Source organism: Allobosea sp. ASV33, from assembly GCF_016428755.1.
Lineage (GTDB): Bacteria > Pseudomonadota > Alphaproteobacteria > Rhizobiales > Beijerinckiaceae > Allobosea.
This window is the reverse complement of the sequence record NZ_JAELTI010000024.1, coordinates 1-57,671: the sequence shown is the minus strand read 5'-3', so window position 1 is coordinate 57,671 and position 57,671 is coordinate 1. Positions and strand designations below refer to the sequence as shown.

50 protein-coding genes (1 of these 50 running past the window's edge) are annotated in these 57,671 nt (G+C 64.8%); 22 read left to right on the top strand and 28 right to left on the bottom strand.

Features of this window, described 5'->3' with window-relative positions; all coding sequences use genetic code 11:
- The 17 genes from JHD80_RS10070 to JHD80_RS09995 form a co-directional block, all read left to right on the top strand.
- Positions 1-1,054, top strand: the 3' portion of a protein-coding gene (locus JHD80_RS10070; RefSeq protein WP_199086644.1) for an MmgE/PrpD family protein. Its footprint begins 389 nt before the window's first position; 1,054 of the gene's 1,443 nt are visible here — the last part of the coding sequence; its start codon lies beyond the left edge, outside the window; it ends in the stop codon at positions 1,052-1,054.
- A 108-nt stretch (positions 1,055-1,162) separates the two neighbouring features.
- Positions 1,163-1,990, top strand: coding sequence for an IclR family transcriptional regulator (locus JHD80_RS10065; protein ID WP_349237245.1), 828 nt, complete (start codon positions 1,163-1,165; stop codon positions 1,988-1,990).
- A gap of 221 nt (positions 1,991-2,211) precedes the next feature.
- Positions 2,212-3,204 carry a LysR family transcriptional regulator gene (locus JHD80_RS10060; protein ID WP_199086640.1) on the top strand — a complete coding sequence of 331 codons (993 nt, stop codon included), beginning with the start codon at positions 2,212-2,214 and terminating at the stop codon, positions 3,202-3,204.
- A gap of 209 nt (positions 3,205-3,413) precedes the next feature.
- A complete protein-coding gene (locus JHD80_RS10055) occupies positions 3,414-4,100 on the top strand; it encodes a nitroreductase (RefSeq protein ID WP_199086638.1) in 687 nt (228 codons plus the stop codon).
- A gap of 215 nt (positions 4,101-4,315) precedes the next feature.
- Positions 4,316-5,356, top strand: a complete 1,041-nt coding sequence (locus JHD80_RS10050) for a zinc-dependent alcohol dehydrogenase family protein (protein WP_210339854.1) — start codon at positions 4,316-4,318, stop codon at positions 5,354-5,356.
- A 51-nt stretch (positions 5,357-5,407) separates the two neighbouring features.
- On the top strand, positions 5,408-6,811 hold the full coding sequence (locus JHD80_RS10045) for an MmgE/PrpD family protein (protein ID WP_199086635.1): 1,404 nt from the start codon (positions 5,408-5,410) through the stop codon (positions 6,809-6,811).
- A gap of 227 nt (positions 6,812-7,038) precedes the next feature.
- Positions 7,039-8,205 carry an acyl-CoA dehydrogenase family protein gene (locus tag JHD80_RS10040; RefSeq protein WP_199086633.1) on the top strand — a complete coding sequence of 389 codons (1,167 nt, stop codon included), beginning with the start codon at positions 7,039-7,041 and terminating at the stop codon, positions 8,203-8,205.
- Between the two features lie 20 nt (positions 8,206-8,225).
- Complete coding sequence (locus JHD80_RS10035) at positions 8,226-9,101, top strand: HpcH/HpaI aldolase/citrate lyase family protein (RefSeq protein ID WP_199086631.1); 876 nt, start codon at positions 8,226-8,228, stop codon at positions 9,099-9,101.
- A gap of 63 nt (positions 9,102-9,164) precedes the next feature.
- Positions 9,165-10,424, top strand: a complete 1,260-nt coding sequence (locus JHD80_RS10030; protein WP_199086629.1) for a CaiB/BaiF CoA transferase family protein — start codon at positions 9,165-9,167, stop codon at positions 10,422-10,424.
- Between the two features lie 50 nt (positions 10,425-10,474).
- Positions 10,475-10,960, top strand: a complete 486-nt coding sequence (locus JHD80_RS10025; protein WP_199086627.1) for a MaoC family dehydratase — start codon at positions 10,475-10,477, stop codon at positions 10,958-10,960.
- Between the two features lie 511 nt (positions 10,961-11,471).
- Positions 11,472-12,725 (top strand): CaiB/BaiF CoA transferase family protein, encoded by a 1,254-nt coding sequence (locus tag JHD80_RS10020; RefSeq protein WP_199086625.1) that lies wholly within the window; start codon positions 11,472-11,474, stop codon positions 12,723-12,725.
- A gap of 65 nt (positions 12,726-12,790) precedes the next feature.
- Positions 12,791-13,279: a MaoC family dehydratase gene (locus tag JHD80_RS10015; RefSeq protein ID WP_199086623.1), complete on the top strand. Its 489-nt coding sequence runs from the start codon at positions 12,791-12,793 to the stop codon at positions 13,277-13,279.
- A 75-nt stretch (positions 13,280-13,354) separates the two neighbouring features.
- A complete protein-coding gene (locus JHD80_RS10010) occupies positions 13,355-14,461 on the top strand; it encodes a CaiB/BaiF CoA transferase family protein (RefSeq protein ID WP_199086621.1) in 1,107 nt (368 codons plus the stop codon).
- Positions 14,462-14,531: 70 nt separating this feature from the next.
- Entirely contained in the window at positions 14,532-15,572 is a 1,041-nt protein-coding gene (gene dctP, locus JHD80_RS28650) for a TRAP transporter substrate-binding protein DctP (protein WP_282568378.1), read from the top strand.
- An 84-nt stretch (positions 15,573-15,656) separates the two neighbouring features.
- A complete protein-coding gene (locus tag JHD80_RS10005; protein ID WP_199086619.1) occupies positions 15,657-17,300 on the top strand; it encodes a GMC family oxidoreductase in 1,644 nt (547 codons plus the stop codon).
- Entirely contained in the window at positions 17,281-18,555 is a 1,275-nt protein-coding gene (locus tag JHD80_RS10000; protein ID WP_210339853.1) for an ABC transporter substrate-binding protein, read from the top strand. Before JHD80_RS10005 ends, JHD80_RS10000 begins: the two co-directional genes overlap by 20 nt.
- Before the next feature lie 74 nt (positions 18,556-18,629).
- Positions 18,630-20,129 carry an aldehyde dehydrogenase family protein gene (locus JHD80_RS09995; RefSeq protein WP_199086617.1) on the top strand — a complete coding sequence of 500 codons (1,500 nt, stop codon included), beginning with the start codon at positions 18,630-18,632 and terminating at the stop codon, positions 20,127-20,129.
- A 460-nt stretch (positions 20,130-20,589) separates the two neighbouring features.
- On the opposite strand, the gene JHD80_RS09990 is transcribed toward JHD80_RS09995, so the two are convergent.
- From JHD80_RS09990 to JHD80_RS09975, 4 genes are all read right to left on the bottom strand, one after another.
- Complete coding sequence (locus JHD80_RS09990; protein ID WP_248311471.1) at positions 20,590-20,898, bottom strand: nitroreductase family protein; 309 nt, start codon at positions 20,896-20,898, stop codon at positions 20,590-20,592.
- A complete protein-coding gene (locus JHD80_RS09985) occupies positions 20,898-21,767 on the bottom strand; it encodes an ABC transporter permease (protein WP_199086616.1) in 870 nt (289 codons plus the stop codon). Before JHD80_RS09985 ends, JHD80_RS09990 begins: the two co-directional genes overlap by 1 nt.
- Entirely contained in the window at positions 21,764-22,576 is an 813-nt protein-coding gene (locus JHD80_RS09980; RefSeq protein WP_210339856.1) for an ABC transporter ATP-binding protein, read from the bottom strand. Before JHD80_RS09980 ends, JHD80_RS09985 begins: the two co-directional genes overlap by 4 nt.
- 90 nt (positions 22,577-22,666) lie before the next feature.
- Entirely contained in the window at positions 22,667-23,698 is a 1,032-nt protein-coding gene (locus JHD80_RS09975; protein WP_199086612.1) for an ABC transporter substrate-binding protein, read from the bottom strand.
- A 381-nt stretch (positions 23,699-24,079) separates the two neighbouring features.
- Here JHD80_RS09975 and JHD80_RS09970 point away from each other — a divergent pair, with 381 nt between their 5' ends.
- On the top strand, positions 24,080-24,514 hold the full coding sequence (locus JHD80_RS09970; RefSeq protein WP_199086606.1) for a hypothetical protein: 435 nt from the start codon (positions 24,080-24,082) through the stop codon (positions 24,512-24,514).
- A 69-nt stretch (positions 24,515-24,583) separates the two neighbouring features.
- Here the strand turns inward: JHD80_RS09970 and JHD80_RS09965 are convergent, their stop codons facing one another.
- From JHD80_RS09965 to JHD80_RS09890, 16 genes are all read right to left on the bottom strand, one after another.
- Positions 24,584-26,266, bottom strand: a complete 1,683-nt coding sequence (locus JHD80_RS09965) for a dipeptide ABC transporter ATP-binding protein (RefSeq protein ID WP_199086604.1) — start codon at positions 26,264-26,266, stop codon at positions 24,584-24,586.
- On the bottom strand, positions 26,263-27,129 hold the full coding sequence (locus JHD80_RS09960) for an ABC transporter permease (RefSeq protein ID WP_199086603.1): 867 nt from the start codon (positions 27,127-27,129) through the stop codon (positions 26,263-26,265). Before JHD80_RS09960 ends, JHD80_RS09965 begins: the two co-directional genes overlap by 4 nt.
- A complete protein-coding gene (locus JHD80_RS09955; RefSeq protein WP_248311470.1) occupies positions 27,126-28,076 on the bottom strand; it encodes an ABC transporter permease in 951 nt (316 codons plus the stop codon). Before JHD80_RS09955 ends, JHD80_RS09960 begins: the two co-directional genes overlap by 4 nt.
- The gene (locus tag JHD80_RS09950; RefSeq protein ID WP_199086601.1) at positions 28,057-29,730 is read right to left on the bottom strand and encodes an ABC transporter substrate-binding protein; all 1,674 of its coding nucleotides are present in this window, start codon (positions 29,728-29,730) and stop codon (positions 28,057-28,059) included. Before JHD80_RS09950 ends, JHD80_RS09955 begins: the two co-directional genes overlap by 20 nt.
- Positions 29,731-29,842: 112 nt before the next feature.
- Positions 29,843-30,076 carry a hypothetical protein gene (locus tag JHD80_RS09945; protein WP_199086599.1) on the bottom strand — a complete coding sequence of 78 codons (234 nt, stop codon included), beginning with the start codon at positions 30,074-30,076 and terminating at the stop codon, positions 29,843-29,845.
- Positions 30,077-30,248: 172 nt separating this feature from the next.
- Entirely contained in the window at positions 30,249-31,580 is a 1,332-nt protein-coding gene (locus tag JHD80_RS09940; protein WP_199086597.1) for an LLM class flavin-dependent oxidoreductase, read from the bottom strand.
- A gap of 196 nt (positions 31,581-31,776) precedes the next feature.
- Complete coding sequence (locus JHD80_RS09935; RefSeq protein WP_199086595.1) at positions 31,777-32,364, bottom strand: RBBP9/YdeN family alpha/beta hydrolase; 588 nt, start codon at positions 32,362-32,364, stop codon at positions 31,777-31,779.
- Positions 32,365-32,534: 170 nt separating this feature from the next.
- Entirely contained in the window at positions 32,535-33,077 is a 543-nt protein-coding gene (locus tag JHD80_RS09930; RefSeq protein ID WP_199086593.1) for a flavin reductase family protein, read from the bottom strand.
- An 86-nt stretch (positions 33,078-33,163) separates the two neighbouring features.
- Complete coding sequence (locus JHD80_RS09925) at positions 33,164-33,616, bottom strand: Rrf2 family transcriptional regulator (RefSeq protein ID WP_199086592.1); 453 nt, start codon at positions 33,614-33,616, stop codon at positions 33,164-33,166.
- A gap of 149 nt (positions 33,617-33,765) precedes the next feature.
- Positions 33,766-35,082: an NtaA/DmoA family FMN-dependent monooxygenase gene (locus tag JHD80_RS09920; RefSeq protein WP_199086590.1), complete on the bottom strand. Its 1,317-nt coding sequence runs from the start codon at positions 35,080-35,082 to the stop codon at positions 33,766-33,768.
- Between the two features lie 66 nt (positions 35,083-35,148).
- Entirely contained in the window at positions 35,149-36,780 is a 1,632-nt protein-coding gene (locus tag JHD80_RS09915; protein WP_199086648.1) for a dipeptide ABC transporter ATP-binding protein, read from the bottom strand.
- Positions 36,777-37,649 carry an ABC transporter permease gene (locus tag JHD80_RS09910; protein ID WP_199086588.1) on the bottom strand — a complete coding sequence of 291 codons (873 nt, stop codon included), beginning with the start codon at positions 37,647-37,649 and terminating at the stop codon, positions 36,777-36,779. The genes JHD80_RS09915 and JHD80_RS09910 overlap by 4 nt, the downstream gene beginning before the upstream one ends.
- A complete protein-coding gene (locus JHD80_RS09905) occupies positions 37,646-38,662 on the bottom strand; it encodes an ABC transporter permease (RefSeq protein ID WP_199086586.1) in 1,017 nt (338 codons plus the stop codon). The genes JHD80_RS09910 and JHD80_RS09905 overlap by 4 nt, the downstream gene beginning before the upstream one ends.
- Positions 38,663-38,727: 65 nt before the next feature.
- A complete protein-coding gene (locus JHD80_RS09900) occupies positions 38,728-40,350 on the bottom strand; it encodes an ABC transporter substrate-binding protein (RefSeq protein WP_199086585.1) in 1,623 nt (540 codons plus the stop codon).
- A 58-nt stretch (positions 40,351-40,408) separates the two neighbouring features.
- Positions 40,409-42,037: an ABC transporter substrate-binding protein gene (locus JHD80_RS09895; protein WP_199086583.1), complete on the bottom strand. Its 1,629-nt coding sequence runs from the start codon at positions 42,035-42,037 to the stop codon at positions 40,409-40,411.
- 23 nt (positions 42,038-42,060) lie between these two features.
- Complete coding sequence (locus tag JHD80_RS09890; protein WP_199086581.1) at positions 42,061-43,065, bottom strand: MsnO8 family LLM class oxidoreductase; 1,005 nt, start codon at positions 43,063-43,065, stop codon at positions 42,061-42,063.
- A 113-nt stretch (positions 43,066-43,178) separates the two neighbouring features.
- Here JHD80_RS09890 and JHD80_RS09885 point away from each other — a divergent pair, with 113 nt between their 5' ends.
- The 3 genes from JHD80_RS09885 to JHD80_RS09875 are packed head-to-tail and all read left to right on the top strand — an operon-like array spanning position 43,179 to position 46,132.
- Positions 43,179-43,805, top strand: coding sequence for a GNAT family N-acetyltransferase (locus JHD80_RS09885; protein ID WP_199086579.1), 627 nt, complete (start codon positions 43,179-43,181; stop codon positions 43,803-43,805).
- Between the two features lie 23 nt (positions 43,806-43,828).
- Positions 43,829-44,824, top strand: coding sequence for an LLM class flavin-dependent oxidoreductase (locus JHD80_RS09880; protein WP_199086577.1), 996 nt, complete (start codon positions 43,829-43,831; stop codon positions 44,822-44,824).
- Positions 44,825-44,839: 15 nt separating this feature from the next.
- A complete protein-coding gene (locus tag JHD80_RS09875) occupies positions 44,840-46,132 on the top strand; it encodes an LLM class flavin-dependent oxidoreductase (protein ID WP_199086576.1) in 1,293 nt (430 codons plus the stop codon).
- A 28-nt stretch (positions 46,133-46,160) separates the two neighbouring features.
- On the opposite strand, the gene JHD80_RS09870 is transcribed toward JHD80_RS09875, so the two are convergent.
- The 7 genes from JHD80_RS09870 to JHD80_RS09840 all read right to left on the bottom strand — a co-directional run bounded on the left by JHD80_RS09870 (position 46,161) and on the right by JHD80_RS09840 (position 54,887).
- Positions 46,161-47,267: an LLM class flavin-dependent oxidoreductase gene (locus tag JHD80_RS09870; protein ID WP_199086574.1), complete on the bottom strand. Its 1,107-nt coding sequence runs from the start codon at positions 47,265-47,267 to the stop codon at positions 46,161-46,163.
- Positions 47,268-47,531: 264 nt separating this feature from the next.
- The gene (locus JHD80_RS09865; protein ID WP_199086573.1) at positions 47,532-48,509 is read right to left on the bottom strand and encodes an ATP-grasp domain-containing protein; all 978 of its coding nucleotides are present in this window, start codon (positions 48,507-48,509) and stop codon (positions 47,532-47,534) included.
- Between the two features lie 171 nt (positions 48,510-48,680).
- Positions 48,681-49,535 (bottom strand): ABC transporter permease, encoded by an 855-nt coding sequence (locus JHD80_RS09860; RefSeq protein ID WP_199086571.1) that lies wholly within the window; start codon positions 49,533-49,535, stop codon positions 48,681-48,683.
- Positions 49,532-50,452: an ABC transporter permease subunit gene (locus JHD80_RS09855; protein ID WP_199086569.1), complete on the bottom strand. Its 921-nt coding sequence runs from the start codon at positions 50,450-50,452 to the stop codon at positions 49,532-49,534. Before JHD80_RS09855 ends, JHD80_RS09860 begins: the two co-directional genes overlap by 4 nt.
- A gap of 43 nt (positions 50,453-50,495) precedes the next feature.
- Positions 50,496-52,316 (bottom strand): ABC transporter ATP-binding protein, encoded by a 1,821-nt coding sequence (locus tag JHD80_RS09850; protein WP_199086567.1) that lies wholly within the window; start codon positions 52,314-52,316, stop codon positions 50,496-50,498.
- A gap of 10 nt (positions 52,317-52,326) precedes the next feature.
- The gene (locus JHD80_RS09845) at positions 52,327-53,868 is read right to left on the bottom strand and encodes a glutathione ABC transporter substrate-binding protein (RefSeq protein ID WP_199086565.1); all 1,542 of its coding nucleotides are present in this window, start codon (positions 53,866-53,868) and stop codon (positions 52,327-52,329) included.
- A 236-nt stretch (positions 53,869-54,104) separates the two neighbouring features.
- A complete protein-coding gene (locus tag JHD80_RS09840; protein ID WP_199086563.1) occupies positions 54,105-54,887 on the bottom strand; it encodes a MetQ/NlpA family ABC transporter substrate-binding protein in 783 nt (260 codons plus the stop codon).
- A gap of 319 nt (positions 54,888-55,206) precedes the next feature.
- Between JHD80_RS09840 and metC the strand changes: the two genes are divergently transcribed.
- Positions 55,207-56,376, top strand: coding sequence for a cystathionine beta-lyase (gene metC, locus JHD80_RS09835; protein ID WP_199086561.1), 1,170 nt, complete (start codon positions 55,207-55,209; stop codon positions 56,374-56,376).
- 45 nt (positions 56,377-56,421) lie between these two features.
- Here the strand turns inward: metC and JHD80_RS09830 are convergent.
- Positions 56,422-57,671 (bottom strand): CopD family protein (locus tag JHD80_RS09830; protein WP_199086560.1); only part of this gene is annotated, 1,250 nt, incomplete at its 5' end.

The following is a 57,671-nucleotide window of genomic DNA, read 5'->3' as shown; positions in this document are numbered from 1 at the left end:
CGAGATGTCGAACCGCATCGGCATGGGGATGGATTATCTGCGCGACACCAAGGACGGGGAGGTCGATCCGCCGCCGGTCTTCGGCTATGCCGAGACCATCTTCGGCGCGACAGCGGCGATCGGCATGCTGCGCGGGCTCCAAGAAGACGTGATCGCCCATGCGCTAGGCATTGCCGGCTCGATCTCGCCGGTGAATTCGCAGACCGCCTGGTTCCAGCACGCGCCGAGCTCGACGATCAAGTACCAGCATGCCGGCACGCTGGTGCAGTCGGCCTTCACCGCGTCCTATGCGGCCGAGTTCGGGCATCGCGGCGACATCCGCATCCTGGACGACGAGGAGTTCGGCTATCGCCGCTTCATCGGCACCCGGCGCTGGTTCGCCGACCGGATGATGGCGGATCTCGGCACCGAATGGCGCTTCCCGGCGCAGAGCTCGATCAAGCCCTATCCGCATTGCCGCGTGCTGCACGCCCTCATCGACACGATGACGGAAATCCTGGACACGAACGCGATCGAGGTCGAGGAGATCGACGGCATCAAGATCTATGTCGAGGGCATGGTCGAGCAGCCGGTCTGGCTGAACCGCGAGATTCTCACCACCCATGACGCGCAGTTCTCGATTGCCCACGGCATCGCGGTCGGCGCACATCGCGTACCGCCGGGGCCGCGCTGGATGGACCCGGATCTCGTCTTCGGCTCATCGGTGATGGGGTTGATGGAAAAGGTGACCCATGAGGTTCATCCCGACTACGTCAAGCTGCTGAGCGGCAACGCCGCCAGCCGCCCCGCCAAACTGGAGGTTCGGGCGCGCGGGCAGGTCTTCAGCGGAGAGCGGCGCTATCCCAAGGGATCGCGCTCGCCCGATCCCGCGAGTTTCATGACCGACGAGGAGCTGATCGCGAAGTTCCAGCGCAATGTCGAAGGCATCCTGCCGCGCGACAATGCCGAGCGGATCATCGAGCAGGCGATGAACCTCGCCGGCGTGCCGGATTTCGGCGCGATCATGCGCCTGACCGCGCCTGGGGGCCGAATGCCGCTGCGGCAGAGCGCCTGACGCGTTGCCGGAGGCGCCATTGTCTGCCGAAAAGAGAGAGCGATAGTATGGGGCAATGCCTTTTTCGCCGATGCCGGCGTTCCGGGCAGGGTTGTTGGGAGACACGGATTGGCAAAAGCCTTCAAGACCTTGCTCGCATTGCCGGGACCGGATGAAGAGAAGACGGATCGTCAATTCATCACGGCTTTGGCCCGGGGGCTTGAAGTCTTGAGGGCCTTCGAACCGGGCGACGGCGTGCTCGGCAATCTCGAGATCGCCGAGCGCACGCGCCTGCCCAAGCCGACGATCGCCCGCATCACCCACACGCTGACGACGCTGGGCTATCTCGAATACAATCGCCGCCTCGAGAAATACGCGCTGGGCACGCCGACGCTGTCGCTTGGCTACGCCTGCCTGTCCAATGTCGGCCTGCGCCGCGTCGCGCGGCCGCATATGCAGGAGCTGGCCGACCACGCCAACGTCTCGGTCGCACTCGCCAGCCGCGACAGGCTGAACCTCACCTATCTCGAACTCGTGCATGGCAGCGCGACGGTGTCGCTACGGCTCGACGTGGGTACGCGCGTGCCGATCCAGCATTCGGCGATCGGCATGGCCTATCTGCATGCGCTGCCGCAGACCGAGCGCGATTTCCTGGTCGATGCGATCCGCAAGCGGGACGAAAAGGAATTTCCGAAGTTCAGGAAACGCCTCGGCATCGCTTTCAAGGAGATTGATAATACAGGCTTCTGTGTCGGTCTTGGCCTGTACGAGCGGACCGTCAATGGCGTGGCGACGGCGCTGAAGACTCGGGATGGTGGGCAGGTCTACGGCTTCAACTGCTCCGGTCCTGCCTTTCAGATCGGCGAGGAGGCGCTTCGCGCCGATGTCGGGCCACGTCTTGTCGCCACGGTCCGCAATATCGAGGCCGATCTGCTACGCCATCCGTTCATGGCGTAACCCAGCGCTCGGCGCGACACCGGATCGACGTCGTTCGCCGCGATCGCGACAGGTTGCGCGACGATCCCGTGCGTCCAGCCGCTGTTTTGCAACCTCGAGCCATAGGCTTACCCCATAGGCCTAAAGGCCTTGCTTTCGAGCGCGGTTTGGTCGCTCATCTTTACCGTCGCGGCGTTTCCCGCCTGCGGGTCGTGCCGGTCAAGCGGCGCCGGGTGAACAGAATGCCGGATTCAGACAGCATCCCTCCCGCGATCGAGCTCTGGCCCCTGCTCAATTTCGTCATGTTGGCGGAGCACGGTTCGCTATCCGCTGCGGCCTCCGCGCTCGGGCTGACCCAACCTTCCGTCTCGGAGAATGTGGCCAAGCTGGAGCGGCGACTTCAGGTGCAGCTCGCCACGCGCGGCCCGCGCGGCGCCGTGCTGACAGAAGCCGGGCGCATGCTTGCGACGCGCGGCAAGGACCTGATCAGCCAGGCCAATTCGCTGGCGGAGGCTGTGCGCGAGTTCGGAGCGGACCCGTCCGGGCGTGTCACGGTCGGGCTGCCGCCGTCGCTGAACGTCTTCCTCAGCGTGCCGCTCGCCGAGACGATCCATGCCGAATTTCCGAACCTGCGGCTGCACATCGCCGAGGCCTCCTCCGGGCACATTCTCGACTGGCTCGAGAGCGAGAAATACGATCTCGGCTGCATCTTCGAGCAGGCCAACCCATCGACCTTCGAGGCGGTACCGCTGATGAGCGAGGAAATTTTCTTCGCTGCCGCCACGGACGACCTGCCGGCCGGGGCGGAGGCGAGTTCGCCGCGCGTGGTGACGCCTCAGCTCCTGTCGCAGGTTCCACTGGTGCTGCCGAGCCATCCGCACGGCTTCCGGCGGATCGTCGAGCGCTATGCAAGGGCCAACAACATCAGTCTCAACGTCGTGCTGGAGATCGACTCGCTGCCGCAAATCGTCGAAATGGCCAGCCGCGCAAGCGCCTATGCCCTGATTCCGCATTCGGCGCTGACTGGCCCGGGCCCGTCCGGCGACTTGACCTTGATGCGGTTGGAGCCGCCGTTGCATCGGACCGGCTATCTCGTGCGGAAACGGGCAAAGCTGGCGTCGAACTCGACGGTTGCCGTCCAGAACGTGATCCTGCGGATCATCAAGGAGCTGATGGAACGGCACAAGCTGACCGCCGGCATCGTTCCGCAGGTCGGGGCCGTCCGGCGCGAATAGCGGATCGCCGGAGAAGCACCGGCTTCGTTCCAGCCAGCGCCGAGGGGGCCGAAGGATGCTCCTATATCCCACAGGCCGGGCCATTCCCGAGGCGGTGCCGGCGGTGTTACCCGATCGAGATGCGGCGCATGCGGTCGTCCGCGGCTTTCCGATGGCCAGCGGACCCGTTGATCAAGGCCGCCGTTCGATATCCCCGCGGGAGGCAGAACATGCCGAGAGATGCCACCATTGCCGTCGATGTCCTGACGACGCTGAGCGCGGAGCGCTTTACCTGCCGGGCCTATCGCTCCGATCCGGTGCCGGAAGACATCATCCAGGGCATCCTTCAGATCGCGGGAAAGACGGCGTCGTGGTGCAACGTGCAGCCCTGGCAGGTGGTGATCGCCTCGGGCGAGACGACCGAGCGCTTTCGCGAAGCCCTGACCGCGCAGGCGCACGCAGACCCGGAAGGGGCGCCCGACATCCCGTTTCCGCCCGGCCATCACGGCATCTACAAGGCGCGCCGCCAGGAGACCGGCTACAGGCTCTATGCCGCGCTCGGGATCGCGCGCGAGGATCGCGAGCGGCGCCTGTCGCAAAGTCTCGAAAATTTCCGCCTCTTCGGCGCGCCTCATGTCGCGATCGTCACGGTGCCCGCCGAGATCGGTCCCTATGCCCTTGCCGATTGCGGAAGCTTCGTCGGCTCCTTCCTGCTTGCAGCGCGCGCCTTCGGCGTGGATACGACGCCGCAGGCCGCGCTTGCGCAGCACTCCGCCTTCATCCGCGACTTCTTCGACATTCCGGATACGCAGAAGGTGCTCTGCGGGATTTCGTTCGGTTATGCGGACAGGGACGATCCGGCCAACGGCTTCCGGACGAGCCGCGCGTCTTCCGAGGAGATCGCCCGGCTGGTGTGAGCCGGACGAGCGGCTTCGCGCCGGCCGCTTGCGGTGTGACAGAGCCTGACGGCTGCCTGTCTCGATCCTGATGTTCGGCCCGGTATTGAAATGCGAGCAGGTGTTAGACTAACAATCGTTAGTAAGACAAAGCATGGGCCCGCGGCTTCCACGACGCGCGAGCCAGGACGTCAGGGAGGACATCAATGCGCGGCATGATCTTCAAGAGCCCCCACATGGTCGAGGTCCAGGACTTCCCGGACCCGACGCCCGGCCCCGGCGAGGCGATCATCGAGATGAAGGCGTCTGGCATGTGCGGCAGCGACCTGCATTTCTACCGGCATGGCATGGCGGACACCATCGAAGCGCTGGGCTTCAAGGATCATATCGCTGCCAGCGCGGATGGCGAGATCCGCATCATCGGCGGCCACGAGCCTTGCGGCGTCATCGCGGCGCTCGGGCCGGGCGTGGATGAAACGGCCTTCAAGGTCGGCGATCGCGTCATCGTCTTCCACTACGAAGGCTGCAGCCACTGCGATCATTGCCGGACCGGTTGGACACAGCTTTGCGACCGTGGCGCGCGGGCCCACGGCGTCATGGCCCATGGCGGGCACGCCGACTACATGAAGGCGCCCGTCTCATCGCTGGTCCACCTGCCGCAGGAGCTGTCCTTCAAGGGCGGCGCGGCGGTCGCCTGCGGCACCGGCACGGCCTATGGCGCGTTGCTGCGCCTCGACATCAGCGCGCGCGATACGCTCGCGGTCTATGGATTGGGGCCGGTCGGGCTCTCGGCGGCGCAGCTTGCGGCTGCGATGGGCGTCGAGGTCATCGGCATCGACATCAATGCCGACCGCGTCGCGCGTGCGAAGTCGTTCGGCGTCGCGCATGCCATCGACGCGAGCCAGACCGACCCGATTTCCGAGATCCACAAGCTGACGGGCGGCAAGGGCGTCTCCTGCGCCATGGATTGCGCGGGCGGAGAGGTGCCGCGCGCCCAGGCGATCCGCAGCACCCGGATCTGGGGGCGCATCGCGCTGGTCGCGGTCGGCGGCAACGTGACTGTCGATGCCATGAAGGACCTGATCGGCAAGCAGCGCACGCTGATCGGTTCCTACACCTTCTCCGAGGTCGGCATGAAGGACTGCGCCCATTTCATCGCCGATCACGGCGTCGAGGTGGACCGGCTGTTCACCGACGAGTGGAAGCTGGAACAGGCGCCGGAAGCCTATGCCGATTTCGACAAGCAGGCGGGCGGGAAGGGAGTCTTCGTCTTCTAGCCCCTGCGCGTCCGTCGCAATCGGAACAGACGATCACATCGAGGAAATGCCATGGCCCAGGACAGGATGCCGCGCTCGCTGGAGCAGGCGATCGCGCAATTCGTCACGACCTTCGATCTCGGCCAATTGACGCCGGCCGCGCGCGACGGCGTCAAGCGATTGATGGAGGACCAGCTCGGCCTTCAGGTCGGTTGCTCGCGCCTGCCCTGGTGCGAGCAGGTCGAGCGCTATGCCCTGGCGCAGAGTCGGCCGGGGCGCTCGCGGATCATGGCGAGCGACAAGCTGGTCAGCGCGGTCGACGCGGCCTTCGTCAACGCGACCTTCGGGCATTCCTTCGAATATGACGATGCCCACCGCCAGAGCGCGAGCCATCCCGGTTCATGCGTCGTGTCGACGGCGCTCGCGGTCGCGGAAGAGCAGGGGGCGACGCTGGACGATGTCGTGGCCGCGATCGTCGTCGGTTACGAGGTCTATACCCGCATCGGCTGCCTCGCCGCGCCGGACCTGCTGATCCGCGGCTTCCATCCGCACGCGGTGCTCTCGACCTTTGGGGCTGCAGCGGCGACCGCGAAACTGCGCGGCCTCGACGCGCAGACGACCTGGCATGCCCTGTCGATCGCGATGAGCCATGCCTCCGGCACGACCGAGTACACCTCCTCCGGCGGATCGGTGAAGCGCGTGCATTCGGGAATCGGCACGCGCAACGGCATGATCGCGGCGGATATGGCGAGCGCCGGCATCACCGGCCCCTTCGACTATCTGACCGGTCCGAAGGGTTTCTACCGGACGTTCCTGCAACGGCCGGTCGCAGACGATGCGGCGTCGTGGTTCGCATCCTCCGCGCCGTTCCAGATCGAGAAGGTCTGGATCAAGCCGCATCTCTGCTGCGGCTGCATCCACGCCTATATCGATGCCGTCAAACAGCTCAGCGACCGTGCCGCCGAGATCACCAGCCTCAAGATCAGGATCCAGCGTTCGGCCAACACGGTCGTCGGCAACAAGAACGTGCACGCCTATGCGCCCGAGACGATCGAGCATGTGCAATACAGCCTGCCGGTGCAGATGGCCTTCACGTTGCTCGGTCTCGGCAACGGCTATCAGGTCCATCTCGGCTATCTCGACGGCAAGATCGATCTGATCCCGGAAGGCAGGATCCTGAAGACGGCGCGGATGATCGAGATCGTCGAGGCTTCCGAACTGGACGAGCGTTATCCCGGCAAATTCGTCGCCGATGTCACTGCGACGTTCAGGGACGGCACGTCGCAGCATGTCTTCGTCGAGGATTCCGTCGGAACCGTCGAGAATCCGATGTCGCAGGCGGTGCTGGACGAGAAATTCAGCGAGATCGCCTCTGCCGTGCTCGACAAGGGGCGTGTCGCGACCTTCCTGGAGGCGATCAAGGCTCTCGATGGACGAGCCAGCGCTTCGTCCCTGACCGCGCTCTCCGCGCCCTGAGCCGACTGCGTTTGCCGCAAGCGGGTGGGGCTGAAGCTATAGGCAAAGCCTTTAGCCAATAGAGGCCCTCCCCGGATTTTCGCGTTGCCGAACGCTCGTTAGAGTCGGAGCCGACGCTGAACGAAGCGAAACGAGCGCATGCACCGCCGCCGCACAGGCGTTCTTCGGCTTCCGCATGATTTGCGGTTCCGGCGGGGGGCAGAGCTCGTCCCTGGGAGGAAAACACGATGGGCTATCAGCTCACGGAAGATCAGACCGCGATCATCGATGCGGCACGGCGCATCTGCGACAAGTTCCCGCTGGACTATTGGTTGCGAAAGGATCGCGAACACGCGTTCCCGCACGAATTCTTCAAGGACGTCGCCGACGGCGGCTGGCTCGGCATCTGCACGCCAGAGGACTATGGCGGTGCCAATCTCGGCGTGACCGAGGCCGCGCTGTTCCTGCGCACGGTCGCGGCTTGCGGCGGGCAGGCCGCGGCTTCGACCATCCATATGAATATCTTCGGCCTCCAGCCGGTCGTGCATTTCGGCACCGTCGAGCAGAAACAGCGCTTCCTGCCGCCGTTCACGCGCGGCGAGGTCAAGGCCTGTTTTGCCGTGACGGAGCCCGATACCGGGCTCGACACCACCAAGCTCAAGGTCGTGGCGAAGAAGCAGCCGGACGGCAACTACCTGATTTCCGGCAAGAAAGTCTGGATCTCCACGGCGCAGCAGGCCGATCACATGCTGATCCTGGCGCGCACCACGCCGATCGAGCAGGTGAAGAAGCATGGCGAGGGCCTGAGCCTGTTCTACACGAAGCTCGATCGGGACTATGTCGACATCCGCGAGATCGACAAGCTCGGCCGCGCTGCCGTCGATACGAACGAGCTCTTCATCGACAACCTGCCGGTCTCCGCGGATGGCCTGATCGGCGAGGAAGGCAAAGGCCTCAAATACATCTTCCACGGCATGAATGCCGAGCGGGTCTTCGTCGCCGCCGAGCAGATCGGAATCGGGCAGGCAGCGCTGCGGCTGGCCACGCAATATGCCAAGGAGCGCGTCGTCTTCGGTCGGCCGATCGGCCAGAACCAGGGCGTCCAGCACCCGCTCGCCCGCAACTGGGCGGAGCTCGAAGCGGCGAACCATATGATGCTCGCGGCGGCCGATCTCTACGACAAGGGCCTGCCCTGCGGCTCCGAGGCCAATGCGGCAAAGCTGCTCGCCTCGGAAGCCTGCATGAAAGCCTGCCAGACCGCGATGCTGACCCATGGCGGCTTCGGCTACGCCAAGGAATACCATGTCGAGCGCTTCATGCGCGAAGCCTGGATCGGCTACATCGCGCCCGTCACCCCCCAGCTCATTCTCTCCAATATCGCCGAGCGCAAGCTCGGCCTGCCCAAGTCCTATTGAGACGGCGAGGGGGAAACATCATGAAACCGATCCGTTCGTTCCTCTTCGTTCCCGGCAACAAGGAGACGATGCTCGACAAGGCGGTCAATGCCGGCGCCGATGCGCTGATCCTCGATCTCGAGGACAGCGTGCCGCCCGCCGAGAAGGTCGCGGCTCGCGCGCTTGTCGCGCGGAAGATCCCGGAGCTGATCGCCAAAGGGCAGCGCATCTGGGTCCGCATCAACCGCACTGCGCATATCTACGATCTCGACGACCTGCTGGCGGTGGTGCAGCCCGGCGTCGAGGGCATCTATATCTCCAAGCCTTGGGGGCCGGAGGACGTGCACATGGCCTCCTGCATGATCGCGGAGGCCGAGAGCCGGGCCAATCTGGAGATCGGCACCATCAAGCTGATCCCGTTGCTGGAGACCGCGCGCTCCATGCAACTCTGCTTCGAGATCGCGCAGATCCCGCGTGTCGCCGGGATCGTCGGGGCCACCGCCAAGAACGCCGATGTCGGCCGCGCGCTGAAATATGTCTGGACAGCCGAAGGGCGCGAGTCCGAATACCTGAAGTCCCGTGTCGTCATGGCGGCGCGCGCCGCCGGCAAGGTACCGATCGGCGGCATCTGGCAGCAGATCAAGGATCTCGAAGGCCTCGCCCGGGCGTCGCAATTCGACCGGCAGCTCGGGATGGCCGGCGAACTTGCGCTGCACCCGATGCAGGTCGAGACGATCAACCGCACCTATACGCCGACGGTCGACGAGGTCGCCTATTACCAGGGCATGGTCGACGCCCTGGCGCAGGCCCAGGCGAATGGCCGTGCTTCGGTCATGTACGACGGTGAGCATATCGACATCGCCCATGTAAAGACGGCCCACGACATCATCGCGCTGGCTGCCGAATACCAATCCTGAATCGCTGCACAAAAGCGGCTCCGCCGGCAGGCGAAGCCGGAACGAAAAAGGAAGGGGAGGGACATGTCGGAGCCCGTTGAAGAAGCAGGCCGCTCGGGACCGCTCGCGGGCTTGCGCGTCCTGGACCTGACCGTCGCGCTGGCAGGCCCCTACTGTACGCTGCTGCTCGCCGGGCTTGGGGCGGAGGTCATCAAGATCGAGTCGCCGACCGGCGGCGACATCGCGCGCTTCAACCCGCCCTTCTACGGCAAGGACGGCATTCATCTCGACTCGATGGAGCCGGGCGACATCTCGCTCTCGATCCTGGCTCGGGCTCGCAATAAGCGCAGCATCTCGCTGGATCTCAAGACCGAGCGTGGCCGCGAGATCTTCCGCGAGCTCGCCAGACATGCCGACGTCATCGTCGAGAACATGAGCGACGGCACGGTCGACCGGCTCGGCGTCGACTACGAGAGCATCAGCAAGATCAATCCGCGCATCGTCTATTGCTCGATCACCGGGTTGGGGCGCCCCAGTCCGTATCCGGGCGTGAAGGCGATGGACATCACCGTCCAGGCGCTGAGCGGCGTGATGGATACGACCGGCTTCGCCGACGGCTCCCCCGTCCGCTTCGGCCTCCCGATCGCCGATCTGCTGACGCCGCTCTACGGCATCATCGGCATCCAGGCGGCGCTGCGCCAGCGCGAGGAGACGGGCAGGGGGCAGAACGTCGTCGTTTCGATGCTCGATTGCCTGACCTCGCTCCTGCCCTTCGAGCATTTCGACGTCTTCCAGCGGGCCGGCTTTCCGCCGCGCTCCGGAAACCATCAGAACCGCCTGGCGCCTTTCGGCATCTACAAGACCAGCGACGGCTACGTTTCGATCGCGGCGGCCAACGACAAATGGGCGGCTGCGATCTTCGAGGCGATGGGCCAGCCCGAGCTGGGCCAAGATGCGCGCTTCATCGGTCGCGGGCCACGGGCAAAGAACGCCGTTGCGCTCAATACACTGATCGAAGCCTGGACCAGCCTGCACAGCACGGAGAGCGTCATCGCGGAACTGCAGGTGAAGCGCGGCGTGCCGAGCGTCGTCGTCCGCACGGCGCTGGAGGCTTTGGCCGATCCGCGCCTGCATGCCAGCGGCGCGATTCAGAAGCTGGTTCATCCCGATGCGGGCGAGATCGATGCCGTCGGCGCCGGCGTGCCGATCCGGATGTCCGCGTCCAAAGTCGGGCTCGATCGTCCGGCGCCCAAGCTCGGCGCCGACAATGCCGCGATCTATGGCGAGCTTCTCGGGCTCGACGCGCAGGCCATCGCGCGGCTGCGAGCGGAGCAGGTCATCTGACTTTTCGGCGGTTTGCGGACCGCCACTATCCAGGACGAGGGAGAGAACCCATGAGCGTCGACTACCAGAAGCTCGCCACCGGCAAGTACTACGAGGAGCTCGTCGTCGGTAACGTCTACAAGCATGCGATCACCCGCACCGTCACGGAGACGGACAATCTCCTGTTCAGCACGCTGACCTACAACTCGGCCTGGCTGCATATGGACGAGGAATATTGCAAGCAGACGGCGCATGGCCGGCGCCTGGTCAACAGCCTGTTCACGCTGTCGCTGGCCTGCGGCGTCACGGTCGCCGACACGACGCTGGGCACGACCGAGGGCAATCTCGGCTTCACCGACGTCAAGTTCACCTCGCCTGTCTATATCGGCGACACGCTCTACAGCGAGACCGAGGTGATCTCGAAGCGCGAGTCGAAGTCGCGCCCACAATCCGGCATCGTCGAGTTCGAGACCCGCAGCATCAATCAGCGCGGCCAAGTCGTGCTGTCGTTCCGCCGTACCGGGCTGATGCTCAAGAAGGCGTTCTTGCCAGCTTGAGGCGAAGATGGCCGCACTCTCATGCCGTGAGGCGGCGATCCATTTTCAATCGAGCGGCTATTGGCCGCTTGTCGCGCATGGCGTCCAAGACGGGTCGGCTTCGCGCCCGAGCCTCCTGTTTCGGTGGCACAATGCTCGGATGCTTCGCCTGAAAGCCGTCCACGCGGCGGCGTCTGACGCATTAGCTTCCTGGGCGCCAGCATCTGCTCGAGGTGCCTATAGGCGATCCCTTGAGATCTATCGGACTTTCCGTGGGGCCGTCTTCACGGGAGTGACGAACCCCAATTTCTATCTAATGTTTGCTAGATAACAACCGGCGCCCGGCACTGCGAGGAGACGCTCGTCCGTGGGAGGACAGGAGGATGGGCTATCGGCTCGCCAAGGCTGAGATCGCGATCATCGACGGGCAGAGCTGTGGCAGGTTCCCGCTGAAAGGCGAGCCCGTCGCTGAGATCGCGGAGGGCCGCAGGCTCTGCCTCTGCCCGAACGACCTGTCGGCATGCAGGGCGACATGAAGACAATCGCATCACCAGCGCCGAAGGCGCTTGCCGGCATCAGGGTCCTCGACCTGACCGTCGCGCTGGCGGGGCCCTATTGCACGCTGCTGCTTGCCGGCCTCGGCGCCGAGGTCATCAAGATCGAGTCGCCCGGCGGCGGCGACATCGCGCGGACCAATCCGCCGTTCTATGGCGAACATGGGCCTCATTTCGATACGGCGCAGGACGGCGACATCTCGCTCACGATCCTGGCGCGCGCGCGGAACAAGAAGAGCATCACGCTGGATCTCAAGTCCGAGAAGGGGCGGCAGATTTTCCGCAAGCTGGTGCGCGGCTCCGACATCGTCGTCGAAAACCTGTCCGACGGTGCGGTCGAGCGGCTGACGGTCGACTACGACAGCCTCAAGGATATCAATCCCCGCCTGATCTATTGCTCGATCTCGGGCGTCGGCCGGCCCAACCCCTATCCGGGGCTGAAGGTCATGGACATCATCGCTCAGGCGTTGAGCGGCGTCATGGACGTCACGGGCGAGGAGGATGGCCCTCCAGCCCGCTTCGGCCTGCCGATCGCCGATCTGCTGGCCCCGCTCTACGGCCTCATCGGCATCGAGGCGGCGCTCGTCCAGCGCGAGAGGACGGGCGAGGGGCAGCACATCGTCGTGTCGATGACGGACAGCCTCGCGTCGTTGCTGCCCTTCGAACATTTCGACATCCAGGATCGATTTGGCTTCCCGCCCCGGAGCGGCAACCATCAGAAACGGCTGGCGCCCTTCGGAACCTTCACGACGACGGACGGATATGTGGCGATCGCGGGCGCCAACCAGCACTGGGTCGCGCAGATTTTCGACGCGATCGGCCACTCCGCGCTGATCGAAGACCCTCGCTTTTGCGCGCGCGGACAGCGCGCCGTGAATGCCGATACGCTGAATGCCGCGATCGAAAGCTGGACCCGCCGGCACAGCACAGCGAGCGTCATCGCAGAATTGCAGGTGAAGCGCGGCGTGCCCTGCGCGCCCGTCCGAACCGTGAAGGAGGTTCTGGCAGATCCCCGCCTGCAAGCCTCAGGAGCGCTTCAGCCTCTGTTCCATCCGGAAGCGGGCCAGATCGACGCGGTCGGTGCGGGCGTTCCGATCCGGATGTCCGGCTCCACGGTGGGGTTCGACAAGCCGGCGCCCATGCTCGGCGCCGATAACGAAAACGTCTTCGGCAGCCTGGCAGGCCTGTCGGACATCGAGATCGCCCGATTGAAGACCGAAGGCGTCATCTGATGCTTGCGGCTTCGGACTGTCCGCATCCGGGTAAGGCGCCGAAGACATTTCAAATGGAGGAATAAATGGCCGTCAATTATCAGGAACTGGCAACCGGGAAATATTACGAAGAACTTGAGGTCGGGAATTTATACAAGCATTCGATCACCCGCACCGTCACCGAAGCCGACAACCTGCTGTTCAGCACGCTGACCTACAACTCGGCCTGGCTGCACATGGACGAAGAGTATTGCAAGGCCACGTCCCATGGAAAGCGTCTCGTGAACAGCCTGTTCACGCTCGCCCTGGCGAACGGCGTCACTGTGAACGATACGACGCTCGGGACGACGGAAGGCAATCTCGGGTTCTACGAGGTGAAGTTTACCGCGCCCGTCTATATCGGCGATACGCTGCGCAGCGAAACCGAGATCATCTCCAAACGTGAATCGAAGTCGCGGCCTCATTCGGGCATCGTCGAGTTCGAGACCCGCAGCTACAACCAGCGCGACCAGATGGTCCTGACCTTTCGCCGCGCCGGCATGATGATCAAGAAAAGCTCTCTCACCGCGAAATAGAGGGCCCGAAGAGCTGCTGCATAACTTTCCGAATACATCATGCGGCGGCCGGCCGGGACGAAGAAGGACATTGTCATGGGTCCCCTCGCAGGACTGAAGGTGATCGAACTGGCGGGCCTCGGCCCGACGCCCTTCTGCGGCATGCTGCTCGGCGATCTGGGAGCGGATGTCCTGCGCGTCGACCGCCTGTCAGACACCGATCTCGGCATCGCGATGCCGGGTAAATTCGACTTGCGCAATCGCAACAAGCGTTCGGTCGCCCTCGACATCAAAAGCCTCGAAGGGCTGCGGACGCTTCTAGCTCTGGTCGAGAAGGCCGACATCCTCATCGAAGGTTTTCGTCCGGGCGTCGCGGAGCGTCTCGGCTTCGGTCCCGAGGCCTGCCTTCAGTGCAATCCCCGTCTTGTCTACGGCCGCGCGACGGGTTGGGGCCAGGAGGGGCCGATGTCGCAGATGGCCGGCCACGACATCAACTACATCGCGTTGACCGGGGCGTTGAACCTGATCGGCCCGGCCGACGGCCCTCCCGTTCCGCCGCTGAACCTGCTCGGCGACTATGGTGGTGGCGGCATCTACATGGCCTTCGGCCTCATGGCGGCGGTCTATGAAAGCGCGCGTTCCGGCCAGGGCCAGGTGGTCGATTGCGCCATGGTCGACGGCGTGACGAGCCTGCTGACCGTGTTCCATGCGTTCCGGCAACTGGGGCAGCTCGCTCCCCGGCGCGGAGCCAACGTGCTGGACGGCGGGGCTCCCTTCTATCGTTGCTACGAGACCCGCGACGGCGGGCATGTCGCGATCGGCTGCATCGAAAAGCGGTTCTACGACACGATGCTCCGGGTTCTCGATCTCAGCCCCGCCGAACTGCCCGATCGCGATGACCGCGCGAACTGGCCGCAGCTCTGCGGCCGCTTCGCGGAGATCTTCCGGCAGCGCACGCGGGACGAATGGTCCGCCTTGTTCGAAGGGTCCGATGCCTGCTTCTCCCCGGTGCTGACGCTCGATGAGGCGGGGCAGTACCCGCATAACCGTGCGCGCTCGCTGATCGCGGAAGTCGATGGCGTCGAGCAGCCCGGACCGACACCTCGCTTCTCGCGCACGCCGGGCGGGATCGGCCGGCCAGCACCCGACCGCGGAGCCCATACGCAGGAGATCCTGGAGGATTGGGGCATCGCGACAAGCTGATCGGGCGCCGGTGGCGAGGCCGGCCCGTCGAACAGGACGTCAAGCCGAAGAAAAACGGGAGGATAAGGACATGATTTCTTGGAGCCTTGTGTTGAAAGCGGCGCGCCTGCCGGCTTTCGCAGCGTTGGTGACGTTGCACGGCGCGGCGGCGAGTGTCGCCGCGGATCCGATCACCCTGAAATTCGGAACGACGCTGCCCGGGAACCACTACCTCTCCGAGCAGCTCTACAAAAAGTTCATGGCCGGGGTCGAACGCGAGACCAATGGCGAGATCAAGTTCGAATATTATCCGGCTTCGCAGCTCGGCAAGGATGCGACCACGCTCCTGAAGAGCGGCCTGCTGGATATGGCGATGCTCATCCCCGGACTGGCTCCGGAAAAGTATCCGCTTTCGGCAGTGGTGGATTTGCCGCAGATCGCCGGCTCGGCCTGCGAAGGCTCGCACAAGGCCTGGGTTCTGGTCCAGCCAGGCGGGGTGCTCGACAAGCTCGAATACAACCCTGCGGGAATCCGCGCGTTGAGCGCGCAATTGCTCGCACCCTATGCCCTGCATACGCGCAGCAAGAAGATCGAGAAACTGGCCGACGTCAAAGGCGTGAAGCTCTGGGTCAGCGGTGCGGTCCAGCAGGAGGCCGTCGCCGAGATGGGTGGCATTCCGATCCGCATTCCGTCAACGGAACTCTACGATGCCGCGACGCGCGGCACCGTCGACGGTGCGCTGTTCCCCTATACCGGCATCACCCAATACAACCTCGAACCCGTGCTGAAGAATGCCGTGAGCGGCGTCACCTTCGGCACCGGGCTTTCCTTCATCGGCACGACCGAGAAGCGCTGGGCAACCCTGTCGGACAAGCATCGGGCCGTCATCGCCGATGAGATCGGCAAGGCTTCGGCATCGTTCTGCAAATGGGCCGACGAGACCGACGAGGGCATCCGCAAGAAGCTCTCCGAAACCAGCGGTTACACCGTACCGGAGCTGACGCCCGAGGCGCGTAAGGAATTCGGCGCCGCCCTGGCCGCAGTGGGCGACAAATGGGCGAAAGGCATGGACGAGCGCGGCCGTCCCGGCTCGACCGTCCTGAAGGCGATCCGCGAAGCGCCGGGCCAATAACCGGAACGAGCGACAGCCCGCCGCGGCGGCTGCGAATGCAGCCTTCGCCCTGGCGGTCTTCCCATCATGTCCCGAGAGGTTGGAATGGCCACTGAATTCGATTTCATCATCGTCGGTGCGGGCAGCGCGGGATGCGTCGTCGCCCACCGTCTCGCCGAGAGCGCGCAGGCCTCCGTCTGCGTCGTCGAGGCCGGGCCGTCCGATCGCAATCTCTACGTCCAGATCCCCGCCGGCTACATCAAGAACATCTTCAATCCGCGGCGGACCTGGGTGTTCAAGAGCGAGCCGGTTCCGGGCGTCGGCCACAAGTCCTTGCAGCTCCTCGTGGGAAAGGGCCTCGGCGGCTCGAGCTCGATCAACGGCATGGTCTATGGCCGGGGGCACGCGGCCGACTATGACGGCTGGGCCCAGCTCGGCAATCGAGGCTGGTCCTTCGACGACGTCCTGCCCTATTTCCGCAAGTCGGAACGGCGCATCGGCGCCGGCGACGACAGCGCCCATGGCCGCAACGGCCCTCTCACCGTATCGGATCCGATCATCGGCGGGCCGCTCTGCGAGGCCTTCGAGGCGGCGGCGGAGCAGGTCGGCATTCCGCGTGTCCGCGACTACAATACCGGTCAGGTCGACGGGGCAGGGCCTTACCAGTTCACCATCGACACGAGCGGCATCCGGCCGGTCCGCCAGAGTACGGCCCGCGCCTTCCTGAAACCCGCCGTCGCGACCGGCCGGGTGACGGTACTGACCGACAGCTATGCGGAGGCGATCACGTTCGAAGGGCGGCGCGCGACAGGCATCCGCTATCGCGCCGGCTCGCCGGCCGGAGAGCGACGCGAGATCCGCGCGAGGCGCGAGGTGATCGTCAGCGCCGGGGCGCTGAATACGCCACGGCTCCTGCAGATTTCAGGCATCGGTCCGGCCGAGCTGCTCGGCTCCATCGGCGTGCCGGTTATCCAGGATGCGCCGGGCGTCGGGGCAAACCTGGTCGACCATTTCCAGCTTCGTCTCGCCGCGCGGGTGAAGAACTGCTCCACGCTGAACGAACGCGGCCGTGGCTTGGCGCTCGGCCGCGAGATCATCCGCTGGCTGGCGGGCCGCCCCAGCATCCTCGGCATGGGGCCGGTGCCAATGCGGGCCTATTACCGGTCCGATCCGGTCCAGGACAATATCGACACGCAATTGTCGTTCACTCCGGCGAGCTACCGCGAAGGTCTACCGGGCCTGCTCGACCATTATCCAGGCATGACCTGTGGCGGCTATCGGCTGCATCCGAGGAGCCGGGGCTGGGTCCGCGCCAAGTCTGCCGACATCGCCGTGCCGCCGGAGATTCAGCCGAACTATCTGGCGACCGAATGGGACAGAGAGGGTGTCGTCGATGTCGTCCGCAAGGTCCGGCAGATCTTTTCGGCCGAGGCGTTCCAGCCCTATTTCGATGCGGAGATGCTGCCCGGCAAGGACGTGCAGAGCGACGACGAAATTCTTGGCTTCGCGCGGCAATACGGTGGCACGGTCTACCATCATGTCGGCACGGCCCGGATGGGTCCCGAGAGCGACCGCAGCGCCGTCGTCGACGATCAGCTTCGCGTCAGGGGCGTCACCGGCCTGCGCGTCGCGGACGCCTCGATCATGCCGACGACGGTTTCGGCGCCGACCAACGCCGCCACGATCATGATCGGTGAAAAAGCGGCCGACATGATCCTCGGGCGAGGGAATGCCACGGCTGCAGCCTGATCACGAAGACGGAAAACCGGCGCGACACATCATAGTCCAGGGGAGGTTCGACATGCGAGTTTTGAGACGGTTCATTCTGACGGCTGCCGTGTTGATGGCAGCGCCCCAGGCCTATGCTCAGGAGCGCCCACTGCGTATCGGCGTGCTCGAGGATATGTCGGGATCCTATGCCGATACGACCGGCATAGGCTCGCTCACGGGGGCGCAGATGGCCGCGGCCGATGTCGGCAGCGTCCTGGGACGCAAGGTCGAGATCGTCTTTATCGACACCGTCAGCAAACCGGATGTCGCCCTGGGCGCCGTGCGGCGCTGGCTCGATCAGGAGGGCGTCGAGATGGTGGTCGGGCATGGCAGCTCGGCTGTCGCCCTCGCGGTTCGCAGCTTGATGAGCGAGCGGGGCAAGATCGACATCGCCGTCTCGTCGCTGACCAGCGACCTCTCCGGAAAGGCCTGCTCGCCGACCTCGTTCCAATGGATTTCCGATACCTATGTCCTGGCCAAGACGATCGGAGCAGCAACCGTCCGGTCCGGAGCGGATACCTATTTCAGCGTCTCGACCGATTATGCCTTCGGGGCAGCGATGATCCGCGACGGATCGCGCTTCGCGAACGAGGCCGGCGGCCGTTCGGTGGGCGAGGTGCGTGTGCCCGTCGGGACCCCCGACTACGGCTCTTTCATTTTGCAGGCCCAAGCCTCGCGCGCCAAGGCGATCATGGTGGGCCTGGCCGGGCAGGACATGGTCAACTTCGTCAAGCAGGCGAACGAATTCGGCGTGACGCGTAGTGGCCAGAAGCTGGCGTCGTTCGTCACCTATGTCGGCGAGATCAAGGCGCTAGGCCTCGCTGCCACGCAAGGCCTCTTACTGGCCGAAGCCTTCTACTGGGATCAGAGCGATGAGGCCCGCGCCTTCTCCCAGCGCTTTTTCCAACTCCAGAAACGCATGCCGAACAGCCTGCATGCCGGCATGTACAGCGCGGTGGCGCACTACCTTGCAGCCGTCAAGGCTGCCGGCACGATCGACGGCAAGGCCGTTGCCGCCAAAATGCGCGAGACGCCGGTGAACGACTTCATGACAGCGAATGCGGCCATTCGCGAAGATGGGCGCGTGCTGCGCGACTTCTATCTCTTTCAGGTCAAGACGCCCGAGGAATCCAAGGGCGAATGGGATCTGATGAAGCCGATCCAGAAGCTTTCCGGAACGGAGGCCTTTCGCCCCCTGGCGGAAAGCGAGTGTCCGCTGGTCAAGAAGAACTAGCGCGTATGCCGGCCGGATTGCTCTCCAATCCGGCCGGAGCCGGCTCAATGAAAGTCTCGACACCGGAGATCAGCATGTCCGAGAATCTGGCATCCGTAAGGGATGAGTTGAAGCCCCAACCGGGGCGCCTCTTTGTCGGCGGCTCTTGGCTCGATTGGGACGAGGGCCGTTTCGATCAGATCAATCCCTCCTGCAACGAGGTGATCGCCAGTATCCCGGAGGCCGGTCGGCGCGGCGTCGATCTGGCGGTCGCGGCGGCTCGCGACGCGTTCGACAACGGGCCTTGGCCCAAGATGCGCGCGCAGGACCGCAAGCGCATGATCCAGCCGGTCATCGACGGCATCTACGCCGCCGCCGACGAACTGCATCGCCTGCAATGTCTCGACAACGGCATGCCTTACCACCTGACGCGGAATTCACGCGTTTCCGGCAGCGCGGCCGCTGACATCTTCGACCACTACGCTGGCTGGATCGACAAGATCAACGGCGAGACCTATCCGATCTTCTCCGCCGCCTCCAACATGCAATACATGACATTCCGCGATCCGGTCGGCGTCGTTGCCGCGATACTGCCCTATAATGGACCGCTCTATACCTTCGCGCTGAAGGTCGGTGCTGCACTGGCCTGCGGCTGCACGGTCGTCGTCAAGCCGTCCGAGTACACCAATCTCTCCACCGAACGCATGGCCCGCATTCTCGCTGAGAGCGACTTGCCGCCCGGCGTGTTCAATTTCATCACCGGCGGAGGTGAAACGGGAGCTGCGCTCGCCGGCCATCCCGGCGTCGACAAGGTCACCTTCACCGGCAGCATTGCGGTGGGCCAGAAGATCTATGCCGGCGGCGCCGTGGATATGAAGCGGTTGTCGCTGGAACTCGGAGGCAAGAGCGCCGGCATCGTCTTCCCCGATGCGCGCAGTGTCCAGACCGCGGCCAAGACATTGATGGGGCTCTGCTCGACCTTCCTCTCGGGCCAGATCTGCTCGACGCCGTCGCGCGCGCTGATCCATCGTTCGGTGCTGGATGAGTTCGTGCACTTCGCCAAGGAGCAGGTCGCGAGCATCCGCTTCGGTGATCCTTTCGATCCGGCCACGACGTCGTCCCCGATCATCTCGAAACGGCAGGTGGCGAAGATTCTTGGCTTCGTCGAGAGCGGGCAGGAGGAGGGGGCGACGCTGGTTTTCGGAGGCGATCAGCCGGGCGGCGAGCTGAAGGCGGGCAACTGGGTCAACCCGGCGCTGTTCATCGATGTCCGCAACGACATGCGGATCGCGCGCGAGGAGATATTCGGGCCCGTTCTCAGCGTGATTCCGTTCGAGACGGAAGAGGAGGCGATCGCCATCGCCAACGACAGCGACTACGGCCTGGCCGGCACGATCTACACCACCGATATCAGCCGCGCCTTTCGGGTCGCCCGCACCGTTCGCAGCGGCTCGATCGGCATCAACAATTACGCCAGCGTCCCAAACGCGCCGATGGGTGGTGTCAAGCGCTCCGGCATTGGCCGCGAGGGAGGATGGCAGACGATCGAGGCTTTCACCGAGCTGAAGACCATCAACATCAACCTCGACGCCTAGGTCTGCCTTGGGGCAGGCGGAGCGACTGGGAAGCTGGAGTGCAAGACGACCCTGTCGGGCACGCGGCTGATACTGCGCCGGCCGCTGTGGCGCGCCTGTGAAGCTCGCCGCGGGAGAGCCGATCGGTCCTTTCCCCGACATTTCGTCGGCGCCCCGGAATATATGTACGTCAGCGGAAGGGTAACGGGATGTGCCTCGACGATCCGCATGGAGAATGTCGTCTGCGAGACGTCGGGAGCGTCAGAAGCAGTAAGCTTATCGGTGATTCATGCTTCGTTCGACTTGGCGGAGGGAGGCGGCACTAGGTGCCGCCTCCCTGAGTTTGCGGAAGTCAAAGGCCGAAAAAGGGGAACTTCGCCTCTGATTTCACCTGAGAAGATGAAGAGAGAGGCATAGTGCTTCCGCAGTCAAGACGCTAAGCCATTGAAATCTTTAATCTAAGCCTTGGGAATTCCGTGGCCTAAGTTCCGCAGTTTGAGGGATAGTATTGGGCCGCTGCGACGAGTGTTTCCAGCGTGCCTTCCGGCAGCGGATCGGGCTTGTAGCTGCGGACCGAACGATGCGCCAGAATCTGACCGAGGACGGCGTTCCAATGTGCCGGCTCCTGTGGCGAGGCTGTGCGATACCGCGCCTTCAGCAGGGCAGCCGGGCCATCCACGGCGGCGACCTCTGAAAACGCCGGTGTCCGCTCTTCGGATTGCTTGAGGGCGTGCGGCACGTCGTTGGCTCCGTCGAAAAGGGTACAGGTCATCAGCAGCGAGAGAACCATCAGCGCGCCATGCCCCAGCGCCTGACGGTGACACGCTCGATCGCGGCGAAGATCAGGTTCTCGACGACCAGGCCGATCAGGATGACCAGCAACAGGCCGGCGAAGACCTTGTCGGTGTAGAGCTCGTTGCGGTTCTGGAAAATATACCAGCCCAGGCCGCCGCGGCCGGAAGATGCGCCGAAGACCAGTTCGGCAGCGATGAGGGTCCGCCAGGCGAAGGCCCAGCCGATCTTGAGCCCCGACAGGATCGCCGGCAGCGCGGCGGGCACGAGGATGCCGAAGACGTAGCGCAACCCTGTCAGGCCGTAATTGCGTCCCGCCATGCGCAGCGCCTCCGGCACGCCCTGAAAGCCGGCGAAGGTGTTGAGCGCGAGCGGCCACAAGACCGAATGGATCAGCACGAACACCAGGCTGCCCGATCCCAGCCCGAACCATAGGAGGGCGAGCGGCAGCAGGGCGATCGCCGGCAGCGGATTGAACATCGTGGTCAGGGTCGAGAGCAGGTCGCGGCCGAGCTGGGTCGAGACGGCGAGCGTCGTCAGTACGAAGGCGAGCACGACACCCGCGGCATAGCCCTGGGCCAGCACGATCAGGGACAGGCTTGCCCGCTCGACGAGTTCGCCGCTGACCAGCCCCTCCAATAGGGCCGTCGCCGTGGCGGTGAAGCTCGGAAGCAGCAGGTCGTTATCCTGCCAGCGCGCGGACGCCTCCCATATCGCCGCCAGCACGAGCAGGATCAGAAGTTTCCGTAGCCAGCTTTGGCGTGCGAGCCGTTCGAAAAAGGGCCGCGGACGCTCGGCCGCGATGGCGACAAAGGGGGAAAGCGGCCGATCGAATTCCGGCCGGATCGGAGGAGCGGCGAGCTTCATGTCCGAGAATCCTCGCGGGCGCCCGCGTCCGGTACAGGCTCGCCTTCGAAGAGCCGGGCATGGAGCCGCTGGACCGCGTTCTGGAAGGACACGCTGCCGATGCTGCCGAGATCGAACTGATGGCTGTTGAACTCCGCCCGCAGGCGGCCGGGATGAGGCGAGAGTACGGCGATGCGATTGCCAAGGATCAGCGCTTCCTCGATCGAGTGCGTGACGAAGAGCAGCGTGAAGCGCACCTCCTCCCAGAGCCCGAGCAGTTCTTCCTGCATCTTGCGCCGCGTCAGGGCGTCCAGTGCGGCGAAGGGCTCGTCCATCAGCAGGATGCGCGGCTGCATCGCCAAAGCGCGCGCGATCGCGACGCGCTGCTTCATGCCGCCGGACAATTCGTGCGGATAGCTGCTCGCGAACTTCGCGAGGCCGACCTTCTCGACATAGTGATGGGCTCGCTCGGCTGCTTCGCGGCGCGACAGGCTGCGCGAGGCGATCAGTGGAAAGGCGACGTTCTGCAACACCGTCTTCCAGGGAGGCAGCTGGTCGAACTCCTGAAAGACGACGATGCGGTCGGGACCCGGGCCGCGGATCGGAGCACCCGCGAGGGAAATATCGCCTTCGACGGGCGCTATGAAACCGGCGATGGCCTTGAGCAGGGTGGACTTGCCGCAACCTGAGGGCCCGAGTAGCACGAAGCGGTCGCCCTCGTAGACATCAAAGCCGACCTGATGTGTGGCGCGAACGATCCTGTCGTCGCTGCGATATTCGAGGCTGATATCGGCGACGCGGAGCAGGGGAGGCGGCAGCGTCGCGGTCAGCTCCGACGAGGCGCGCTTCCGCGCGGCCTCGACAACCGAACGCTGCGACACAGCGCGCTGCCGCTCATTCCGTGTCGACGTCCATCGAGTTCAGCTGCCCGCCGCGATCCGCGGATCGGCGAAGAAGTAATCGGAGAGCGCCTTGGGCTCGTTCTTGATGGCGCCCACCCGCTGCAGGAACTGGCCGAGCCCGAGCGTATTCTGCGGTTCGACCTTGAAGGTGACCTGCGGGCTCTTGATGATCTCCAGCACGAGCTTCCGGTTGCTCTTGCCGCCATTGGCCTTGAGATAGATATCGGCGGCCGCCTCTGGATTGGCGGTTACGAATTTCGCGGCCTCGTCCAGCGCGTCGAGGAAGGCGCGGTAGGTCCTGGGCGCCTCCGCGTAGAACTTCTCGGTGGCGTAGAGCACCGTCGACGAGGCTGGCCCGCCCTGCACGTCATAGGAATTGAGCACGATGCGGGCATTCGGGTTTTCAGCCAGTTCCTGCTCCTGGAACGGCGGATTGCCGAAATGCCCGGTAATCTCGGTGCCGCCCTTGATGATGGCGGCGGCAGCTTCCGGATGCGGCAGCGCAACGCTGATCTTGTCCAGCTTTGCGAATTCCTTGTCGCCCCACAGCTTGGCCGAAGCCCATTGCAGGATGCGCGACTGCACGGACACGCCGACCGCCGGCAGGGCGATGCGGTCCTTCTCCGTTAAATCCGCGATCGTCTTCACGTTCGGGTTGTTGGTGACGAGATAGTAGGGAAAGTTGCCGAGCGAGGCGACGCCCTTGACGTTCTGCTTGCCCTTCGTACGGTCCCATAGCGTGAACAACGGGCCGACGCCGGCCCCCGCGATCTCGATGCTGCCCGAGACCAGGGCATCGTTTACCGCCGCGCCGCCGGAGAGCTGGACGAATTCGACCTTTACATCGACGCCGGCCGCCTTGCCGTGCTTCTCGATGAGCTTTTGCTCCGCGGCGACGTCGAGCAGCAGATAGACGACGCCGAATTGCTTGGCGATGCGCAACTGGCCTTCGGCCGCATGAGCGTTCCCCAGCGTGCCGATCGAGATCGCAAGCCCGCCAAGCGCAGCCGCGGCCTGCCTGCGGCTCCAACGGGTTGGAGAATTCGCCATCACGACACCTTCGGTATGCGGGTTACATCGAATGGTGCGAGTCTGTGGTGTCGATATACTGGGGTCAATCAAACAGTATTTTGAATAACGTGAAGTATGTAGGCAAATTTCCTGGTTTCATGTTTCAGAAAAGATCATAAATCTTCGCGGATGAATTATCATCCGTCTGCGATGGGTGACAGGAACCGACTTCAAGCCAAGATGATGCCGGACGGATCGGAGCGGGATTGTGCAATCTCAACGTCGCAGGGGCGGATACCCCTGAAGACGTGGGGCGAAAGCGGGCATAGCTCCATCCCCATCGTTCTATTCAACGATCTGCCCGGTAGCGTCGGGTCGTGGGGAGATTTCCCCTCACGCCTGTCGCGTGCAACGGGACAGATGATCGTGGCTCTCGATTGCTCAGCCATCGGGCATTCCGAACGTTCTTCGGAGCTGCCGCATTCCGAGGGCTGGCAGCGGCAGGCGGTACGCCAGATCGGCGCAGTTCCGGGTTTCGAGAGCTTCATTGCCTGTGGTCAGGACGGCGGTACAGCGATTGCGGCCGAGGCGGCCGCTTGGGCTGGACCCGCCTGTCTTGGCCTCATCATGATCCGAAGCCAGACTCGGGTTCCCGAGTCGTCGTCCGATATCTCCCTGGACCATGCTTTGCCGAACCTGCGTTGCCCCATCCTCGTCCTGCATGGCGAGCTGGGCGAGTTCGATCCGGTCGGGGTCGCCGGGCTTGGCTCTGCGCATGGGACGAGTGGAGGCGAGATGATCTCCACGATCCGGGAGTTTCTGGCATTGAGGGTATTCCCCTTGCCGATCCACTGACACCGGTTTCCTGCCGCCGGGGACCGCCGAGGCGGCTTGAGACGTTTCAGGCTGACAACAAAGAATTCGCTAAAGCCTCGGCACCGCTGCGAGCAGCCGGCGCGTATAGTCGTGTTTCGGAGCGTCGAACACGTCATCGGCCGGGCCTGTCTCGACGATCACGCCGTCCTTCATCACGGCAATGCGGTCGCTCATGTGGCGGATGACGCCAAGGTCGTGGGAGATGAAGAGCATGGCCAGCCCGAGGCGATGCTGGAGCGCGATCAGCAGGTCGAGCACCTGTGCCTGCGTGGTGACGTCGAGTGCGGAGACGGGCTCGTCGCAGATCAGCAGATCGGGCTCGCTGGCGAGCGCCTGCGCGATCGAGACGCGCTGTCGTTGGCCGCCCGACAAGGCAGTCGGCCGTCGGTCGAGTACATCCGGCGGCAAATTGACGAGCTGGATCAATTCCTGTGCGCGCGCTGACCGCTCCGCTTTGGCGAGATCGGTGTGCAGGAGCAGCGGCTGCTCGATGATCCGCTCGACGGTGTAGCGCGGGTCGAAGGAGTTCAACGGATCCTGAACTATCGTCTGGATATGACGGCGCAGTGGTCGGCGCTGGCGTTCCGACAGCTGACTCCAGGCGTGGCCACGGAAGAGGACCTCGCCTGCGTCGGGCTTTCGCAGCGCAAGCGCGACCTTGCCGATCGTGGTCTTGCCGGAGCCCGATTCCCCTACGATGCCAAGCGTCGCGCCGGGATGGACGTGGAGCGAGACGCCGTTGGCGGCATGGGTGACACTGCGATCCGGACGGGTGAAACGCACCGCGATGTCGCGCAGCGCGAGGATCGGCTCCACCCGCTCGGGCTGCGGAGGTTTCGCGGGCCGGGTCCCTTGCGTCGAAAGCCAGCGCCCGCGTGTCGCCGCGCTCGGCACGGCGGACAGAAGGCGCTGCGTATATTCATGACGCGGGTCCCGCAGGACCGCCCGCGCCGGGCCGGTCTCGACCAGTTCGCCGTTCTGCATGACGGCGATCCGGTCGGCGAGTTGGGCGGCGACGGCCAGGTCGTGTGTGATCAGCAGAATGCCGTGCCCGGCCTTGGCCAGCGCCTGGAAGACGCCGAGGATCTGCTGCTGGACGGTGACATCCAGCGCCGTGGTCGGCTCGTCGGCGATGAGCAGGCGTGGCCGCGCGGCCAGTGCCGAAGCGATGAGCGCCCGCTGTCGCAGTCCGCCCGATAGCTCGTGAGGATATTGTGCCGCCCGAACCGCCGGGTCGGGAATGCCGACGCGGGCGAGCAGGGTCTCGATCTCCTTGCCGATTTCATTGCGCGGAAGCAGTCCATGGGTCAGGAGCGGCTCGCCGACCTCTCGCCCGATCGTGCGCAAGGGATCGAGCGAAACCAGTGCGTCCTGCAGCACGAAGCCGATCTTCCGCCCCCTGATCCTCGACCATTGCCGCTCGGACAGGCCGGTCAAGCTGCGCGGCTCACCGTCATGATCTGCGAGGCGCAGCGCCTTGGCATGCACTTGCGACCCAGGCCCCGCCAGCCCCACGAGCGCGCGGGCGGTGACCGATTTTCCCGAGCCAGATTCGCCTACGATCGCGAGAATCTCGCCGGCGCCGATTTGGAAGGAGATGCCGCGCACGACCTCCCGCGGTCCCAGCCGACTCGGGAAGGCGATGTGCAGATCCTCGACCTCAAGGATTGTGCCGCGGGAAGCCGGCGCGGCCAGCGTCAGGTCCTGCCGCCCTACGAGCTGGACGTTCATGGCACGCTTCCATGTGAGAGCAGGAGCTGCAGGCGCCGCCCGAGGATGGTGATCGCGATGACGGAGACCGCAACGACGGTCGCGGGCAAAAAGCTGATCCAGGGCGCGGTATCCAGGAAGTTGCGCCCGTCAGCCAGCAGAGCCCCCCATTCGGCGGCGGGCGGCACGACGCCGAGCCCGATGAAGCTCAGGGCCGAAGCCGACAGCACGGCGTTGCCGACGCCGATCGTGGCCAGGACGACGAGTGGCCGTACCGCATTCGGCACGACATGGCGGGCGATGATCGCTGGCGTGGACTCGCCGAGCGAGACGGCATGCTCGACATAGCCGGATTGCCAGACCCGCAGCACCTGCGAGCGCACCAGCCGGGCATAGCCCGCGATGCTGGACAGCCCGACGGCCAGCAGCGTGTTCGTCGGCCCCCGGCCCAGCACGGCGATGAGCAGCAAAGCGAGCAGGATTTCCGGGAAGGCGAGTAGGATGTCGATCAGTCGCACGAGCAGGCGCTGCAGGACGGGCGGGGTCAGCCCCGCCGCTGTGCCCAACACGACGCCGCCCGCGCAGCCGATCAGCGTCGCGCCGATGCCGATGCCGAGGGATTGCGAGGCTCCATAGACGACGCGCGTGAACACGTCGCGGCCGAGCTGGTCGGTTCCGAACCAATGCGCGGGGCCGGGCGGCAGCAGGATCGCATCGGTATCGACCGCATCGGGTGCGAGCGCGGTGAACCAGTGCGGCAGCGCGACCGCGGCGAGGAGAAGCAGCACGAAGGCGAGCGGGATGACGAGCCCCGGCGCGCGCCACGGATTCCCGGCTCGGTTACCGATGCGGACGCGCGCGACGATGTCGAGGGCCTGGCTCATCGCGCCGCCCTCCGCAGCCGCGGATCGATAAGCAGATAGAGCGCATCGACGGCGAGGTTGATCAGCACCGAAACGAGTGCCGACAGCATCACGAGACCCAGCAGCAAGGGCATGTCGCGCGTCTTGATCGCCTGCAGGGTGATCTGGCCGACGCCGGCCCTTCCGAATACTGTCTCCGTCAGGATCGAACCGGCCAGGACGCCGGCGAAGAGCGTGCCGGTCAATGTCGAGACCGCGAGCGCGGCATGGCGTAAAGCATGGCGCAGGCGCAGTTGCGTCTCGCTGACGCCGCGTGTCCGCACTGTCAGGGCGAAGGGCTGCAACAAGGCTTCTTCCAGCCCGTCGCGCAGAACCTGCGCCAGCAGGGCGGCGAGCGGGAGACACAACGCAATGGCGGGCAGGATGAGCGCATGGATGCCTTCGCCGCCGATGATCGGGAACCATCCGAGATAGAAGCTGAAGACCGTCAGGAGCAGGAGCCCGACCCAGTAGACCGGGGTGCTCAGCACGGCGAGCTCTAGCCCGGCGAGGACGGTTCGCAATCCCTTGCGCCGCCCGGCGGTCGCGAGCGCGCTGACGAAGGCAAGCCCGAGAGCCAGTGCCATCGCGGTCCCGGCGAGCTGGAGCGTCGGCCCGGCCGCCTCGCCGATGACCTCGAGGACTGGCTGCCGGTACTGGTAGCTATCGCCGAAATCACCGCGCAGGGCCTGGCCGATGTAGCGCAGATATTGCACGGGCAGCGGCTGGTCGAGGCCGAATTGCCGAACGAGCGCCTCGCGCTCGGCGGCGTCGACGACGTTCTCGCCGCCGGTGAGGATCGCAACAGGGTCGCCTGGGATCGCCTTGACCGCGACGAAGGTGATGGTGGCCGCGCCCCAGAGCACGGCCGCGATAATTCCGAAGCGCCGGAGCGCCATCGGCAAGGCGCTAGCGAGACAGCCAGGCATCGTAGAGATTCGGCTTCGCGTTCGTCGCCCAGCTGACGCCTTGCAGCTTCTTCGAGGCGCCGAGCTGATAGGCCACGACATAGAGCGGCACTGCATAGGCCTGGCCGATGATCTCGGCCTGGGCCTGGCCATAGAGGCGCTTCCGCTCGTCACCGGAGGCGCCGATCGCCTTGGTCAGGATCTCGTCGAGGCTCTTCACCCGCGCATTGTTGGCGCCGTTCGGCGGGATATAGGCCGAATGGAAGACGGTGCGCAGGATGTCCGGCTCGGCGCGGACATAATAGAGCGAGGTGAGGTCGTAGTCGTTCGCGGCCGTGCGGGCGGTATAGCCGCCGGCATCGACGGGGTCGAGCTGCAGGTCGAAGCCCGCCTTCTTGACCGAGAACTGCACGGCCTGGGCGACGGTGAGGTCTGAGGCACCCCATGCCGCGGCATCGTAGACGAAGCGGACACTGAGGCGTTCGCCGCCTTTCGAGCGGATGCCGTCGCCGTCCTTGGCGGTCCAGCCGGCCTCGTCGAGCAGCTTCGCGGCTTTCTGCGGATCGAAGCCCCAGCTTTGCGCGATCTTCGGGTCGTAATAGAGCGTCGAGGGGCCGAAGATGTTGTCGGCCGCCTTGAGGCTACCGAAATAGGCAGCCTTGACCGCATTGGGCGCATCGATCGCGCTCTGGAAGGCCTGACGGACGCGGACGTCTGCGAAGGGGCCCTTGCTGGTGTTGAGGAACAGCGAGCGGTTCACGCCGGGGTTTTCGCGCGTCACCACCTGGAGGCGATTATCGGCCTGGACGGAGCGGAAATTGGCCGGCGGCACCTCGTCGATCGCCTGCACCTGTCCGCTGCTCAGCGCGCCGAGGCGAACCGAGGATTCCGGCAGATAGCGGAACACGATGGCGTCGAGATGAGCCGGGCCTTGATGCGCGGCATAGCCCGGGCCCCAGTTGTAGTCGGCGCGCCTGGTCAACCGGCTGCCGCTGCCCTTGGTGAAGCTTTCAAGCACGAAGGGGCCGGAGCCGACGACAGTGTTGGTCGTGCTCTTGACCTCGCGCAGATAGGTCGGAGACTGAATGCCGAGATAGGGCAGGCTCAGGCCCTGCAGCAGTGGCGCGAAGGATTGCTTGTAGGAGATCACCACCGTCGCCGCGTCTGGCGCCGCGATCTCCGCGACCGGACCGAGCAGGGACTTGGAATAGCTTGATGTCGTCTTGGGATCGAGAATCCGGTCGAAGTTGAACTTGACGGCGGCCGCATCAAGCGGCGTGCCGTCGCTGAAGGTCACGCCGCGGCGCAGATGGAAGGTGTAGACCGTGTTGTCGGCATTCACCTCCCAGCGTTCGGCGAGCCAAGGCGTGAAACGGTTGTCCTCGGCCTGGCCGATGAGAGAGTCGACAAGGTTGCGGGTGATCAGCGCCGTGATCGAACTGCCGGTGATCGAAGGGTCGATGATCGCGGTGTCGCTCGCCAGGCCGAAGGTCAGCGTGCCTCCGGCGATCGGCTGGCTCCCAACCTGATTTTCGGCGGCGAGGACGGTGGATCCGGTCGCGAGAATAGCGATAGCTGCAATTACTGCACGCCGATGAAGACGCCGCGCCTTGGCGGTTCGCGGATCGCGAGGCTGGGAGGTGCCGTGTCGGGTTGGATGATCTGACTGGTTCATGGAAGTGCTTTCGGAGACAATGCGGCACTGGCGCGGGCCAAGGATGGCCGCGAACTGAAGCCTTCGACGTTTCGGAGATCGATTTTCGGTCGGGGCGTGTGACGGCGCCGCGCTACCTGTCGCTGCGGCGGCGGGGCTCGCCAGTGCGCGTCCAATGCAGGAATGCCGACAGGCGCAGCAGCGCGTGGACGATGAAATTGAACGGGATGATCATGGGTCTTCCTTCAAGCAAAGGAGCCCACGGCAATGCGCGTGGTGCTTTTAGCATTGGTGACGCGGCGCAAGCTGCTCCAACAAATCCCGCGATCGTCATGGTTTGACCCATGTCGATGGTAGTAATCATCATTCGGTGCCGGCTCTCCGTCAATCGAATGTCTTTTCAAATACATTCGGTTACGGGCAAGGATTCGCTTCCAACGAAGCCCTGGAAGGATGGTTCGATCTCCGCGATTGCCAGGGCTGTGTTTGGAACTGCGCGGAGAGCCGCGCAGAAGGCCCAATGCCACGCATTCGAGCCGTTACCGGCCGGCGAAGAAGCGATTGGCTGGGCGCGGCAGGCCGAGATGGTCGCGCAGCGTGGTGCCTGCATATTCTGTCCGGAACAGACCGCGGCGCTGCAACTCCGGCACGACCTTGTCGACGAAATCGTCGAGGCCCTCCGGCAGGTAGGGGAACATGATGTTGAAGCCGTCGCTGCCACGCTCCACGAGCCATTGCTCCATGGCGTCGGCAATGGTCGCGGGGGTGCCGACGAAGGCGAGACCGCCATAGCCGCCAAGGCGCTGGGCGAGTTGGCGCACAGTCAGGTTCTCGTCGCGCGCCAGCGCGATGGTGCGCTCGCGCCCGCTCTTGCTGGCGTTGGTGTCGGGGATTTTTGGCAGGGGCCCGTCCGGGTCAAAGCCCGAGGCGTCATGGCCGAGCGCGATCGACAGCGAGGCGATGGCGCTATCGTAATGCACGAAGGAATCGAGCAGCGCACGCTTCTCGCGGGCTTCCTCGACGCTGTCACCGACCACGACGAGGACGCCCGGAAGGATCTTGAGGTGATCGGGATCGCGGCCGAACTTCGCCATCCGGCCCTTGATGTCGGCGTAGAAGGCCTGCCCCTCTGCGAGGGTGCGGTGGGCGGCGAAGACGGCTTCCGCCGTCTCGGCTGCGAGCTGGCGGCCGGCCTCCGAGGCGCCGGCCTGGACGATGACAGGCCAGCCCTGCACCGGCCGGGCTATATTGAGCGGACCTCGCACCGAAAGGTGCTCGCCCTTATGGTCGAGCACATGCATCCGGTCGGGATCGAAATAGAGTCCGCTTTCGCGGTCGCGGGTGAAGGCGTCGTCGGCGAAGGAATCCCACAGGCCGGTGACGACATCGTAGAATTCGCGCGCCCGGTCATAGCGCTCGCCATGCTCCTTATGCTCGGTGAGGCCGAAATTAAGCGCAGCATCGGGATTCGAGGTGGTGACGATGTTCCAGCCGGCGCGGCCGCCGCTGATATGATCCAGCGAAGCGAAGCGCCGGGCGACATGATAAGGCGCGTCGAAGGTGGTCGAGGCCGTTGCGACGAGGCCGATGCGCTCGGTTGCGCCCGCGAGTGCCGACAGAAGCGTGAACGGCTCGAACGAGGTGACGGTATGGCTGCGCTTGAGGGCCTCGACCGGCATGTTCAACACGGCCAGGTGGTCCGCCATGAAGAAGGCGTCGAATTTCCCGGCTTCTAGCTTCCTGGCGAAGCGCTTCAGATGGGCGAAGTTGAAATTGGCGTCCGGATAGGCGCCGGGATAGCGCCAGGCGCCGGTGTGGATGCTGACCGGGCGCATGAAGGCTCCGAGATGGAGCTGACGGGGCGATGACATGGAGTGACCTGCTGGCAAGTCTTGAGAGATCTTGCTCAGCTAGGGAAGCACCAGCGCGCGTGCCATGGCCGGTGCCAAAAAACGATAATCCGTGTCAAACGGGTGCTGCTGGAAGCAGGATTGTTTGTGAAGCCTGCCTCCGGGAGAAGCCAATGCTCGGTGCGGAGCTGGATTCGGCGCGGACTTGAGCGCTGAATCAATGCAGGCGGAATACGGGGCTCGGCTGGTCCCTCTGATGCTGCTGTCCGGCGTTCCGCCGCCAGAGGAGCTGGTCGAGCAAGCGCAGTCCTTCGGCCCAGCCGCCATGGCCGCTTGCGACATTGATGTGCCCGGCATCGCCGAGGTCGACGAAGGCTGCATCCCACATGTTCGCGATAATCCGCGCGCGCTCGATCGCCATGTACGGGTCGGTGCGGCTGGCGACGACGATCGCGGGGAAATGGAAGGGCACGTCCGGCAACGGACCGAACGAGGCGATGCCGTGAACTTTCGAGATCCTCAACTCGGGATCGGCCGGCGCCACCAGCAGGGCGCCGCCGATCGGCAATTCCGGAAAACGGGCTGCCAGATGCGCGATGAGCGTCGCACCGAGGCTGTGCCCGACCAGCACCGCCCCGGGACGCCGCAGGACGTGCCGGTGGAGGGCGTCGAGCCATGTTTCAAGATCCGGCTGGTGCCAGTTCTCTTGGTGGATGCGTTCGGCCCGGTCGATATCGGCGGCCCACCGGCTCTGCCAATGAGCGGGCTCGGAATCGTGCAGGCCGGGAACGATAATGACCGACATGATGCAGCTCCCTCGTGCTGCATCTATCATCGGCCCAGCCAGTGCGTTCGGTCAATGAAACGGATTGGCAAATATGGACTGTTTTAGAGGACCGTCGGCTGCCCTGTGGCCCGTTCGGGGACGGTTATCTCGCCCGATCTGAATGTCGCTCCGTCGCCGAAGCGGTCGATCTAGATACCGGCGCCGTACTGCAAGCTCTCGTCCAGCTTGCCGTATACGCCGCGCCAGTAGAGCAGGGCGCCTTCGTCCTGCGCATGGCGGATCCCCTTGATTCGGCCGATGAGGATCGTATGCGAGTGACGCTCGATCGCCTCCTCGGTCTCGCAATCGAGCACGGCAAGGGCGCCGTCAAGCGTCGGTGCACCGGTTGCCAGGCGCCCCCAGTCGCCTTCATCGAACCTTGCTTCGCCCTTGAAGCCACCGCGCCCGGCGAAGCGATCCGCGATGCTCTGGTGCCGGGCGGCGAGGACGTTGATCGCGAAATGGCCCGCAGCCTCGATGGTCGGCCAGGCCGAGGCATTCCGGTTGATGCAGACAATGACAGTCGGCGGATCCGCCGAAAGCGCCGTCAGCGATGTCGCGGTTAGGCCCGCTCGGCGCTGTTCATGGGTCGCGGTAATGACGCTCACGGCACCCGCGACGTTTCGCATCACCGCCTTGAACGCGTCAGCGTGAATGTCGCGCACGCCAACAAGGGAAAACTGCTGATTCATTCGTGACCGCATCCTGACGCGGCTCCGAACGCCGCCGGTGCGTTTTAGGTGGCGGCAGTTAAATTGTCTATATATTTAGTAGATAATTAGATTGCGTAATCCGCATGGAGCGGCGCGCGGGCTGTCGAGCGCTGGACCAGATCCGCCACCGTCGTGTTGTCGACGATCCCCGCGATGGCGTCGCGCACGTCGCTCATCACCGAGCGTACGGGGCAGGTATCGATATCGCCGCAATCCTCGCAGGCCCGAAAGGCGGAGCGGCTGGCGCAGGCAATCGGCGCGATCGGGCCTTCTAGCGCACGGATCACGGCGCCGACCTTGATCGAACGGGCTGGCTTGGCCAGGGCATAGCCGCCGCCCGGCCCCTTCTTGCTGCGCAACATGCCGGCATTGCGCAGATCGAGCAGGATGGCATCGAGGAACTTCTTCGGAATGTTGTTCCGCTGCGCCACGTCAGCGACCTGCGCTGTCTCGCCAGCTTCGAGCCGGGCAAGATGCACGATCGCCTTGAGGCCGTATTTGCCCTTGTTAGTCAGCACCGGTTTCACCCATGCGTTGAATGTATAGTTTTCCTATCAAGTTTTATCATGATTTCAATATGAACGTTCTCTCTGGGGCCACATCCAGAGAAAAGCGATCTCGGCACCGGAGTGGCGGGAGCGGCTGGTGAGCCGCTCCGTCGGAGAACTCAGGCGCTACGGGCCAACGAGACAGCCGGCGTCAGGGCGGGCAGCTCAAGGTTCGAGCGGAAATCGTCTGCGAAATAATCGGTATCTATCAGCGCGCGCCGGCGCAGCTCCGGCAGCAGGCCGTTCAGGAGCAGGTCCTCCTGGTCGGGATTGCCGAGCCCGTGGAGCGTCAGGACGTCCAGCACCCCGGCGCGGAAGCGCTCCTCGATCGCATCGACCAATTGCTCCGGCGTGCCCGCGACGGACCAGTGCCCGGTCTCCTGCGCCTCGATGATCAGTTCACGGAGCGTCAGGCCCTGCTTCGCGTAGCGACTGAAGATCTCGACGCGCCCGCGCCGCCGATTCGTGCTGGTGACCTCGGGCAGCAGGCTGTCGGGCAGGGGCTTGTCGAGCGGCAGACCCGAGAGATCGATGTCGCCGCCCAGCATGTCGGCGAGCTTGAGGCGCCCGAGCTCGTAATCGATGCGCTCGTGTTTCTCCTTCAGGCGCCGGGCGACATCCGCGTCGGATTCCCCGATCACCGAGTGGAACGAATTCATCACGAAGGGCAGGTTGTCGCCGCGCCCGAAACCTTTCGCGCGGCGCCGCAGCTCGGTCACGAAGGCAATCGCGCCCTCCAGCTTCGGCTGGGAGGTGTAAACCACTTCGGCATAGCGCGCCCCGACATTGATGCCTGCTTCGGATTGGCCGGCCTGGAACTGCACGGGACGGCCCTGCGGCAGGGGCGGTACGTTGAGCGGCCCCTGAACGGTGAAGTGCCTTCCGCGATAATCGATGCGATGGAACTTGGCTGGATCGAGCGCGAGCCCGCCGGAAGCCTTGCGGGTGATGGCGTCCCTCTCGTTCGCATCGTACAGGGCGTTCACGACTTCGATGAATTCGGCGGCGCGGGCATAGCGCTCCTCGGGGCTCAGCAGGCCGACCCCGAAATTCTCCTCGCCGACCGAGGAGGTGACCGCGTTCCAGGCGGCGCGGCCGCCGCTGGCGTGGTCGAGCGTGCCGATCAGGCGCGCCAGGTTGTACGGATGGTGAAACGTCGTCGAGACCGTCGCTACGAGGCCGATATGCGAGGTGACCTGGCTGAGAGCGGCCAGCGCGATCAGCGGGTCCTGCACGCCGGCCGTGCCGGCGAGGCCGGCCGGATCGATCTGCAGCAGATCGGCGGTGAAGAGCCCGGTGATCTTCTCGGCCTCGGCCCTTCGGGCTAATTCGGCCGCGCGCTTCGCCCCGATGGCCGGGTCAGTATCGTTAGAAGCCGCGATCACGTTGGAGGCGCCCATCAGGGTCTTGAGGCGGCGGCGGGTGGGCGACGACATGTGAGCGTCCTTATCGTGACTGTTGATCAAGAGAGGGGGGTCTTCCGCCTCGGTAGCCAGCGCTGCTCAGGGCAGGGCGGGCACGGCATCGAGCAGAGCGCGGGTGTAGCTGTGCTTGGGGGCAGCGAAGACCGTCTCGACGGCCCCGGTCTCCACCACGCGCCCGTCCTTCATTACCAGCACGCGGTCGGTCAGATGATGGATGACCCCGAGGTCATGGGAAATGAACAGGAGGGCTGTGCCGGAAGCCGCCTGGAGTTCCGCCAGCAGGTCGAGGACCTGGGCCTGCACCGAAACGTCGAGCGCGCTGACCGGTTCGTCGGCGATCAGGAGTTTCGGTCGAGGTGCGAAGGCCCGCCCAATGGCCACGCGTTGGCGTTGCCCGCCGGATAGCTCGCGCGGATAGCGATCGAGGAAGCTCGCCCCCAGGCGCACCCCGTCGAGAACCTGGATGACGCGCCGACGCCGCTCGGAGCCGAAGACGCCGACGGTGTCGAGGCTTTCGCCGACGATCTTCTCGACCGTATAGCGCGGGTCGAACGAGCTCAGCGCATCCTGCGCGATGAGCTGCATGCTGGCGCGGCGAGACTGACGCTCGGCCTCGCTGCGATGGCTCCAGGGCTGGCCATCCACGAGCACCGTTCCGGAATCGGGCTCGACCAGCCCGAGGACGATCTTCGCGACCGTCGTCTTCCCCGAGCCGGACTCGCCGACGATGCCGAGCGCCTCGCCGGCCGCGAGATCGAACGACACGTTGTTGACCACGGCCGCACCGCCGCCATAGCGCTTCATGAGGCCGCTGGCCGAGAGTACGGTCTGAGCCGCGTCGATGCGCTTCGGCGGCAGCGGGAGGCGCCGCTCGACGGCCTCAGTGGGCAGCGCGGCCTGGTCCGTCGCGGGTGAGAGCCGGAAACCGCGGGAGGCGGCGGACGGCACCGCATCAAGGAGCTGGCGTGTATAGGGATGCGCCGGCTTCGACAGGATCTGCTTCGTCGGGCCTTCCTCGACGATCTGCCCGTGTTTCATCACCAACACGCGGTCGGCAAGGCGCGCGACGACCGCGAGGTCATGGCTGATCAGCAGCAATGTGTGACCGGCTTGCTTTCGCTCCGCCAGCAGGTCGAGGATCTGCTTCTGGACGGTCGCGTCGAGCGCGGTCGTAGGTTCGTCCGCGATGAGCAGCGAAGGCTGCCGGGCGATCGCGGTGGCGATCAGCGCGCGCTGCCGCAATCCGCCAGAGAGCTGATGGGGGTATTGCAGCAGCCGCCGCTCCGGATCGGGAATTCCGACGGAGCGGAGCAGGGCGCGGCTGTCCTCGCGGACGTCGCGGCGAACGAAGTAGCCGGGATGGCCGAAGGCGTCCGCGAGCTGTTGCGACACCCGCCGGAGCGGGTCAAGCGAGACCAGCGCATCCTGCAGGACGAACCCGATCTTCGTGCCACGCAGGCGCCGCCAGTCGCGCTCCCGAAAGCCGAGCACGTCGTCTCCGGCGATCTCGAAGCGGCTTGCGCCAACGACGGCCCCGGATAGGCCGATCAGCGTGCGAGCCGTCACCGACTTCCCCGAACCGGATTCACCGACCAGGGCAACGGTTTCGCCTTCATGGATCGTCAGGTCGATGCCGTGGACGACACGGTTGTCCTGCAGCCTGTTGGGAAAGGCGATGGTCAGATTACGAATATCGACGAGAGTCGTCATGCCGACCTCCTGCCTTCGAAGGCAGCCTGCCAGCGCCGGCCGACCACGCTGATCGCGATGACCGTGAGCGTGATGGCAAGTCCGGGCCAGACGCCGATCCACCAGGCGACCCGCAGGTAGTTGCGCCCCTCGGCCAGCATCGAGCCCCATTCCGGCGCCGGTGGTTGCGGACCCATGCCGAGGAAGCTGAGACCGGCTGCACCGATGATCGCGGTGCCCAGGCCGATGGTGGCGAGGATCGGCACCTGCGCGACGGCGTGGGGCAGAACATGACGCATCACAAGGACGGTTCGGCTGAGGCCGAAGGTCCGGGCCTGCTCGACATAGCCGCTGCGGGCGATCACGAAGGTCTGTGCCCTGACGACGCGGGCGAAGCGCGGGACGAAGGCGACACCCAGCGCGAAGATCAGGTTGGTCGTGCCCGGTCCGGTGAAGGAGATCAGCACCAGCGCCAGCAGCAGATCGGGAAAGGCCGAAACCACATCGAGAAAGCGGGTGATGATCTCGTCGACGAGGCCGCGCGCCAGACCGGCGAGGAGGCCGAGAACCGAGCCGATCGTCGCAGCGAAGGCGACGGCGCTGACGCCGATCAGGTTGGAGTAGCGCGCTCCGTGCACTACGCGGGAAAACACGTCCCGGCCGAGGTGGTCGGTGCCGAACCAGTATTGCCAGGAGGGCGGCAACTGCGCCTGCAGCGGATCGGCGGCGATCGGATCGGCCCCGGCGATGAGGCCCGGCCAGATCGTGGCGACCGCGACGACGGCTATGAACAGAACGGCGAGAACCAGGCCGGGCTGCGCGGGCAGGGCATGGAGGAGCGGGCGGCGGCACAGCGTTTCGCCCGCCTGCGAGGTCGGGAGGGCGCTCATCGGGCGGCCTCCCGACCCTCGTCGCGCAGGCGCGGATCGAGCAGCAGGTACAGGATGTCCACCAACGTGCTCAGCATCACATAGGTGAAGGCGGACAGGATCGCGACCGCCAGAACCACCGGCATGTCATGGCCGAGCACGGCCTCGACGGTGACGCGGCCGAGCCCCGGCCGGCCGAAGACGGATTCGGTGATGACGGCGCCCGAGAGCAGACTGCCGACGAGCCATCCGGTCAGTGTCACGGCCGGCAAGGCCGCATGCCTCAGCCCATGCCGCAGACGCAGCACGAGGCCGCTCGTCCCCCAGCTTCGCACCGTCAGCGCGAAGGGCTCCTCCAGGGCGCGTTCCAGCCCCTGGCGCAGCACCTGCCCAACCACGGCCCCGAGCGGCAGACCCAGCGCGAGCGCTGGCAGCACCAGCGCGGAAAAGCTTCGGTCTCCCGAGACCGGGAAGAGCTTGAGGGTGAACGAGAACAGGTAAAGCAGCAGGATGCCGAGCCAGAAGGACGGCGTCGAGACCAGCGTCAGCTCCAGCGCGCCGGCGATGCTCCGCGGAATGCGCCGCCCAGCGGTCAGCACTGCGCTCGTCACGGCGAACAGGATCGCGACGAAGAGCGCGGCCGCGGTGAGTTTCAGCGTCGGCACAATCTGCGACAGAACGAGCTGCGAGACATCTGTCTGAAGGAGATAGGAGCGGCCGAAATCGCCGTGCAGGATGCGGGTCAGATAGCGCAGATATTGCCACAGTACCGGCTCGTCGAGCCCCCATTCGGCGCGGATGGCAGCCTCGATCTCCGGGGTGCGCAATTGCTCGCCGATCAGCAGGCTGACGATATCACCGGGCGCCAGGTGCACGCTGACGAAGCTCAGCGTGACCGCCGCCCAGAGCACGAGCAGGCCGGAGCCGATGCGGCTTGCGATCTGCACGGGCAGGCCGTTGCGCCGCAGCTTGAACGGGCGCGACGCGACGAGAGCGGGTGCCGGACTCAGGGCCGATGTCTGTCGGGATTCCATGTGTTTCCGTTTCTGCGATCACAGACTGGCGGGCGCCGGCCGGGCAGGCCGTCGCCGGGGATCGGCTATTCGCTGCGCCAGATGTCGTAGGCGCTCTCGGGCATCTGCTTGAACGGCCTGAACGAGATGCCCTTCACGGAGCTCGATGCGGCAACCTGGTCTTCCGGTTCGTAGAGCGGCAGGGCGTAAGCCTGTTCGACGATCGCGAAGCGTTGCAGTCGTGAATAAAGCTCGAAGCGCTTCTTGGCATCGAGCGTGCCGGCAGCCTCGGTGAGCCACTGCGACAACTCGGGCGCGGCCGCGCGGCTGTAGTTGATCGAACCGCCCTGATCGACCGGCAGATAATGATACTCGATGTCGATCGCATCGGTCGGCGTGTTGGAATTGGCGATCGATCCGAACTGGCCTGTCTTGCGCCGCTCCGTATAGGTGCCGGCGTCGACGAAGACGATGGCGAGATCGATACCGGCATTCTGCCGTGCCTGGGCTTGCAGGGCTTGCAGCAGCACGTCGCGCTGGTCGCGCACGGTGGCCTGGGCCTGCACGACCTCGATCGTGAGGCGCTTGCCGTCCTTGGTGCGGAAGCCCTGCGGGTCGCGTCCGGTCCAGCCGGCCTCGTCGAGAAGCTGGTTGGCGCGCTTGGGATCGGCACCGTAGGCCTTCTCGATGCTCTTGTCGTAGAACTGCGTGTCGATCGGGGAGGTGATGCCCCAGGCGCGGGTGCGCTCGCCGCGATAGACCGACTTCAGGACGCCATCGACGTCGATCGCGGCGACCAGCGCCTTGCGGACGCGGACATCCTGGGTCGGTCCCCAGGTCACGTTCAGGAAGAGCGAGTAGGGCGTGCCGGTGTTGAGCGCGGTCTGATAGGTGAAGTCCGGATTGCCCTTGAAAAGTCCGGCATCGTTGCCCGAAATGCCCTCGGTCACATCGACCTGGCCCGATGTCAGAGCGCCCGTGCGTACCGAGGATTCCGGCAGGAAGCGATAGGTCACCTCGTCCAGATAGGCCCGCCCCTGATGGCCGGCATTCGCCGGCGCCCAGTTGTAATCGGGGTTCTTGACGAACCGGATTTCCTGCCCCTTGGCGTAGCGCTTCAGGATGAAGGGGCCTGTGCCCGCGATCTCCGGGCCGCCGGATTTGAGCTGGCTGGACGAATAGGCGCCCGGCGAGAGAAGCTCGAGGCCTGCGGCAAAGTCGAGGAAGGGCGCGTAGATCCGGTCGAGCGTGAAGGAGACGGTTCGCTCGTCGGGCGTCTCGACCTCGACGATGCGGGCGACCGGGCCCGCGCTGGCGCTGCCGGAATAGCTGGCGTCCTTCAGCCTGGTGAAATTGGTCGCGACCGCGGCGGCATTGAAGGGCTGGCCGTCGGTGAACTTCACACTGTCGCGCAGCTTGAACGTGTAGGTCCGGCCGTCCTGCGAAATCTCGTACCCGGTTGCCAGCCACGGCACGTAGCCGCCATCGGCGGTGCGGGCGAGCAGCGACTCATAGGCGTTGCGCAGCAGGAGCTTGGTCTTGTCCTGCCCGTTCAGCTGCGGGTTCAGCGTCGCGGGATCGGTCTCGACGCCCCAGCTCAGCTTGCCGCCGCTGACAGGCTTGCGATCGCTGGCGAAGCCCGGAGAGCAAAGGGCCGTCGCTGCGATGAGTACTGCGCTGAGGGTCAGGGCATGTCTGCGTGAGTGCATTGTCGTTCGGTCTCCGTGTCGATCTGTGGCGCGCGCGTTTTGGCGCGGCCGCTGGCTCTCAGCCCTGCAGCCAGATGTCGTAGGCGTTCTCGGGAAGGCGCTTGAACGGCCGGAAGCCCACACCCTTGACGCGTGCCGAGGCGGCGATCTGATCCTCGGGCACGTAGAGCGGCAGGCCATAGGCCTGTTCCAGCAGGGCGAAGCGCTGAAGCCGCGCGTAGATTTCGAAGCGCTTTTTCGTGTCGAGCGTCGAGGCCGCCTCGTCCAGCCATGCCGATATTTCGGGCGCCTCGGTGCGGCTGTAATTGATCGATCCCCCCTTGTTGCGGGGCAGATAGTGGAAATAGATCGTGAGGCCGTTTTCCTGCGTCGTGGTCGAGTTCGGGATGATGCCGTACTGGCCGTCGTTCTGCCGGGTCGTGTAGGTGCCGGCGTCGACATAGCGGAGCACAAGGTCGAGCCCAGCGTTCTGGCGGGCTTGGGCCTGCACTGCCTGCAGCAGCACGTCGCGCTGGTCCCGGAGGGTCGCCTGCGACTGGACAATTTCGATGCTGAGGCGCTGGCCGTCCTTCGTACGGAAGCCTTCGGCGTCGCGGCTGCTCCAGCCAGCCTCGTCGAGGAGGCGATTGGCGCGCTTCGGATCGAAGCCGTAGCTGCCCTCGATACTGCGATCGTAGAAATCCGTGTCGGCGGGGGTCAGGACACCCCAGGCCCGCTGGCGTTCGCCGCGATAGACCGAGCGGATGACCCTCTCGACATCGATGGCGGCGAGGACGGCCTGCCGAACCCGGACATCCTCCGTCGGTCCCCGCGTCGCGTTCAGATAGAGCGTATAGGGCGTGCCGGTGTTGAGCGCGCTCTGGTAAGTAAATTCGGGATTGTCCTTGAACAGGCCGGCATCGTTGCCGGAAATGCCCTCGATCACGTCGACCTGGCCGGAGGTCAAGGCGCCGGTCCGTACCGCGGCTTCAGGGAGGAAGCGGTAGGTGACGCGGTCGAGCCAGGCCGGGCCCTGGTGCCCGGCATTGGCCGGCGCCCAGTTATAGGCTTCGTTCCGGACGAAGCGGATCTCCTGACCTTTTACATAACGCTCGATCCTGAAAGGACCGGTTCCGGCGATTTCCGGTCCGCCGGCCTTGAGCTGGGCAGACGCGAAGGATTTCGGCGACAGGATCTCGATCCCGGCCGCGCCATCGAGAAACGGTGCGTAGACGCGGCTAAGCTTCAGAACGAGCGTGCGCGGATCGACCGCGATGGCTTCCGAGACATGCGAGACATGCCCCGCGCTGATGCTGCCGGAATAGGTCGGCTCCTTCAGCTTGGTGAAGTTCAGCGCGACGGCGGCGGCATCAAATTTCTCGCCATCATGGAACGAGACATCGTCCCTGAGCGTGAAGGTGTAGATTCTGCCATCCTCGGAGACGGCATAGTCCTTCGCGAGCCAAGGCACGTAGCCACCATCGGGCGTGCGGGCCAGCAATGTCTCATAGGCATTGCGCAGGATGAGCTTGGCTTTGGCCTGCCCGTTGAGATGGGGATTGAGGGTGCTTGGCTCCGTCTCTACACCCCAGGTCAGCGAGCCGCCCTTGACCGGCGCGCCCTTCGTCTGCGCGCCGACCCGGCTCGGTGCCGCCGCCGCCAGTGCCGTTGCGCCCGCTCCGCCCAGGAGCGTCCTTCGCGTGATCATGATGTCGAACCCTTCTGGCTGGCTCAGGCGGCGAGGGAGGCGCGAGCCTCGGCCGCGAGAAGCTGGATCGTCCTCAAGCGCCAGGCGCCCTCGTTGACGGGGCAGTCGACGATGAACTCGTCGACCCCGAATGCCCGGTGCAGCCGCTGCAATTCGGCATGGATCCGTGCCGGCGTGCCGCGGAGGAGCAGCGAGCTGCGCTCCTCGATGCGGTATTCGCGCGATCCCGTCTGCCTGATGTATTCCAGAGCCTGCTCGCGGCTGGTGACGTTGACGCCCTGGCCGTTCTCGATATCGACGCGGAAGCGTCGCGTATCGGGTGCGAGGCCGCGGGCCAGATCATCGGTCTCGGCGGTGACGACACCCACGGCGAGCAGCGCCGAGGTGCCGCCGGCAGCACGATAGGCCGACAGGGCCTCTCCGATGGCGGCCTCGTCGCCATGAATATGGCCGGGATAGACGAAACCCCAACCGAGACCGGCGGCGAGCTGCGCGCTCTCGGCGCTGGCGCCGAGCAGGAAGCGTTCAGGAGGCTGCGCCGGCGCCGGGAAGGCCGCGAGCCGATTGCCCGCGTCGCTGCCGTCATGGTGCTCGCGCAGGAAGCCGTCGAGCTCCGCGAGCTGCGTGTCGAAGCTCGGCTTGCGGGCCTGATCGTAGGCGCCTTGAAGGGCATGGGTCGACAGCGGCATCCCGCCCGGCGCCTTGCCGATGCCGATATCAACGCGCCCTGGCGCCAGCGCTGCCAGCAGGTTGAAGTTCTCGGCGACTTTATAGGCGCTGTAGTGCTGGAGCATCACGCCGCCGGAACCGATTCTGATGCGGCTGGTGTGCGCCAGCAGGAAGCTGATCAGCACTTCCGGTGACGAGCTCGCGAGCTTTGCCGCATTGTGGTGCTCCGCCACCCAGAACCGCGCGAAACCGAGCTCTTCCGCCGCCTTTGCGAGCAAGAGCGTCCGCTTGAGCGCGTCGGCAGCGGTCTCGTTCGCCTGAAGGGGGCTCTTGTCGAGGAAGCTCAGTCGATAGGGCATTCGGCCTCGCCGGGCATTGACAGGATGTGTTGTTCGAATAGTCTATAGAATTAATAGATTGATTGATCAAGCGGCCGCGAGCAAGCCAAGCCGCGGCGACTTTGGAGAACGTCATGGCTGACTTCTTTTTGCGGTCTTCACCCCTCGACCCGGCGGCCGAACCACTGCTGGAGGGGCTGATAGCGGAATATGATGGGCGCTATGGCGCGGCGAGCCGACCCGGCGGAGCTCGTTCTGAGATCCTCCGCTATCCGGCCGAAGCCTTCGCTCCGCCGCTCGGCGCCTTTTTGCTCTTGCAGCGTGACGGCGAAACGATCGCGGGCGGGGCATTCATGAGCCACGACGACGAGACCGCTGAGTTCAAACGGATCTGGACACGCCCGGATCTGCGTCGACAGGGGCTTGCCCGGCAAGTCGTGCTCGCGCTCGAAGAGGCGGCGGCCGAGTTGGGCTATACGCGGGCGTATCTGACCACCGGCTTCCGTCAGCCCGAAGCGTCGGCCTTGTACATCACTCTTGGCTATCGTCCGCTCTTCGATACGAACGTCGATCCCACCCTCTACCGCTCCTTGCCTTTCGAGAAACATATCGGCGCAAGGGCGGGGCAGGCCGGGACCTACCCGGTCTATGAGCCTGCCGCGTCACTGGAGGACGCCACCAAGCGCGTCGCCGCGATCAAGGCCGAGCAGGAGGCGAAGGTATCTGCGCGGCTGGCATCCCATCTGGCTTCAGCGGCCTGAGCACCACCGGATCGGATCTCACGATGACGCAGAAATCTACGATTTTACTGGGCTTTGGGCTGCATGCGAACGCCCATGGAGACGATCTCGACTGGCGCGGCTTTTGGAACAGCCTCGTAGGCCGGCTCGACGGTGCGGCTGAATTCCTGACCCTGGAAGATCGCTTCGCCGATCCCGGCCGGGACGGGCTCGACGCGATCCTGCTGGCAAACTGGCTCGCGCCGCGTAGCCGCGACATCGGCATCATCGCCGGCGCGCCTCTCAACTTCGTCGAGCCCTTTCACGTTTCGACCGCGATCGCCACCCTGGACTATGTGAGCGCGGGCAGGGCTGGTCTCCTGATCCAGCGCCTGGACCAGCACCGGAGCCGTGACGCCGGCCGTGCCATCGGAACGCTGAAGGGGTTTCCGGCGGTCGATCCTCTGTCTCTTGACAGCGACACGCTGGCGGCGACCGAGGTCGTGAGGCGGCTATGGGACAGCTGGGAGGACGATGCGGTCATCCGCGACGTCGCCAGCCAACGCTATGTCGATGGCGAGAAGCTTCACAATATCGACTATCAGAGCGCCGATTTTCGCGTGCTGGGGCCCTCCATCACGCCAAGACCGCCGCAGGGCCAGCCTCTGGTCGCGTTCGGCTGGACAACAGAAGGGGATCTGGCACTGGCACGCGCTGCCGACGTGGTCTTCGTGCCCGCGGGAACTGGTTTTGCCGGAGTGGCGGCCAAGCTGCGGGGCGAAGGCCAGGGCACGAGGCCGAAGGTCATCGCAGATTTGCAAGTCAGGCCCGATGTGGCTGATGTCGCAGAGCTGGTCGCTGCTGCCCAGACCTCGGTGGCTCAGGGAGCAGAAGGCATCCGCCTGATCTTGCCCGCTCTCTACCGGCAGATCGCGTCCGTCGTTGACGCACTGGTACCCGCTCTACGCGCTGACCTCCTGGTCGCTCAGCCCTTGGGTGGAGATCTGCGCAGTCGCTTCGGCCTGCCCGCCGCCCGCAATCGCTACGCCGCGGCCGCCTGAGCTCAGAGGAACATCATGTCCAAGAAGCAGATCATCCTCGGGGCGCAGTTTCCGGGCGTAAACAATTTCACGGTGTGGAGCGATCCGGCCGCCGGCAGCCAGATCGAGTTCGCCTCGTTCCGGCACTTCGCCGAAACCGTCGAGCGCGGCAAGTTTGACTTCGTTTTCCTCGCCGAAGGGTTGAGGGTCCGGGAGCAGAAAGGACGCTTCCATGAATTGGACGTCGTGGGCCGCCCGAACACGCTGGCTATCCTCACGGCACTGGCTTCGATCACCAACCACGTTGGTTTGATCGGGACGCTGACCACAACGTTCAATGAGCCTTATCCGCTCGCTCGCCAGCTCGCGACGCTCGATATTCTGTCGGGCGGACGGGCCGGCTGGAACGTGGTGACCTCTCCCGGTGCCTTCACTGGAGCCAATTTCCGCCGCGGCGACCATCTCCCGTTCCGCGAGCGCTACGAGCGCGCGCGGGACTTTCTCGAAACCGCGCGCTCGATCTGGCAGGGCGGCGATTTTCACATCCGCTCTCCCCATTTCGACATCGCAGGCCGCACCGGTGCCGGTTCATTGCCGCAAGGTGCTCCGGTCATCGCGCAGGCCGGCGATTCCGACGAGGGCCGGGAACTCGCTGCCAGCCATGCTGACCTGATCTATTCGCGGCATGGCACCCTCGAGGAAGGACAGGCTTTCTATGCTGATGTGAAGCAGCGTCTCGCCAAATACGGCCGCAGCCGCGATGCCCTGAAAATCCTGCCGGGCGCCAATTTCGTCCTGGGCGAGACGCTCGAAGACGCGCTGGAAAAACAGAAGGCCATCCGCCTGCAGCAGGTCAGCCCGAAGAACGCCATCGTCTTCCTCGAACAGGTCTGGAACCGCGATCTCACGGCCTACGATCCGGATGGCCCGCTGCCGGAGGTCGATCCCGATGTCGCCGTCGAGCAGCTCGCCCAGGGGCGCGCGGCGCGCTACGATAACCGCCTGGAGACAGCGCGCGCCTGGCGCGAACTGGCCGAGCGCGAGAAGCTCAGCATCCGCGAGCTCATCATCAAGGTGACCGGGCGCAAGCAATTCGTCGGGACGCCGGCGCAGGTCGCCGAGGAGATCGATCGCTATGTCCAGGCGGATGCGGCGGACGGCTTCGTCTTCGCGCCCCACCTCACGCCCGGCGGCTTCGATGAATTCGTCGAGAAGGTCGTCCCGATCCTGCAGGAGCGCAAGGTTTTCCGGCAGGACTATGCTGCGCCCACCCTGCGCGGAAATCTCGCTCTTCCCGAGACCTGGCAGCCGGTCGCCAAGGCGGTATAGGCGGCTATTGGTTTGGTGTCGGCGCCGCCTAGTGCGGCGCCGAACTCGTCTGCGATACCGGGGGCTCGTCACGCAGCAGCGGCAACAGTTGCAGGCCCTGGCGCTCGATCTCGGCGAGATAGGGCGTATCTGACAGGATGAATTTGGTGATCCCGAGATCGCGATATTTCTTCAGCGATCGCGCGACATCCGCAGCAGAACCGACGAGCCAAGTCGTGCCCGCGCCGCCACCACCGACCTTGCCCGGTGCGGTGTAGAGATTGTCGTCGAGCACGTCGCCGCGCTCCGCAAGGTCGAGCAGCCGCCGCTGGCCGACGGCGACGAAATTCTGGTGGTCGTGCCAGCCCGCGCCGTTGTTCTTCGCCATCGTCGCGACCTTGGCCTCCGCGTCGGCCCAGGCTTGTTCGGTCGAGTCTCTGACCAGCGTCGTGATCCGCAGCCCGAACTCCAGCGGCGCAATCTCCCTGCCGAGCTGGCCGCTCAGCGATTTGAGACGCGCTATTCGCTGGGCGATTTCGGCAAGCGGCTCCCCCCAGAACAGTTGCACATCGGCCTCGGTCGCCGCGACGCGTTCCGCCGCTTCTGACGCGCCGCCGAAATAGAGCTTGGGATGAGCTCTGCCAGCTCGCTGCAGAATGCGCGGCTGAACGGTTGAATTCGAGACCGAGAAATACTCGCCGCTGAAGCTGACCTTCTCCTGAGTCCACAGCTTGCGGACGAGTTGCATGAACTCCCGCGTCCGCGCGTAACGCTGAGCCTGATCGCCTTCAGCGTCGCCATAGGCGGCGAGGTCATCCTGCCCCGAGACGATGTTGATGCGGACGCGGCCGCCGCTCAGATGGTCGAGCGTCGCAGCGGCCGAGGCCAGATTGGCGGGCCGCCAATAGCCGGGCCGGATCGCGACCAGCGGCTCGAATGTCGTTGTGCGGGCAGCAAGCGAGGTTGCGACGGTAAACGTGTCGGGCCGCCCCCAGCCTGTCCCGATCAAGGCTCCCTTCCAGCCGAAGCGCTCTAGCGCGAGCGCATGGCTGGTCAACGTGTCGAGGCTGTTGTGGTCGCCGGTCGCGGAATCGCCGCGGTGCCCAGGCTTCACATCGTTCGGGATGTACCAGAGGAATTCGCAGGCTTCCGTCATTTATCCAGACCGCGGGTTGAGCGGGTGCCCGAAATCGCCGGGGCTTTCCGAGCTGTTCTCATGCTACCGGTTCGCTGTGCGTGAGCCTCAGCCGGCTGGCGTCTTTGAAGTTGGCCGCCGACTGATCCAGATCGGAGAACGCAGGGTTGGCGACGCCAAGTTCGCCGCGGCCTGACCTGGCCCAGGTGGATTGCGATCAGGCGCCCAGTACCCCTCATGGCCTCAGCTGGGACCGGCGAGAGAGGTTCTGTCGCGTCCCAACGCCTATGCGGCCGATGAGAGGCTGGAGTGGCCATAGTGCTGCTCAAGGAGGTCGCCGAGATGAGATGCGATCGCACCCATGCCGCGCCGACCATCCTTCGCCTCCGCGTCGGGATTGTAGTTGGTGTTGGTGTTCACGTCATAGACGTAGGCATTTCCATCGGCATCGGCGATGAATTCGATCCCTGCTATCCCGATGGCGTTGGCCTTCAGGAAAGCCTCGCATGCTGGCACCAGAGGGTGGTCGAATGCGCGATGAATCTGGAACTTGTCGCCCGGAGCGACAGTCGCGCAGCTTGAGTCGATCTGGCAGACGTCGGCAGGGCAGAGCTCGAACCCTTCGGATGTATCGACCCGAACCGCATAAACGAAGCGGCCTCCGACAAACTCCATTCTCGTGATGAAGGGCGCGGGAGCGGCAATGTATTGCTGCACGAGCGTGATGCCATCGATCGATTCCTCGAAGTCGGCGCTCTCGACATGCTGGGCGAGCGCCTCACGCGAGTAGAGCAGCTTGACGCCGAGCCCTTTACCGGCCCGGTTGTGCTTCAGGATCACCGGGAAACCGACCCGCTCGGCGGCGGCCAGGAGGTGCGCGCGTCCCACCACGGCGATGGTGCGCGGCGTCCGGATGCCGAAGGGCGCCAGGGCTTCATACTGCGCGACCTTCGAGACCTCCAGTTGCAGGGCGCGACCGCCGTTCACGACCACGCGTCCATGCCGTTCGAGCCAGGCCAGCACGCCCGCCGTCCGTTCCGGTGCGTAGCGGTGACCCCGGGTGTGGGATGAGGCGCTCATGCGGTTGTAGAAGACGCCCTCCGGCGGAGCGGCGGAAAGATCGAGAATGCCCTCGTCAATGAACCACTCTGCGTAGGGAACGCGCTTCGCTTCGAACTCCCGTCGCAGGGGCACGACCCACGCGTCGTTTTCGTGAATGACGAAGACCTGCGGCTCGTTCGTCGGGTCGTGAAGCGTGCTCATCGAAAAGTCTGCCAATGGTTCTCGGATGACGATTTCAAAGAACCATAGTCATCTCGGCGCATGGCTAAAACCCGAGCGCAAAAATAAGAAAATTGAGGTCGGGCAAAGACATGAGGCGAGAATTTTATCCTTCAGAATAGCGTTGAATTGGCATTTCGACCTTGCTCGTGCTTAATGCAGACGCTGGCTCAGCGCGTCGCGCAGGCCGTCTCCGAGGACATTGAAGCTGAGGACGACGATGAAAATCGCCAAGCCGGGGAACAGGGTCAGATGGTCGGCAACGCCGAGATAGGCGCGGCCGTCTGCCAGCATGGCGCCCCATTCGGGACTTGGCGGTTGCGCGCCTAGTCCGATAAAGGACAGTGCGGCGCCAACGAGAATGGCTGAGCCGATGCGCAGGCTCATATAGACGATCACCACCGGTAGTGCGCCGGGCAGGATATGGTAGAGCATCAGCTTGCTGCCGGGCACGCCGATGGTCCGCCCCGCCTGGACATATTGTGCCTCCTTCAATGCCATCGTCGTGCCGCGTACCAGTCGCGCGAAGACCGGCACGCTGAACACCGCGACCGCCCAGACGACATTCGCCACCCCCGGGCCGAGCAGCGCGACGACCGCGATGGCGAGCAGGATGCCAGGAAAGGCGAACAGCACATCGCAAAGGCGCATCAGCGCCGTGTCGACCCAGCCGCCAGCCCAGCCGCTGATCAGGCCGAGCGCGGTGCCGACCAGACCACCGGCAAATGCCGAAACCAGCCCGACCGTCAACGAGATCCGCCCGCCCCAGATGATACGGCTCAGGATATCCCGGCCATAGGAATCCGTGCCGGCCAGATGCGCCAGCGAAGGACCCTGCAGGACGGCATCGTAATCAGCGGCTGCGGGGTCGTAAGGTGCCAGCAGCGGCGCGAAGATCGCGATCAGGACGATCAACAGCACCACGACGCCGGCAGCAAGCGCCGTATGCCGGCGCCGCAATCGCCGCCAGAATTCGCCGGCCGGGGAGCGGATCGTCGGAGCCGTCATGACCGAAGCCGGATTTCGGGATTGAGGACGCCGTAGAGCATATCGATCACAAGGTTGATCAGCAGGAACTCGGCAGACAGCAACAGGATCTCGGCCTGGATCACCGGGTAGTCGCGGAAGGCGATGCTGTCGACGAGCAGCCTCCCCAGGCCTGGCCAGGCGAAGACGGTTTCGACGACGATCGCCCCGCCGAGCAGTGTGCCGAATTCCAGCCCCGTCAGGGTCACTACCGGGATCAGGGCATTGCGAACGCCATGCCGCCAGATGACGCGGCGCTCGCGCAAGCCCTTGCTGCGCGCCGTGCGGACAAAGTCCTCTCCGGCGACATCGACGAAGGCGGAGCGCGAAAAGCGAGCTAGAACCGCGGCCACTCCGACGCCCAGCGTGAAGGACGGCATGAGCAGCGACAGCCAGCTGTCGAAGCCCCCTGTTGGAAGCCAGCCGAGATGGACGGAAAACAGGTTGATGAGCAGAAAACCCAGCCAAAACCCTGGAAAGGACAGCCCTCCGATGGCGACGAGCATGGCCACCTGGTCCTGCCAGCGGCCACGTTTCGTGCCGGCCCAGACGCCAATGAAGGTGCCGGCCAGCGTTGCCCAGCCCATAGCCGCAAGCGTCAGCCACAAGGTCGGCCAGAAGCGCGCGGCGATCACGTCGATCACCGGCTCGCGCGTGCGGCTGGAAACGCCGAGATCGCCTTTCAGGCTCGCGCCGACGTAGCGGACATATTGCTCCCAGATCGGCCGGTCGAGGCCGAGGGACTGGCGCGCCGAAGCGACTTCCTGCTCCGTCGCATCGGCGCCCGCGACCAGCCGGGCAGGATCGCCCGGCAAGACCCTGACGAAGCCGAAGACGAAGATCGATACCGCAAAGAGAACCGGTATCGCCCCGACAAGCCGTCTCAGAAAGAAGAGCATCGTGTCTCCTCTTCGACAGGGCGTTCATGGGCCATCGCGACCATCAGTAGGAACCTCCGACGGGATGTCGCGCGACGTAATGGCCGGGCCCGACCTCGACGAGCGGAGCGACCGTGGGATTGTCATCGGGCGCCCGCAGCGGGCTCGGCACTTCACTGTCGTCGATCGCCAATTCCCGGCGTCGGCGCGCCGGATCGGGGATTGGCACGGCGGCAAGCAGGCGACGGGTATAGGCATGTTGCGGCGATGTCAGCACGGCTTGACGGGGGCCGATCTCCACGATCTGGCCGAGGTACATCACCGCAACGCGATGGCTGACGCGCTCGACCACGGCCATGTCGTGCGAGATGAACAGACAGGACAGTCCGAGACGGCGTTGCAGCGCCATCAAGAGGTTCACGACCTGCGCCCGGATCGAGACATCGAGCGCTGCGACGGCTTCGTCGGCGATGATCAGACGCGGCTCGGATGCCAGCGCACGCGCAATGCCGACGCGCTGGCACTGACCGCCCGAAAGCTCGTGCGGATACCGAGCAGCGAAATGCGTGGGCAGGCCAACCAGCTCCAGCAACTCGGCGACGCGATCCGTGACCGCCGCGCCTTGGCGGAGCGCATGGGTCCTGATCGGTTCAGCTATGGAGAAACCAACTGTCAGCCGGGGATCCAGGGCGCTATAGGGATCCTGGAAGACATACTGGATGCCGCGCCTCAATTCAGGGTTCGCCTCGGCGTCAGCGCCAAGCACATCCTTGCCGTCGAAGACGATCTGCCCGGATCGTGGCGTTTCCAGCCTTACGATGCTGCGGCCCAGCGTGCTCTTGCCGCACCCGCTCTCGCCGACAAGTGCCAGCGTTTCCCCCGGTTGGATATCCAAGTTCACCTGCTCGACGGCGTGCACGCGCGCGTTGAGCATGCCGAAGGCGTTGCGCACATCGAAGCGTGTCACCAGGTCCCGCACCTGCAAGATCGGCGCGCCGGCGGCGACGGTATCCTGCGGTACAGCTTTCTCCGGTGGGATCGCGAAAGGAGCGGGCAGAGGAGTTTCGGCAAGGCTTCCGAGAACCGGAACGGCCGCCAACAGGCTCTTGGTGTAGGCATGGACAGGCGCGCCGAATATCTGCGTGACCGACCCTTCCTCGACACGCTCGCCGCCACGCATGACGACGACGCGGTCTGCGAGTTCAGCCACCACGCCCATGTCGTGCGTGATGAAGAGCAGGCCGGTGCCGAGATCGTTGCGAAGCTCGCGCAGCAGCCGCAGCACCTGCGCCTGCACGGTGACGTCGAGCGCGGTCGTCGGCTCGTCGGCGATCAGGAGGCGGGGACGGCTCGCCAGTGCGATGGCGATCATCACCCGCTGCCTCATGCCGCCGGAGATCTCGAACGGATAGCGCTTCAGCTGGCGGCGAGCATCGGGAATGCGCACGCGTTCAAGCAGTTGCAAGGCTTCTGCTTCGGCCTCGGACCAACCGATCTCGCGATGCTGGACGATGGCTTCCGCAATCTGCTCGCCGATGCGCATGACCGGGTTCAGCGAGCTCATCGGCTGCTGGAATATCATCGCGATCTCAGGGCCGCGCAGTCTGCGCATCGATTCCGCATTCTCGCGCACGAGATCGCGGACCGTGCCATCCCGGTCCCGATAGCGAATCTCGCCGGCATCGATGCGACCCGGCCCGTAATCCAGCAAGCGGGTCACAGCGAGCGAGGTGACCGACTTGCCGGAGCCGGATTCCCCGACCAAAGCGACCGTCTCGCCGGGCGAAACGGTCAGGGAGAGATTCTGTACGACCGTCGTTCGCCCCCTGTCAGCCGGAAAGCTGACCGAGAGGTTTCGTATCGCGAGGAGGTCCGGCTGACTCATCGAAGCGTGGTCACTGGAGCTCCGCATCCTCGTAGGTGAGGGACGTGTCGGGCAGTTGGGTCAATCCGGTCAAGCGCTTGTCGCGGCCGGCGACCAGCGTGTTGACGGAAAGAAAGATCCAGGGGGTCTTCTCCCAGACGAGCTTTTGGATCTTGTCATAGGCAGCCTTGCGCTGGCCTGCATCGGCGGTGCCCAGGCCCTTCTGCAGTTCGGCGTCGACCTCGGCATCCTTGAAGTAGGAGATGTTGTAGAGCGCCGGCGGGAAGCTGCGGCTGGAGAGCAGCGGCCGCAGCGCCCAGTCGGCATCGCCCGTCGAAGGCGCCCAACTGCCGAAGAACATCCGGACTTCCGCCTCCTCGGGCGTCTTTGCGCCCCAGAGGCGCGTGGTCGCGACGCCCGCTTCCAGCGGGTTCAGCTTCACCTTGACGCCGACCGCCGCCAGCTGCTGCAGCAGGAACTGCGAGGCGCGGTTGTTCAGCGTGTTGCTGAAGTTCCAGATTTCCGTCTCGAACCCGTCGGGATAGCCGGCTTCGGCCAGGAGCTGCTTGGCCTTGGCCGGATCGTAGGGCCAGACGCCCTGCTTGCTGTAGAAGGCGATGCCGGGGGCGACGGGCGCGTCCTGGGGAATTCCGAAGCCGTTATAGACCACCTTGATGAAGGCGTTCTTGTCGATCGCGTAGTTCAGGGCCTGCCTGACGCGAACGTCGTCGAAGGGCTTCTTCTGCGTGTTCAGCGCCACATATTGGGTCACGATGGACGGCGTCTTGTCGATCGCCAGGCGGCTGTCCTTTTCCACCACCTGGACGGTTTCCTGCGGCAGCGGGAAGATGAACTGCGCCTCGCCCGAGCGCAGCAGCGCCAAACGCGCACCGCTTTCGCCCACGCTGCGGATGATCACGCCATCGGCGCGGGGAAGGCCCTTGCGCCAGTAATCGGGGTTGCGCGCAGCCTTGAGATTGTCGGTCGCCCAGCTGGTGAAGACGAACGGGCCGGTTCCGACGGGGTGGCGCGAAACCTCCTTGCCGTATTGCGCGATCGCCTTCGGGCTCAGGATCGATGCACCGGTATGGGCGAGGTAGTTCAGGAGAACGCCGGAAGGTGCCTTGAGCACGAGGCGAATGGTGAAATCGTCGACCACCTCGACCTTGTCGATGGCTTCGAGCAGGCTCTGGCGCTTGAGATGGTTGGCCGGGTCGCGCAACCGGTCGTAGTTGATCTTCACGGCTTCGGCGTTGAACGGCGTACCGTCGTGGAACTTCACATCCTTGCGCAGATGGACCGTGTACTGCGTGGAATCGGCGTTCACATCAGTCCTTTCGGCCAGGACCGGGACGAGCTTCAGATCCCGGTCGAACCCATAAAGCCCCTGGAAGAACAGCCTGCTGGCCGAGAGCGACACGGAATCGTTGAGATCGGTTGGGTCGAGCCCCAGAATATTGTCGCCGACGCCGACGGTTATCTGACCGGCGGCCAGCGCCGGGGCGGCAAGGCCAAGCCCTACGGTGAGTGCTGCAATCTGCAGAGAGCGACGGTTGATGAGCGAAGAGACCATCGGTGTGTTTCCTTTGCTGCCGGCGACCACGATATCCATGCTTTAGGCGCCACAAGTCGCTGGGGCAGGATCGATAGTGCGGGCACGCTGAATTGGGGCGATATGACAGATAGTTTGGACGCGCCTTATGGGAGCCGAAACTGCCGCTGGATCGAGGACAGGGTTGCGTTTGCCGAATTGACTGTCTGGCGGCGATCGAGGCGGCCGTCGCACGAGCGACAGCCGCCTTTGGATGCTCAAAACGCCGGCAACTGGCCCGGGAGCTTGTCCTTGACCAACTGGCGAATGGTCTCGTTCTGATAGGCAGCCACGAGCTTCTTGAAGACAGGCTTGTCCTTGTCGGCTGTGCGGACAGCGATGAAGTTGTTGTAGGGGTTGTTGACGGAGGTCTCGATCGCGATCGAATCCTTGCCGGGGATCAGACCGGCCTGCACCGAGTAGTTCGTATTGATCACCGCCGCGTCCAGGTCGTCGAGGGTCCGCGAAAGCTGCGCGGCATCGATCTCATTGAACCTTAGCTTCTTCGGATTCTCGGAGATGTCGAGGACGCTGGGTACGAGCCCAACATTGTCCTGGAGCTTGATCAGCTTCTGCGACTGCAACAGCAGCAGCGCGCGTCCGCCATTGGACGGGTCGTTGGGGATGCCGATCGACGCGCCGTTCTTCAGTTCGCCGATCGACTTGATCTGCCGCGAGTAGAGGCCGATCGGGGCAACGATCGTCTCGGCGATGGGCGTGATCTTATAGCCCTTGGTCTTGATCTGGTTTTCCAAGAACGGCCGGTGTTGGAAAGCATTTGCGTCTAGATCCCCGGCGTTGAGCGCCTCATTGGGCAGAAGATAGTCGTTGAACACCACGACCGTGATGTCGAGCCCGTCCTTCTGGGCGATGTCCTTGACCGCGGCCCAGATAATTTCGGAATCTCCGCCGGAAATGCCGACCTTGAGCTTGTCATTGGCCAGCGCAGGCACTGCCGCTGCAGACAGGACGGCGAGAGCCGCGAAAATCAAACGCTTCATGATGGAGTGTCCTAAGATCGCTGCGAATCCAAGTCGCGGCGCACATCAAGATTTTGTTGCTTAGAAGAAATTGGGCCATCTCACGGGGCGCCGAGTTCTTCATGGCCAATCTTGTATCAAAGGTCAGATTTTGTGCACTTGCGAATATTGCTCTTTTGTTGCCAAAACAATCTACCTTACCTGCCCGCAAGAGAAGAATTTCCTGTGTTCATTCACGGTCGGGGCGGACATGGCAAGCAACTCTTGACGAAGTGGCCCGGTCACCGCGAAGAGCTGCCGTCCGGGTCGCCCTTCGCGCGGACTGTCCGAGGAGAGTTTCATGGCCAAGGCTGACGCGTCGCATGGTCCCAACACGCGACTGGGCCATGGTGGCAATGACCCCATGGAGTACTACGGGTTCGTGAACCCGCCGGTTGTTCGTGCGTCCACGGTCCTGTTCCCAGACGCGCGGACGCTGATCGCGGAGGACCAGAAATACAACTACGGAACGCATGGCACGCCGACGACCGATGCTCTCTGCGAGGCGATCAGCGGTCTTGAGGGCGCGGCCGGGACGGTCCTCGTTCCATCCGGCCTCGCTGCGATCTCCGTGCCGATGCTGACGTTCCTGTCGGCCGGGGATCATGTCCTGATCACCGATTCCGTATACGGCCCGACCCGGCGCTTCGCCAACGAGGTGCTCCCGAGGATGGGCGTGTCGGTCGAATATTTCGATCCGTTGCTGGCGGCGGATATCGCCCGGCATCTTCGCCCGGAAACGCGCGTCGTCTTCCTGGAAACGCCGGGTTCGAATACCTTCGACATGCAGGATATTCCGGCGATCGCCGCAGTCTGCCGGCCGAAGGGAATCGTGACGGTGGTCGACAACACCTGGGCAACGCCGCTGTATTACCGGCCCCTGGAGCAAGGCGTCGATATCGTCATCCACGCAGCGACGAAGTACCTGGGTGGCCACTCCGACGTTCTGATGGGGACGGTGTCGACCAACGCGCAGCTCTGGCCCAAGCTGTATCGCGGTCACATGGTCTTGGGCATGTGCGTCGGGTCCGACGATGCCTATCTCATCCTGCGCGGCCTTCGCGGGTTGGGCCGCAGACTGGCGGTGCATCAGGAGTCGACATTGGCCGTTGCTCGCTGGCTGGAGGGGCGCGACGAGGTCAAGCGTGTCTATTATCCTGCCCTGGAATCCGATCCCGGCCATGCCATCTGGAAACGCGATTTCTCGGGAGCCGCCAGCCTGTTCTCTTTCAGCTTGCGGGATGGCGTCGATGCCCATCGGCTTCTCGATGCGTTGAGCGTGTTCGGGCTCGGATACTCCTATGGCGGATATGAAAGCCTCGCGGCCAAAGTCAATCTCGCGGACCGTACGCTGAAGCGGGCCGATGCCGAGGACGCACTGATCCGCCTCCACATCGGCCTCGAGGATGTCGAGGACCTGATCGCGGATCTGGAAAGAGCACTCATCTCAGCCGGTGGGGGCGGTTCCTGACGATCTCCCTGCGGCCTCGTAATCGATGACCGCCGGATGTAGCCGTCAGTGATGGAGACCGGCGCCTTCCAGAGGGCGCCGACGAATTTCGGCAAGTTCGGATGCGACCTTGTCCGGAGCACCATCGCCTTCCGCCTTGAACGCGCGCCGCAACCAGCCATTCGCATCGACAAGAACGAGCGCCGGCGCTGAGGCGCTGGCGGTGATCTCGGCCAAAGCTGCGGCCAAGGGGGCGGGGTCCTCGACAGCGCATCGCTGACCCGCACCGTCGACCTGAACTTCGACGCCTGCGCCAGGTTCGTCACGACCGAACCGCAGCGTCAGAGGCACGCCGTTGCCCGGCACGACGATGGTGCCGCCGACGCAACGCGCGACGAAACCGGGCATGCGCGCGGCACCGGACCAACTCATCTCGGAGGGCGAGAAGATACGAGCTCCGGCCCGCAGGCGGATAAAGTCGACCAGCGACCAGATCGCGGCATCGTCCAGTTGACCCGCTGGCGGCATCGGGCCGACTCCATGGCGGATCGACCAGAACAGCTCGCCGCCGGGGCGCCCCGCGATCAGCGGTGCGGAGAGGTCTGGCGGCCATACGGATTGCGCGATCGCGACGGGGCCGCGCCCGCGCACGTCCGCGCCATGGCAACGCGCACAATCGCGCTGGAACAGTTCCCGGCCGGTCGCGATGGAGCGCGCGGCATAGCCTGTCGGAGACCCCTGGAAGCTCGTCGGAACCGCAGCGACGACATAGGGGCGCCATGGGGGGATCTGCACAAAAGCCAACGCGATGGCGCCGGCAAGAAGGGCTGGCCAGCGCAGCTTGCGAAGCGACAGGGCCGCGACGAAAAGCGCAAGGGCTGTCGCCACGGGGGCCAGCAGGCGGAAAAGCCCGTCGCGCAGATAAGCATCGTCCCAGAAGGCGGGCACCGGCCTCACGGCAAAAGGCCAGACGGGCTGCTCGTGGATTGCCGGCGGCCGGCTGGCCAGCGCGGCCGCAACGGCGACGATGGCCAGTCCAAGGCCGGCCTCTAGGGCGACCGAGAGGGCAAGGCTGCGTGCGGAACCGCTTGTCTCGGCCCTTGGCGCGAAGCGGAAACGATTGGCGCAAGCCAGCAGCAAGAGCCCGCCGAACAGAGCGATTTTGGCGATTGCGAGCTTGCCGTAGGCCGTCCCGAGCAGTCCCGGCAGGCTGCCGATCAGCGCCTGCGCCTGGGAGACCGACGTTGCAGCGAGAACGATGACGCACGCCAAACCGAGCGGCGTGAAGCGCCGGGCGAACGCGGGTGCCAGTGCTG

Bases quoted from the DNA above. Each gene is read 5' to 3' on its own strand.
- JHD80_RS09985 (WP_199086616.1), bottom strand. From the start codon at position 21,767: ATGAAGCTCGCCGCTCCTCCGATCCGGCCGGAATTCGATCGGCCGCTT.
- JHD80_RS10030 (WP_199086629.1), top strand. From the start codon at position 9,165: ATGTCGGAGCCCGTTGAAGAAGCAGGCCGCTCGGGACCGCTCGCGGGC.
- JHD80_RS09915 (WP_199086648.1), bottom strand. From the start codon at position 36,780: ATGACGACTCTCGTCGATATTCGTAATCTGACCATCGCCTTTCCCAAC.
- JHD80_RS09975 (WP_199086612.1), bottom strand. From the start codon at position 23,698: ATGGCGAATTCTCCAACCCGTTGGAGCCGCAGGCAGGCCGCGGCTGCG.
- JHD80_RS09970 (WP_199086606.1), top strand. From the start codon at position 24,080: ATGATCGTGGCTCTCGATTGCTCAGCCATCGGGCATTCCGAACGTTCT.
- JHD80_RS10005 (WP_199086619.1), top strand. From the start codon at position 15,657: ATGGCCACTGAATTCGATTTCATCATCGTCGGTGCGGGCAGCGCGGGA.
- JHD80_RS10000 (WP_210339853.1), top strand. From the start codon at position 17,281: ATGCCACGGCTGCAGCCTGATCACGAAGACGGAAAACCGGCGCGACAC.
- JHD80_RS10015 (WP_199086623.1), top strand. From the start codon at position 12,791: ATGGCCGTCAATTATCAGGAACTGGCAACCGGGAAATATTACGAAGAA.
- JHD80_RS10055 (WP_199086638.1), top strand. From the start codon at position 3,414: ATGCCGAGAGATGCCACCATTGCCGTCGATGTCCTGACGACGCTGAGC.
- JHD80_RS09950 (WP_199086601.1), bottom strand. From the start codon at position 29,730: ATGAACCAGTCAGATCATCCAACCCGACACGGCACCTCCCAGCCTCGC.
- JHD80_RS09920 (WP_199086590.1), bottom strand. From the start codon at position 35,082: ATGTCGTCGCCCACCCGCCGCCGCCTCAAGACCCTGATGGGCGCCTCC.
- JHD80_RS10020 (WP_199086625.1), top strand. From the start codon at position 11,472: ATGAAGACAATCGCATCACCAGCGCCGAAGGCGCTTGCCGGCATCAGG.
- JHD80_RS09875 (WP_199086576.1), top strand. From the start codon at position 44,840: ATGTCCAAGAAGCAGATCATCCTCGGGGCGCAGTTTCCGGGCGTAAAC.
- JHD80_RS09855 (WP_199086569.1), bottom strand. From the start codon at position 50,452: ATGCTCTTCTTTCTGAGACGGCTTGTCGGGGCGATACCGGTTCTCTTT.
- JHD80_RS09955 (WP_248311470.1), bottom strand. From the start codon at position 28,076: ATGCCTGGCTGTCTCGCTAGCGCCTTGCCGATGGCGCTCCGGCGCTTC.
- JHD80_RS10010 (WP_199086621.1), top strand. From the start codon at position 13,355: ATGGGTCCCCTCGCAGGACTGAAGGTGATCGAACTGGCGGGCCTCGGC.
- JHD80_RS09935 (WP_199086595.1), bottom strand. From the start codon at position 32,364: ATGTCGGTCATTATCGTTCCCGGCCTGCACGATTCCGAGCCCGCTCAT.
- JHD80_RS09885 (WP_199086579.1), top strand. From the start codon at position 43,179: ATGGCTGACTTCTTTTTGCGGTCTTCACCCCTCGACCCGGCGGCCGAA.
- JHD80_RS09965 (WP_199086604.1), bottom strand. From the start codon at position 26,266: ATGAACGTCCAGCTCGTAGGGCGGCAGGACCTGACGCTGGCCGCGCCG.
- JHD80_RS09840 (WP_199086563.1), bottom strand. From the start codon at position 54,887: ATGAAGCGTTTGATTTTCGCGGCTCTCGCCGTCCTGTCTGCAGCGGCA.
- dctP (WP_282568378.1), top strand. From the start codon at position 14,532: ATGATTTCTTGGAGCCTTGTGTTGAAAGCGGCGCGCCTGCCGGCTTTC.
- JHD80_RS10050 (WP_210339854.1), top strand. From the start codon at position 4,316: ATGGTCGAGGTCCAGGACTTCCCGGACCCGACGCCCGGCCCCGGCGAG.
- JHD80_RS10035 (WP_199086631.1), top strand. From the start codon at position 8,226: ATGAAACCGATCCGTTCGTTCCTCTTCGTTCCCGGCAACAAGGAGACG.
- metC (WP_199086561.1), top strand. From the start codon at position 55,207: ATGGCCAAGGCTGACGCGTCGCATGGTCCCAACACGCGACTGGGCCAT.
- JHD80_RS09865 (WP_199086573.1), bottom strand. From the start codon at position 48,509: ATGAGCACGCTTCACGACCCGACGAACGAGCCGCAGGTCTTCGTCATT.
- JHD80_RS09910 (WP_199086588.1), bottom strand. From the start codon at position 37,649: ATGAGCGCCCTCCCGACCTCGCAGGCGGGCGAAACGCTGTGCCGCCGC.
- JHD80_RS09845 (WP_199086565.1), bottom strand. From the start codon at position 53,868: ATGGTCTCTTCGCTCATCAACCGTCGCTCTCTGCAGATTGCAGCACTC.
- JHD80_RS09905 (WP_199086586.1), bottom strand. From the start codon at position 38,662: ATGGAATCCCGACAGACATCGGCCCTGAGTCCGGCACCCGCTCTCGTC.
- JHD80_RS09900 (WP_199086585.1), bottom strand. From the start codon at position 40,350: ATGCACTCACGCAGACATGCCCTGACCCTCAGCGCAGTACTCATCGCA.
- JHD80_RS09990 (WP_248311471.1), bottom strand. From the start codon at position 20,898: ATGGTTCTCTCGCTGCTGATGACCTGTACCCTTTTCGACGGAGCCAAC.
- JHD80_RS09995 (WP_199086617.1), top strand. From the start codon at position 18,630: ATGTCCGAGAATCTGGCATCCGTAAGGGATGAGTTGAAGCCCCAACCG.
- JHD80_RS09880 (WP_199086577.1), top strand. From the start codon at position 43,829: ATGACGCAGAAATCTACGATTTTACTGGGCTTTGGGCTGCATGCGAAC.
- JHD80_RS09960 (WP_199086603.1), bottom strand. From the start codon at position 27,129: ATGAGCCAGGCCCTCGACATCGTCGCGCGCGTCCGCATCGGTAACCGA.
- JHD80_RS09930 (WP_199086593.1), bottom strand. From the start codon at position 33,077: ATGAATCAGCAGTTTTCCCTTGTTGGCGTGCGCGACATTCACGCTGAC.
- JHD80_RS09860 (WP_199086571.1), bottom strand. From the start codon at position 49,535: ATGACGGCTCCGACGATCCGCTCCCCGGCCGGCGAATTCTGGCGGCGA.
- JHD80_RS09850 (WP_199086567.1), bottom strand. From the start codon at position 52,316: ATGAGTCAGCCGGACCTCCTCGCGATACGAAACCTCTCGGTCAGCTTT.
- JHD80_RS09940 (WP_199086597.1), bottom strand. From the start codon at position 31,580: ATGTCATCGCCCCGTCAGCTCCATCTCGGAGCCTTCATGCGCCCGGTC.
- JHD80_RS10040 (WP_199086633.1), top strand. From the start codon at position 7,039: ATGGGCTATCAGCTCACGGAAGATCAGACCGCGATCATCGATGCGGCA.
- JHD80_RS10025 (WP_199086627.1), top strand. From the start codon at position 10,475: ATGAGCGTCGACTACCAGAAGCTCGCCACCGGCAAGTACTACGAGGAG.
- JHD80_RS09890 (WP_199086581.1), bottom strand. From the start codon at position 43,065: ATGCCCTATCGACTGAGCTTCCTCGACAAGAGCCCCCTTCAGGCGAAC.
- JHD80_RS10060 (WP_199086640.1), top strand. From the start codon at position 2,212: ATGCCGGATTCAGACAGCATCCCTCCCGCGATCGAGCTCTGGCCCCTG.
- JHD80_RS09895 (WP_199086583.1), bottom strand. From the start codon at position 42,037: ATGATCACGCGAAGGACGCTCCTGGGCGGAGCGGGCGCAACGGCACTG.
- JHD80_RS09870 (WP_199086574.1), bottom strand. From the start codon at position 47,267: ATGACGGAAGCCTGCGAATTCCTCTGGTACATCCCGAACGATGTGAAG.
- JHD80_RS09945 (WP_199086599.1), bottom strand. From the start codon at position 30,076: ATGATGATTACTACCATCGACATGGGTCAAACCATGACGATCGCGGGA.
- JHD80_RS10045 (WP_199086635.1), top strand. From the start codon at position 5,408: ATGGCCCAGGACAGGATGCCGCGCTCGCTGGAGCAGGCGATCGCGCAA.